The sequence below is a fragment of the Candidatus Tisiphia endosymbiont of Ceraclea dissimilis genome (assembly GCF_964030735.1).
In the GTDB taxonomy this organism is placed as follows: Bacteria; Pseudomonadota; Alphaproteobacteria; order Rickettsiales; family Rickettsiaceae; genus Tisiphia.
In genome coordinates this window covers 576,716-634,386 of record NZ_OZ034917.1, presented here as the reverse complement: position 1 = coordinate 634,386, position 57,671 = coordinate 576,716, and the positions used below count along the sequence as shown (strand labels likewise).

Sequence of the window (57,671 nt, the reverse complement as noted above, 5' to 3'; positions counted from 1 at the left end):
CTCTAAGTATTTTAATATTTCCTCATGTAAGGCAGTCCATTTAACTTGTTTTTTCATAAGAGGTAGGAATTCTTTCTTCCATACTTTTATATATTGTTGAGAATACTCTCTTTCAAGATTTTGAAATTCAGAAGAAATATTTGTTTTGAACATAGCTATTAAATTTGAAACCTCAGTAATTTTATGACTATCTAAAGATTTCAAAGATAAAATATCTTGTTGTAAAACATCTATTTTATTTAATAAATTGTTTTTAAAGGTCTTATATGGCAAGATTATATCATACCTTAAATCAGAATTATAATATATTTCCATTTTATATATTAAGCTATTAAACGTATTACGTGATACTTCTTGTTCATAATTTGTAAGGGAAGTTAATAAATATTTATAGTCTTTTTCATTTAAATCACGTGGTTTAACAAGCATATGAATTTTGGAGTGTAAATTATTGAATTCACTATAAATACTATCTCGATACTTATCTAAAAACTTAGGAAATACATCTTGTTGCTCAAGTTTTAAGGGTAAATCCTTCCTAATTTCTATTGGTAGATTATGTATCGAAAACTGATATACTACCCACATAAAACTCTCATCAAATTCATTTGAATAATTGATACGATCATCAGGCAAAACTACCTTACCTTCTTTATCATTCCAAGGTCGTATCTTATAAAAAAATCTATTCAGTCTTTCTTTTAATTTTAGAATATCTGTGTTTTTATCTCCCATTTTATATAATACTTTATTCATTAAACGTTTAGCCTCGTTGGATTCTATTCTATTATTTATATGAAGACCTATATTATTTCTTTCCAATAACTCCCAATCAAATAATCTATGCGGATCAACTTTACGTAGCACATAACTATCAAATGCTTTACTGTACAATATTGTTCCTATTTCAGAATGACTAAATATCATATCTTTTCTTATTTTAAAACGTTTCATAAGATATAGGAGTAATTCTTTTACAGATTCCATTTGCTGTTGTGAAAACAATTCACGCCCAGTATTCACTATTTCTATGCCGATAGAATAATTATTTAAAGCAGTTAATTCTTCAAATTGCTCACCCATTTTAATTTTAGCATAACTAATACCAGCATGGTATGCTCGCTTTTCTAAAGGAACCGTTAACGTAATACTGCCATCCTTATCTACAATAAAATGAGCAGACAGACCTATTTTGTTTAGCAATTCTTTTGTATCTTTTAATGTTGATATACCAGTATGGTGAACTATAACCATTGATACTTTTTTACCTTCTCTGTCACCATAATTTGCAACTGGCACAGGGGCTAGGAAAAGTAAGTTTTTCTTTTGCAATACAGGAAGTTCTCTTTGTAAATGAGCAAAATCATTTTGAAAGCTTGCAATATCAGGATGCGGCTTAGATAAAGCCTCCACTCTTTTATGAGAACAGCCAGCATTTAATAATGCAACTATTATAAAAAGATAGTATCTTAAAAAGAGATCAAGAGCTTTATTGGTCATACAAATATCCAATCACTATAAATTATGTTAAAAAATTAAGTGTAGCTAACCAGTTCTATAGTCAGTTAACCTGAATTGGTGCCGAATAAGCACCCATCGTGCTGTCTATTAGCGAGGAGGCGTACGCCTCCGAAGCAATCCATAAAAGTAACCAAAGATGGATTGCCACGACCTACTTGCGTGGTCTCGCAATGACAAAAAACCTATCTAAAACCCGCTTTACCTTCTAACTTTCAACAGTTGTGACTAAAGTGGCTTTGAGCTATGACGTTAAGGCTAAATACTAATCAGATTTATAACGTTGCCAATTCAAGTTAATTGACTATATATCTTTTATACTAAATTATTCAATGGTAAATTCAAGAAATTAATCAGGATCAACTCATTCCTTCTTCATTATCTTTTTAATATTATACTGGCTATTTTTTTTGGTAGCATAAGTATATTCGCTAATATTTTTGCATACTTATTAAAATAATAGATATCATAAGTGTTTAGTATTTTATAAGTAAAAAACCCTAGAGTATAAGGTGTTATTAATAAGTTTTTTATAAATAATTTGATATAACTAAAACATTTATCAAATTTAATATCTATTATTGTAACGAGTCTCATTTTTGATAAGTAATTATCTAATTCCCTACTGATATCATGAGAATTAATATCCCAATTAATTATATTATTAATATCTTTAACTTTTTTAAAAAATTCTAAATTAGCCTTGCTAAGAGGACTGACTTGCAAAATACGATCTCTATGACCTTTTAGCATATGAAATAACATTTTATTCATTATTAATCGCTTATTGTATAAGGTGGCATCATTAGTTTGCAAATAATTTAGAATATTGAGAATTATCTTTTCATGATCATGGATTTTAAATCCTGTTGCCGCAATGGATTGGGTAGGTCTGCCTATATAATATTTATAAAGTGGTATATCTAAATACAGAACCTGTTTAACATATTGTATAGCTTTCGCATTATATTCCATATCTACATAAAAACATTTTTCAGTTAGTATAATATTAGATTTCTTAAGAATATCAGTTTTATAAGTTGAAGTTGATAAAATTGGTCCCCAATAATCAAATTTTATTTGGTCAAGAATTAAGATTTGTTTAGACGGAAGATGGGTATAACAATCCTCACTTCTTATAGTACTATTAGCTAACATGTCATACGATAATTCATGTAAGATTAAATCAACATCGAACATATTTAAATATTTTAGGAAATTATCTAGCCCTTGAGTATCTACCCAATCATCTCCATCCACTATTTTAAAATATTTTGACTTAGTATGTTTAATACCAGTATTTACTGCTCCACCATGCCCCTTATTGCTTTGATTTATAAGTGTTACAATAGTTGGGAATTTATTTTGGTACTCTTCAGCAATTGATTGAGTGTTATCAGTTGAGCCATCATTTATGACTAATATTTCTAGTAAATGCTTATTCTCACAAGATAAAATAGAATTTAAGCATCTTGGTAAATAACGCTCAATATTGTAAACAGGAACACATATACATAATAATTTTATTTGCTCATGTTCTATAGGTTTAATATAAAATTCTTGTTCATTTTGAAATAATTGTAATTCTTTTTCCAAAATCATTTTACGTGAAAATTTAGAAGAAACATCATAAGACATTTTCTCGCTTAACTCTAAAAATCTATCTGGATTGTAAAATAAATCCTCAATAATATTGGCATAAGACTGCGGATTTTCTATATCATTACTTAAAGTACCATAAGAAGGATTGATAAATTCTGGAACGCCACAAACATTAGAACTAACTAACGCTAAACCAGAACTTACTCCTTCTAAAGAACTAACCCCCATACTATCAAGTCTTGTTGGATGGAATATTATACCACAATTTTTATGAAGCTCGCTAATTTGAGCATGAGTATGAAATCCTTGAATAAAATGCACATTAGACCATCGTATTTTTTCTGAGAAATCTTTAAATAATAAACCATCTCCATAAATAAAAAAGTTTAGTTGATTAAAAAATTCTTTATTCTGAAGAATATTGATGGTCTCTATTACTAGATCTAAAGCATAGTTATTGTAATTATCGAATTTTCTTAAAGTAAATATGTTTAACCTATCATCTGAAGATTTTTTAACATATTTAAATATATCAGTATCTATACCATTTGGAATTATGGCAAAATTATTGAAATTGGTATTTATATATTTCTCAGATTCTGCCTTTAACCAATTGCTTGCAAATATCCATTTTATATTTTTATTATTTGCATATTTTTTATACATTAAATCTTTTATTCTCATTTGCCAAGTCGTAATATAGGGATTATATGTCCCATCATACGCCACACAAAATGATTCTTGATATCTGTAAAGTGCTTCCGCACCATGAATGTAACAATAAATTTTTATACCATGATAAAAAATTACACTATCAATAATATCTTGTAATTTCTCATTAATAAAATGAATTATAACTCTCTTAAAATTAGAATTAGTTATTATATTTTTTAAAAAACTTAAACTATTATAATAAACTTTTACACCATCAAATTCATTTACAAAACTATTATTATCATCATGACAAAAAACCTCTGGCTTAATATTATGATTGGTAAAAGCTTTAATAGAAGTATGAACAAAACCAAAATTATACAGGTTTGCAGAACTAGGATATCCAGGAGAAATTATCAATGTATCAGCTGTAGAAACAGGATTGTCAAATTTACTTTTTTTAGTTATGTAATAAGTAAATTGTTTTATTTTAACTTCCGTGTTAGCTTTTAAGGTAAGCACAATTTTAAAACATTCTAAATTAGATAAAGGGACTTCTAATTCTGAATTTAAAAACGTCAATTTTCTAGCAACTGTAAAGGATATTTCACCCTTAACCAAAGTTCCTTTATTAAGCAAACTAATAAATTGTTCCCCCTTAAATAGGACAAACTGCCTATCTATAGTTATAGATCTTAGTTCATTTGATGAGTTAATGATTGTGATATTATCATCTTCTTTATTATGTTTTACATATAAACCATTAAGTTTATTAGTTGGTAACGTAATAATTTTTTGTTTTAGGTCTATGGGGAGGGTCATTCTCAAATAATTATAAAGCTGTTATTTTAGTTAATGATTCTATATCTTCAAACTCCTTTAAAGCCCTTAATATTATATCATCCATATCATAATATCGATACTCAGCTAGTCTTCCGATCAGCCTTAGACTAGAAAAATTTTTAGCTATTTCTTTGTATTTATTAAACAATTCACTATTACAATCTTTGGGTATTGGATAATAAGGTATATCCTTCTCAGGGTTAGTTCTATCATATTCTTGTGGGTATTCATACATCAGTACTGTCTTCTTGTTATTAGGTACCCTCATAGTATGATTATACTCAGTAATCCTAGTATATAATTCGGTATTGGGGTAATTTACAGTAGTTACCCGTTGTAATAAAGCTTCATCATGTGTTTCAGTTGTGAATTTTAATGATCTGTACGGCAACTCCCCTAAATGATAATTAAACAATTCATCTATAGGACCAGTATATATTATATTACCTTCATATTTTTGCCCTTTAAAAAGGATGGCTTTATTATTAAGGTCTATTTTCAATAAATCTTTAGAATCGGTATTTAGTAGAATATCAATATTATCATGACTTAACATTTTCTCAAACATTGCCGTATAACCTTCAACTGGTAAAGCTTGAAATTTTTGTTGAAAATACCTATCATCATAGGAAATATGTACAGGAACTCTAGCCGTTATGGTCTCAAAATCCAAATTTTCCGGTTTATCGCCCCATTGTTTTACTGTATAGTTCAAATATAATGTTTTAAATATAAAGTCCCCTAACTCTCTTATATCACCATCATCAAAATTTCTTAGCTTAGAAACGGATACTTTAGTCTCCATACCAAAGTTTACAATTAACTTATCTTTGTATAACAGGGCTTTTTCAACTGGCAATAGAAGTTCTAAAGAGGTTAGATTAAATGGTACTGGCACTAATTGATCGTTTATTTTAGCTAAAACTTTATGTTGGTATGGATACCAATGAGTAAAATTACTTAAATAATTTTTTACTTTATCTTCATTGGTGCGAAATAGATGGGGACCATATTTATGAACCAATATATTATTAACATCTTTATAATCATACATATTACCAGCGATATGGGGTCTTTTCTCTATGACCAACACCCTTTGGTTAAGTTGCGAGGCTATTCTTTCTGCAAGAATAGAGCCAGCAAAACCACTACCAACTATTATATAATCGTATATAATCATAAATTCGGGTTAAATAAATTTTAAAAATTACAACATAATGATTTATTTTGATAATATGTCAAGTGCGAATTGGATACATCTCACAATATTAAAGTATATTATATTTTGTACTGGCAGGTGTGTCAATATTATTGACTGACTATGATAAATACCATAAGGTGCAACTAAGAAATAGAAGAAGTAGAATTATTAATAATCAATTGACTGTAGTCTCCTAGATTAGCGGATGTGGGATAATGACAAAACTAAATGATGCTTTACAGATGGGTAACATTTATTGTATAAGAATATAGGATTAAATTATTTAAAAAATTATCAAAATGAATATTCATGAATACCAAGCAAAGATGATTTTGAGACAATATGGTATACCTACTTCTAAGGGAGTTGTGATATCGCAAAAAGAAGATATCGATAGACTAATTGATGATTTAGAGGCAGAAATATATGTGGTTAAAGCCCAAATTCACGCAGGCGGTAGGGGAAAAGCTGGGGGTGTAAAAGTTGTAAAAAGCAAAGAAGAGGCAAAGAAGGCAGCTCACGCGATGTTTGGAATTGACCTAGTAACTCATCAAACATCATCTGCTGGGCAAAAGGTTCGTCGTTTATATATTGAATCTGGCTGTGATATTCTAAAAGAATATTATTTTAGTGCTGTTTTTGATCGTAGTAATAGTAAAGTAACTTTTATAGCTTCTACTGAAGGTGGTGTAGATATTGAAGAGGTTGCTCATAATACCCCACAGAAAATTATCAAAATATCAGTTGATCCGGCAACGGGTATACAACCATTTCATTGTCGTCAAATAGCATACAAGCTTGGCTTTAAAAATGAACAAGCTAAACAAATGATGAAAATTGTTGAATCAACCTATCAGGCTTTTATAGCAACTGATGCTAACCAAATTGAAATTAATCCATTAATAACCAAACCTGATGGTAGTTTATTGGCACTTGATGCTAAAATTAACTTTGATGATAATGCATTATTTAAACATCCTGATATTTTAAATATGCGAGATAATGATGAAGAAAATGCTCTTGAAATGCAAGCAAATAGCCTTGGTATTAGTTATGTCAAGATGGATGGTACTATTGGTTGTATGGTAAATGGTGCTGGGTTAGCTATGGCAACAATGGATATTATTAAGCTTTATGGGGCTGAACCAGCAAATTTCTTGGATGTTGGCGGTGGAGCTGATCGTGAAAAAGTAACGGAGGCTCTGAAAATAATTTTATCAGACCTGCATGTACAGGGAGTTTTAGTTAATATTTTTGGTGGTATAATGCGTTGCGATATAATTGCTGAAGGGATTATTGCTGCAGTAAAAGAGATTGGTATTAAAGTTCCACTAGTTGTACGTTTAGCCGGCACCAATTTTGAATTAGGTAAAAATATTTTAGCAAATTCTGGTTTAAAAATAATCGCTGCAAATGATTTAGGTGATGCTGCTGTTAAAATTGTCGCTGCGGTAAAGTAATTGTATGAACTTAGGCATTATTACGAAATAATTTTTTAACTTTAGTGCCAAACATCCTGGGAAATTATGACCTCAGACAAGCCAAAACATGACGAAATCTTTCGCAAATCTATGGAAAATCCTATAGTTGCTAAAGAGTTTTTGGCAACTCATTTGCCGAAGGATGTGTTGGCTTTAATCGATAGCACATCTTTAAAATTAGAAAAAGATAGTTTTATTGAGCCAGACCTTTCTGAAACTATTTCTGATGTATTATTTTCTGTTAAGTTTAATGATCAGGATGGCTATATTTTTTTGCTATTGGAACATCAAAGTACTGTTGATAAAATGATGGCGTTTAGGTTATTTAAATATATGATTAACATTTGCGATCGATATTTAACTACTAATCCTAAAGCTATAGTCAATTCAGGAGAATTTGGGGCTAGGAACGATGGAGCGACGCCTATAAGTAATAGGCGAGCGACGAGTGACGACGTCCCCAACTTCTCATCAATTGACTATAAAAGCCTTCCATTAATTTATCCCTTAATACTTTATAATGGCAAGAAGAAATATAACGCACCTCTTAATATATGGAATTTATTTAGCCATCCAGATTTAGCCAGAGGCTTTTGGACGAATGATTGTCAGCTTATTAACGTACATGAAATCCCCGATGAAGAACTCAAGAAAAAAATATGGTCTGGGATTTTGTTATTTTTCCTCAAGCACATCCACGAACGTCAATTACTGAAAAGATGGCAAGAAATCTCTCATCTCTTGCCTAAATTGAGTAAAATAACAATAGGCCATGACCACATAAGAAATCTATTGAGCTATACTTTGACCTTTATTGAGCAAAGTGATAAAATAGAGTTAGAAAAAATATTAAAAAATAGTTTAACTAAAGAAAAAGGAGAAGAACTTATGCCTAGTATAGCTCAAGTATGGAAAGAAGAAGGGATAGAGATAGGGCTACAGGATGGTATTAGAATCGGAATACAGGATGGTATTAAAATCGGAGAAGCTAGGGGAGAAGCTAGAGGTAAAGCTAGAGGTGAAGCTAAATTAATAAAAATGATGATAAACAATGGTAACTCTATTGAAGAAGTAGCGAGAATTACTGGACTATCTATTACTAAAATCAATGAATTACTGAAACTACAGTAAATTATTAAATTAATCATTGTAACAAAATAATTTTTTAATTTCTAGGAACTAATTAAGATTGGGTTCTGTTATAACCCAAGATGTTTTATAAAATTAAAAGGGTACTTTATTACAGCTTTTTAGTCTCAAAAGAGGTCTATTTTAATCATTATCTTAAAAAATACGGAAAAGGTATATATGTCAATATTAGTTGATAAAAACACAAAAGTAATTTGCCAGGGTTTTACTGGTTCCCAAGGGACTTTTCATTCTGAACAAGCCATCAATTATGGCACTAAGATGGTAGGAGGAGTGACACCTGGAAAAGGTGATAATACTCATTTAGATCTACCTGTATATAATACAGTACATGAAGCAGTTGAAAAAACTGAGGCTACTGCCAGCGTTGTTTATGTTCCACCACTATTTGCGGCTGATTCAATTTTGGAAGCTATAGATGCAGGTATTAAATTAGTAGTGTGTATTACAGAGGGTATACCAGTACTTGATATGATAAAGGTCAAAAGGGCATTAGTAGGATCAAAAACTAGATTAATTGGGCCTAATTGTCCAGGTATTATTACTCCTGATGAGTGTAAAATTGGTATAATGCCTGGTTATATTCACAAGAGAGGAAGAGTTGGAATTATATCTCGGTCAGGTACTTTAACTTACGAAGCAGTAGCACAGACTACAGCTATTGGTCTTGGTCAATCCACCTGTATTGGTATTGGTGGGGATCCAGTTAATGGTACTGATTTTGTTGATTGTATTGAAATGTTTTTAAAAGATGATGAAACAGAATCGATTATTATGATTGGTGAAATAGGTGGAGATGCTGAAGAAAAAGCTGCTGAATTAATAAAAAGTTCAAAGATTAAAAAACCAATAGTTAGTTTTATTGCTGGTATTACTGCTCCTGAAGGAAAAAGGATGGGGCATGCTGGTGCGATTATTTCTAATGGACAAGGGTCAGCTGAACATAAATTGGAGGTACTACAGAGTGCAGGGGTCACTATCACTAGATCGCCAGCTGATATCGGTAAAACTATGTTCGAACTATTAGGAAAAATCTAAATTTAAAAAAACACAAAAAGACATGATAGGGAAAGTAATAGTTTTTATGATTCCTTCTTTCGAAACTAATTTGCTGTTGCCTTCCTTATCAAACAGCTAACATTATTATTTTGTTCATCAGAAATTCCTAATGCTGTTCTATAATGATAATCAGTAGCCTTAATGTTTATCCCACGCATAATCAAAAATTTTGCCATATAATAATTGCCAATTTCTGCAGCTTCATGTAAAAGAGTGTAATTATCATTCCCCCTTTTTTGAATGATTGAGTAATTATCCAAAAGAACCCTAAGAGCAAATAAATTATTTTTTCTAACTGCTTCAAAAGCTCTATCTGTTGCATCATTTACTATACTACTAGCAACATGCACATCACTATTATAATTATCAATAAACCTATTTATTATCTTTCTTTGATTCTCTCTATGCTCACTATCATAAATTCTCTTAAACATTTGAATAAATGCATACATCGCCATTTGATTTAATCTTGCCTCTTCTGTAAGTTCTCCCAATACTATATCATCATCTGGCAAAAATAACATTTGTTTTTCATCTTCTATGAACAGAGCCATTTCCGGTGATATTTCTTTAATACTACTAGTTAAACTTTTAGCAATTGGAGTAGATTTATCAGGCTGTTTGTTATTTACTGTTCTCTCTTTAACAACCTTACTAGATTGCTCTGATGGCTTATTATCTTTTACGAATACTGGTACAGGTGTTTGAGCTTGCGGTATTACAGAAACTGGAGAGCCTTTAGGAATAACAGGTACAATGGTAGGTTCAGTCACTTTAGGTTCAGTACTTTCCTTAGGTAATATTGCTGGTATGATATGGGGAGTTGCTTGAGCCTCAGTCGGCTTTTTTTCTTGTGAAGAAGGTAATATATCTAAATTAGGCGTAACCACTTCCTTTTTATCTTCACTACCTACTTGCTGCAACTCTACTGAATTTTTCTCTTTATCAGGCATAGTTATAGGCGGCACAGTATCTTGACTCTCTGTATTATGATTTTCAGCTGGTGGTAGGGTAGAATGGTTATTAATATTATTATTGTTTTTATTGGACTCTTCTGGCTCAATTTTCTGAGATGGAATTTTATCTAATTGTTCTGATTCTTTTAGGTTATTTATTTTTTTATCATCTAGAGTATTTTCTAGAATTGGTAATTTATTATCTCCTAAATCAATGAAAGAATCTGTTTCGCCCTCTTCCTTACTGCTATCTTGTGGTGTGGGTATTGGTTTTACTGATTCTGGTATTTGAGCATCTTTCTCGGAGTGCTTAAACTGCTGTATTTCTTTCAGCAAAGAATCTGTCTCTCCTGAATCTTCTTGATGTTTATTGACTTTATCATTTTCTAATTGTGGTAATGCTGGAGGAAGAGGTGGTGGGGCAGAATAAACCTTATCTGTAAACAAAAAAATAGTTATTAGAAATATTACCAGAAATTTTTTACAACTTAATCTAGCTAATAATTTTAGAATGACAAAACTCCTACTCTCATTTTCAAGAGTTCTATTAAAGTACATTAGAATTCTCACATTATTTTATATTATTAGTATAGCTAACTCAACTAACCTTACGACATCACTGTAATTAGACCTCTTGCATAACCTAAAGATAATTGAGGAATTTTTAGGAAAAACGAAGTCGAGTACCGCAGCGTACTAAGATGTACGTGAGGAACGGAGACGAGTTTTGACAACAAAATTACCAATTAGATTAGGTTATGCAAGAGGTCTATTGTAACATAATTTACTTCCTGCACTAAGTTATTTTTGCTATCTCTCATTTAGCTTGATCATTTGGCAATAACTTTTGAATCTCTTTTTCTACTACCTGCTTTACTAATAAAGGCAAATTTTTATCTAACCATTGTCTCAGTTGCGGTCTTATCATCTCAACAACTAGCTCCTCTAACGTTTTAACCTTAGAGTTTGCATTTGCGTTAATCTCTTGAGCTGCTTTCGAGAAATGTTGAAAAATCTTAGTAGTTTCTGCTGCCGATTTATCGGATATCAACGATTCCTGCAATAATTCTTCTGTTAATTGGCTCTGGGGATTATCCTCTAGTCCGTCTTCCTTAACCCAGATTTTCTCATGCAAGACTTCCCCCTCACCTACTATATTAGTCAATTCTAATATATCGTCATCATTAGATTGGCTGCCACTACGATTATCAATCATCCCTTTAATTGATTTCAATATTTCCTCAATTGACATATCTTGATTTTTCTTATGATCTTTACTCATAATTAAAAACCTATAATAAGCTTTTTCTTAAGTCCCTTAAACTCATCTTCAGGAGTAAAATATTTAACTTTCAAATTCAAGCTTTTTGCCGTCAATTCTCCCAATAAAGATTTAATTTGGTAAGCCGTTAAGATAGAGTCTTTATGTGCATCAACTTTTGCTATCTTAGCATTATATAATTTTTCTTCAGCAGTAAAAACTTCTAAGACTGTTTTAGAGCCAACAACTTCTTCCTGCATTGTCCCATCATAAGCTATTTGGGCAGCTTCTACCCCTTGCGATGCGGCAATAATTCTAGATTTTGCTGCTTCAAATCCTTCCCAACTACCAATAGCACTTGCCCGTATTTGTTTTATTGTATCATCAAGTTGAATAACAGCGCTCCTAGTACTATTTTTAGCTTTCCTAATTTTTGAATATTCAGTACCCTTAGAATAAATAGGTATATTAACTGATAAGGTTGATGTGGTGCTTCTATTATTGAGGCGATCCATTGGCTTTTCTGGAATATAGTAAGTTTTACCAGATTGAACTTTAAAACTTACCTTAGGCAAAAGTTCAGCTTTTGCTGCTATCTCGGCAGCTTTATGACTTCTAACACTATGTCTTGTACTATCTATGCTAGGATTAACATTTACCGCTCTCTGTATTAAATCCTCTAATGAATTAGGCAAATTGTCCGGCATAGAAGGCATAGCAATATCATCAGCTTCTATACCAAACAGACGAATGAAGTTTGCTTTTGTTGCTTGATAATTAGCATATAGGTTTAATCTATTAGTCTCAGATGCTGCAAGAGATGCCTTGGCACTAGCGAAATCTATTGATGTTGCTTCACCTAATTTTAGTTTTTCTTGAATGGTTGCTAATTGATGTTTGTTAGTTTTTACACTAATTTCAGAAATCTCATATTTTTCTTTTGCTTCATAACATTCGAGATAATTTTTTATTAAGCTTAAAAGAACCTTCTGCTCTCCCTCATAATATTTAGCACGCGATGCCCTGAAAGCTGATTGGGCAGATTTCAAAGCTGCAACACTACTACCACCATTAAATATAGGCTGTTCTAAAATAAAAGCTCCTTGTTTTGATCTTACCTCTCTTTTAGAAGAATGAGCATATTGACTATCCGGTTTACTACCACTAACATTATAATCAATATTATAAGATATGCTAGGCATAAAACCTGAGAAAGCTGCAGAAAATTGCTCAACCTCAGCTAAAAAATTCTGTCTAAGGGTATTTAAATCACCATTATTATCATACGCACTAGATAAAGCACTAGGTAAGTCGACAGCCAAAACTGAACAATTGAACAAAATGATAATGGAAAAATGCGTAACAAAACGTGTAAATTTATACATAGTTGATTCTAAATATGTTTATGTTAAAAAATTGGTAGATTCTGCAACAAGTTAAAGCTATCATTGAGCTAAAAATTGACCTATTGCAAAAGCTAACATATTATAGCTAATATGTAACATATCAAAAACTAACCTTAAGAGCAACATAACAGTGTTAAACTATAGTTTTTATTTGTATTATCTTTAAACAAGATGGTAGATTATCAATTAAAAAATTTAAATTAAATTTATTATGCCTAACTTATATTCTTTCCTTGCAAAAAGTGCTTTACCTAGTATCTTATCAAACCCTTCAATTGCTTCTACTGTACAGCAATTAAAGTTTGATTCTACGAATACATTCAAAATGTTTTCTAGTAACTTAAAAAACATAAAGAAAAGAGCTGGTTATATATATGACATATTTGTAGATTCAGATTCGAATGATCAACAACATGCTCAACAACAAACCCGAGAAATAGCTGAAGCTTTTAAAAAAACAGTCGGCAACTCCTTAGATGATTTAGATAAATATCTTGACGAACAAGAACAAACAAAAGAGGAAATGTGGTTTTTTGAAAGTACTTTTATTGAATACATAATAAACATTCTTGAAAGCATTTTACAGTTTCAAAATAAACTAAATGCCTCGTATCCTGGAGCGTCAGAAAAGATTATCGATTTTTGTGGAAATTTATTAATTGCTTTAATATCTATACAAATGCCGATAGTTGGTTTGGTACTCAAAGGAAGTGGCTTGTTAGATTCGGTAAAATCTTTTCTCAGTACGGAAAATCTAACAAAGACAGTAGATAATTGGAAGGCAAAACTAGGAACAGTTGAAGAAAAATTAGTAAAAATAGAACAGCATCCAGATCTTAAAGAAAAATGCTGCAAAGCAAAACAAATTGCTGAAATATCAGAGATAACTGGAGCTTCACCTGTAGCTGTAGCGGCATTAGGGTTGGATAGTGACTCTTTGAACAAAGTTAAAAAATCGGTTGCACAAGATCCAAAAGAAAAAGATTCTTTTAAAAAACTTATTGACTTGTCTGAAGAAATTCCCTATAGTAAAGGTAGTATAATTGGGGTTATTGGTGCCATATCTGACGGCGTGGGTAAAATCCTTGGATATACGCCAAATAAAGAGAAAGCTCTAAAAAATTCAATCGAACCATAATTATCCGCTATAAAAGAAAACCTCCTCGCTACATTAAATCCTAATAAAAGCATCATTGAAAAATTAGATTGTTGTTATAAAGCAACAAAAAATATATTTACTATCACATCTCAAATACAAGAAGCAGTCAAATTAACACCAAACAGAGAAAAAATCGTTTCAACTTTTGTAAATTTAGTTAAAGATAAAACAAAAAATATCCTTCCTGCACATTTTTTACAAGATATGACATCATTAAAAACTACTTTAAAACCGCTATCCACACTAGTGCAAATTGGTAATGCTATGAAAATAGCTCTTGGAAATAGCAATAACAAAGCCCAAAGCACAGGACGGGAAAGGTAATAGGCACAATTGTTAAAATTAGAAGAGGATGCAGGTTTTAGAGGTAATCATGGCAGTTTAAAAGTTGCAAAAAAATAATTGGCGTCATTGCGAGCCACCGTAGGTGGCGTGGCAATCCATAAAAAGAAGACAAATGTCACCCCTGCTTCGGTGCGGGGTCTAGATCACAACTGTTGAAAGTTAGAAGAGGAAGCGGTTTTAGACCGGATAGTTTAAAAGTCGTATGTGGTCAACGTCTATTAGCGAGAAAGACCTTAGGTCGACGAAGCAATCCACAAAAGTAACCAAAGATGGATTGCCACGACCTACTTGCGTGGTCTCGCAATGACAGAAAACCTATCTAAAACCCGCTTTACCTTCTAACTTTCAACAGTTGTGGTTGCCAGACCGACGAAGCAATCCAGGAAAGTGATTAGAAATGGATTGCTTCGTTGACCTTACGGTCTCCTCGCAATGACGCTTGGTGATCAGGTTTTTTTATTCATCACAAAAAAATAGCAAAAAAATCGTGAATGCTCACATTCAATCTACAACTGTAGTACTAGGAGCATTAAATTCTTGTTGTCTTCATCTTATCCTTACCAACATATATGGGATAGTGTTATGAAAAAATTAGCTATAGAATAAGCTAATAGGGTACTGTCCCCGGTACAATAAAAAATGGGGGTAAGGGTGGATTCTATCTTAAATCAGGAAAAATTGCATATCTAGACATAATTTAAGTGAAAATTAACATATCCATGACCACTTATAAGCGATATTGCCATTTTATTTTTATAAATACCTCCTTCATGAAATATCCAGGCTAGAAAACAGAATATCGACCATTCTTCACTTAATTTAGACCGTCCTCCGTTTTGTCCGGTTTACATGATGCGATATATACATTTAAAATTCATTGTCAAGTTAAATTAAAACTATTGTGCTTATTGAATAAATATAGAAATTTGATGACTATTTTGCTGTGTATTTTAGTGCTACAGTTGTAAATTAATTTAATCTGAGTCTATTCAAGGTCTATGGTGCTAATCCCATGCTGAGTTTTATCCCATTTGAAGGGCATAAAAACAATCTGCCAAATAGCCTTGTAACTTGCTATCGTGTGTAGCAAAAAATACAAAGGCCATACTAACAAGGCAGCAACATCTAATACTCGAAAATTAGTTATTTTGCCTTTTTTGCTCAGTAAAATAAAAAAAGCACTACCATAAAGGTACGAAAAAGCAAAAAAACTATTAACTATCCACAAATAATTAACTACAGCCAATTTATTAATTTTAATAGTTATTATTAGAAATGGTACACAACAAAAACCATAAGAAGAAAAACCAATAAAAATGAAAATAGTAATTATTTGATAGAATTTAAACCTTTTATATTTGTCTTTTTGGGCAAGGAATACCAAAAATGTTTGGATAAATCCTTTTATCCAACGAGACCTTTGATTTATCCAATTGATAATATCTATAGGCGATTCCTCTAAAGTATAAGAATCGATCATATGAACTTTATAGCCAAATGAATATAGCCTAATCCCTAAATCAGCATCCTCAGTAACATTATAAGCATCCCAGAAGCCTATTTTTTGTAAAGCATCAACCTTAAAATGATTGCTAGTTCCTCCAAGAGTCACCGGTAAGTTCATTAAACTTAAGCCTTTCAGAAGATATTTAAACCATAAACAATATTCTATACTAAAAAGCTTAGTGAGTAAATTTTCATTCTCGTTATAAAAATTAAGTTTAGCTTGCAAACATACATATTCTTTTGGTAAACTATCAAAGGCTATTACTGCTTTAATACCAAATCACTATCTAATTAACAAGATACTATCCAATTCCAAGCACATATAGATTTGACAATTGCAGGATTATTTTCATAATAATTACATGCTGTGATTAGTTGATTTTCTATAGCATTCATTGAATCAAAAGCTAGGTTATAAAAGAATTTTTCCCTCATATCATCCCATATATTTTCTTGTGGGTTTAATTGTGGGCTATATGGTGGCAAGTAAGCTAGTTTAATATTATTAGGTAATAATTCTTTATCGAGTTTATGTGCAGCAGCTCCATCGCATACTACTAAAAGAAAATTATCCTTATAACGCTTTGCCATTTCTTGTAGCATTAACATCATCCAATCTTGGTTCATTAAAGGCAAAATAAGGAAACAACTAGCACCGTCAAATGGACAAATTGCCCCATAAGTATAAGTATATTCACGAATAATTTGTTTCTTAAGTAAAGGCCTGATTCCAGCCGGAACCCAGCAACGCCTTAATGAATCTATACGACCAAAACGTGCCTCATCTTGGAAGAATATCTTTAATTCCTTGCCTTCAGTTGCTGCTGATACTCTTGCTTCTTTAACCATATCAGGCCACTTTTTTTAAAAGTTTCTACCGCATCCTTCTTTTGTTTAGGATGGTATGGTCTTGGTGCAATTTTACGCCACCCATGCCTATGAAGCAGCCTATAAGCTGTGTAACGTGCTATTTTACTACCAACCGTTTCCTCAAAAATCTTATGCACCTTGCTAATTTCTACTATCCCACCATTAACGGCATTCTGTTCTATCTTTTTAAGCATCTCACGTTCTTGCTCTTGAGTTAGATAACTTCTGTATCTCCCACCTTTCTTCCTGCTACATAGTGCCTTTAAGCCTTTTTTCCGACATTGACTATGGGTTCTGTGAACATGACTTTCTGATAATCCTGTAACTTTAGCAATCAATGATGTCGGCATTTTTTCACTCACTCTTAGATAGATTGATTGATAACGTCTAAATTCTTCTTTAGTCTTTGCTTCATTCATTAATTGTTTCACTTCTTCTACATTAACTTCTAATACCTTATACCCTCTAGACATCTTTAACACTATACTATCTTAAATAACACACTATAGCATCTATATTATTAAATAGATAGTGATTTGGTATAAGGAGTTGATCAGTATCAGGTCTATCTTCCGCATCATATATTACTACATATTTTCCTTTACAATATTGCATGGCATAGTTAAGAGCTTTCGGTTTAGTTCTAGGTAGAGTAAATGGTACTTTAATCAAATGTATATAAGAGGGTAATTCATATAGAATGCTTTCCTTGATCATTAAATAATCATCTGCTTCAACAATGATTTTGACATCTAATTTATGTTTAGGATAATTAATATTAGTGATACAACTAATTATTGACTTTAGTTTGCCTGATTCTTGATATAATGGGAGTAAGATAGTATAAATAGGTAGGGAATCATTGGAATATAGATCACTAATTTTAAATATGGTATCTGGCGTAATTGCTGCTTGGTTAAATAGTATAATTTTTAAAATATTTTGTGAAAAATAGCAGATAATATTAATTATATGAAAAAGATGTTTAAAATTAAGTAATATGGCAAAATATATCAAAAAAAATATGATAATTGACTTAGTGTAATTGATGTTTTTTGCTATCATGTATAATGAGAGAAATTCAAGAAAATATTTGGATTTTATGATATTTAAATGACTGAAATTTCGTTCAAGTAATTGATAAAAATCATTCTTTCTAACCAACTTAATTTGCACGTTATAATGTATGGCTGATAACTTTCCTAAATAGGCTAGGTCATTTATAGCAAGCACCTCATTACTTTCATCATTTTCATAAATGAAATAACCATTTCTGACATATTGATCAATTTTTGAGTAATCATAAATCTTAACCTGAGATTCCTGGACACTTAATAGTGGTAATAGTTTATACTTATATAAAATTTCTATAATCATCTCATTATTAATAATCCCTTCTTCGATTATCGTGTTAAAAAAATCATTCTCAGCTAATTTGAGCTTAATATGAGATATTTGTAAATCAGTAACTAGCTGTTCTTTTGCTAGAATATCTAAAAATTCTATATTCAGGCTCCTTATATATCCATCCATATTGAAAATATTACTCCCGATATTTTATAACGCTGTTTAATAAGGCTTTTATCCGAAAAATACCCTATTTGTGTTGTTATACTATTTTTCTTTAGATTACCAAACTTAATCTTTTTTGCAATTGAAAATTGCTTATATAAAGTTTTATTATAAATATTACCATAATTTCTTCTATTATAATATTTGGTAAAGCTCACTAACATAATGCCATTTTGAAATTCAACTCCCTTAGACATGGAAAAACTATAATGGTTTCTTTTGCCATATGGATTATTTAGGTTCTGCCCAAAACTCAAAATACCTTGAGCAAATACTGAAGTTTCACCTAAAATTGTCCGCATTTTTTTGGATATTGCTGATAACAATAATAATTCATAAGAAAATTGCTGCTCACACCCATCTTGAGTTATGTATATTCTTGGCTGAACTGAGACTACCCGATGAATATTTTGAAAAAGCTTAATTTTATAAAATATACCAATTTCTTTATTATTAGATAGGTAGTTCATATCATTACTTCCCTGAAATTTATTTTCTTTATAAAGCAATTGAATAGCTAAATTTTGGTTATTATTAATGCCATATTCGATAGTAAAAATTCTCATTAATTGATCTTGGTATGAAGATATTTCTCTTGAGCTACGTTCTAAAGATTGAATTTGGCAAAATAACTTATTATACAGAGCTGATGAATTGTTAACCAACTTGATACGTTCTCTTAAATGGGCTAGTTTACGCTGAATTTGTAAAAAGAGATCGGCTCTTATTTGCTTAATATTTTCAGAATTTTTATCGATAGTAGCAGTAGTAGCTAGATATCTATACCTACCTGAGTCGATTAACCAAGCTGATCCATAAACCTTATTTGCTATAGAAATTATAAATAATAATATAAAAATGATTGTTATTTTCACTTAAACAGCAACTAATAGTTTAAATTACTAAAATACAACTTATTATAAATTTAGTAAAATTAAATTTAAGTTAATAAACAGATATATTAGTAGATTTTTAACTAATTAAGTATATATCTAAGAAAAATTAATTTTATAGCATTTTAGTAATATACTTTTTCTACCATTGTGATATGATAAATCAACAAAATTATCGATTTATCAAAATTTTACAACTAATTGGAAATTCAATAATCTTTACAACAGATTTAATTTAAATTAATATAATCAAGGATTTAACGTTAATTTAATTGAAGCTTGTATATAATTTTTTTATAGTTTAATCTCTAAGTTATATAAATAATATTTAATAAAAGGTATAAAATGCTAGAAAACAGTTCAGAACAAGATAATTCAGATCAAGAAGATATATGGCGTAATGAATTAGGGGAAACATATGAGGAGCAAGAGGCTCGTTTAGATCGTGAAGAATCTATTAGAAAACGCAATGCTATTATATTTGTTTTTATTCCGATGTTAATTGGATTCCTAACATTTACTTATTTTTTCCTTAATTCCATAGAAGAAAAGAGCAAGTTGGCGAAACAACAACAATCAACTACCATCGATAGTAGTCAAGATACAAAGAAAGAAAATAATTAAATTATATTTAAAATCGGGAATAGTAATTATATTTAATTACATTCCCCTTTTTTCTTCGATTTATCAATTTATGTGCTATTTATACAACTCTGTGATAAAAATTAGCAATTAAAAATTTTTTATTTTATAGTCAATTCAGGGGAATTGGACACAACTGTTGAAAGTTAGAAGGTAAAGCGGGTTTTAGATAGGTTTTCTGTCATTGTGAGACCACGCAAGTAGGTCGTGGCAATCCATCTTTGGTTACTTTTATGGATTGCTTCGTCGACCTAAGGTCTTTCTCGCTAATAGACGTTGACCACATACGATTTTTAAACTATCCGGTCTAAAACCGCTTCCTCTTCTAACTTTCAACAGTTGTGGGAATTGGGTAGCAGGAGCGATGGAGCGACGCCTATAAGTAATAGGCGAGTAACGATGTCACCAACTTCTCACCAATTGAACTACAGCAATTCTTTGTCTTTTGTCTTTTTCAAATTTTCTTCTTCTTTTTGCTTACCTTTAAATTTTGTTAAGAATTCATCTGTTATGTATATAAGAACCATACTAAAGCTAAGATGAGGAGCCTCTAATATTATAGTACAATCACTATCTGCAAATCTAATTTCTTTATCGCCTAACCTAGGGTTTTGGTTATAGGTAAGTTTGTATTTTTCTGAAAGCAACTGGTAAAACTCTGTGAATTTACTTTTATCTATTGTTAAGATTACTGCTTGAATAATATTATCGTCATTACATATTATTAGTAGCTTAGTAAGTCCCTCTAATTTAACATCTCCAACATTGAGATAATAATTATATCCCTCCCAATGGTTATTTTCTTTTTTGGTGATATGATATAATTTTTCTACGTCTGAGATAGTTGCTTTATTTAATTCAAGACCTAAAGGAGACGGATTAGCATTAACATTTAAGTTGAAAATTAAAATAAATAATATGTATAATATCCTAGTGATCATAAAAGTTACCTTAGTGTCTATTAATTTATAACCATGATAATACAAACCAATTAGATTTTCAACTAATTATTTCATTTAATCAGCATAAAATATGCTAAAAACTAACTTTAAAAGTTGTTTTTTACCAAATTTTGGAGTTTAATTGCCAATAGAGACTTATTAAACTACTTGCTAATTACGGGATAAGAAGCTAATTTGATGTAAAATAGATACAATTTTTTGTAATTAGACTATAAAAATAATTATATTCAAAAATTCTGAATAAGTCTCAGTTGCAGTCAATTTAGTGTTTGATATAATCTATGCAACGAGATTAATAAATCTTGCTGGCATCTGGTATAATAAATACATTAATGTCTGATAATGTTAACAATCTATTTGGAGAGCTGATCATATGAATAAAGGAGAATTAGTAGCATTAATGGCTGAAGCGGGTCATTCAAAAACTGATGCAGAAAAAGCCCTTACTTGGGTTGTAGATAGTGTACTTAAAGCACTTAGTCGTGGTGAGGACGTTAATCTAGTGGGATTTGGTTCTTTTCACATACAAAGTAGAGCCGCACGTGAAGGTCGTAATCCAAAAACTGGCGAAAAAATGCATATTGCTGCTTATAAGCAACCAGTATTTAGAGCTGGTAAGAAAATGAAAGAAGCTTGTAATAATTCTTAAGTTGTTTTTCTTAGAGCTAGTTCGATTATATAGTTCTGTCTATTAGCGAGGAGTACGTAAGCTAACGAAACAATCCTGTTTTGTGCCATCCCTTTAAGGGTTGTCATCCCTGCGAAAGCAGGGATATAGATTCCCGCTTACGCGGGAATGACAATTTACTTTTTATGTCACCCCTGCGTAAGCAGGGGTCTAGATTCCCGCCTACGCGGAAATGACAAATTTTGATTATCGAGTAATAGACAGCTTTTCTACTTTATTTTCTTAAACTGACGCCTATGCACTTACGTGGGAATGACAATTTATGGATGACAACTTACAATTGCCATTAAAGCAATTCCTTGCTAATAGACGTTAATTTACTGTGGTTAAACGATAGGGGTTGCTTGCAATAATTATGATTTTTGCAGGAAATAGTATATCTTATTGCAAAAAAATGATGAGTATAATAAAATGATAGTAAGATATAATTTGTATAGAAGTGTACATAAATTCATTCGTAAGGAGCTATACCAGTTTGGAGGGAAGCTAGGCACAACAGATTTTCGAAAAATATTAGCTATAATTAGTATTAAAGATTCTTTTGATAACATTGTATTTGATCTAAAAATGCATGCACAAAAAGAAGAAAAATATTTTACCCCACTATTTGAAAAAAAACAATCAATCGTGCATAAGCAAGTTGAGCAAGCACATTTCAGCCAACAAAATGAGTTGGTGGTCTTTCAGGGGCTTTTTGAAACTGCGATAAAAACCGTGGATGATGAAGAGCGAGTTGTGCAGGGTCGCCATATCTGCTCCTCATATGATGAGTTTCTGTCTGACAATCTTCTGCATTTTTATCAAGAAGAAAACATATTAATGCCTGAATTATGGAAGCTTTATTCGGATAAAGAGTTGCAGCAGGTTACCATAGATAGTTATAAAGGTCTGCCTGAAGAGGTTTTATTAGATAGCTCGAGCTTCTTCCCGGTTTTAAATTTTTTTGAAAAACGCACTTATTTACAAGATATTAAAGAAGCTTGTTCACCTGAACTGTTTCTTGAAATTTGGAAGCGTTCATTAGTCTCAGAAGGCTGTTTCACTACTGATGAAAAATCTGCTTTTGCCATTGAGTTTGATTTACCCTTAAGTTTATTCGCAGCCCAAAAGAACCAAATATAGAATTACTTTAGTTATTGTCAGCAGTATCCTCTAGGTTCTTATATATTAAAGAAGAATATATGGAAAAATTGTTAGAATGGGAACGCCGAAGTAAGTTTTTCGATCTTGAATTTGAAGAAATTAAAAATTTATGTAAAAAGTTTTTAATTAGGGAAGATAAGTTTATTGTTACTAAAGCAAAACATGGGCTTGCGAATACAAATTATATTATTGAATTCGAGAATGGAGATAAATTTATATTACGCATTAATGTTCGAGATATAGAGTTAGGTAAAAAAGAATTTAAACTTTCACATTTACTCCATAATGAACCTTTAGTTCCAAAATTTCTTAGTTTTAATCCTATAAATGAAACAACAAACTATTTTTGCAGTTTTATAGAATATCGTGAAGGTAATTTATTATCAGATTTTTTAACTGATCCTTCGCTTTTAGACTCAATACTAGTAATATATAGTAAACTTGGTGAATTTTTAGGGAATTTGAACTCCTATAAGTTTCAAGAAAGTGGTTTACTCACTGCAAATTTATCAATCAACAAAATTACTACCAAACATAATGAATATAATGTATTTATAAATTATATTTTAGATAAAATAACTAAGCCCAGAGTGAAAGATAAGTTAGGTAAACAACTTTCTGATAGTTTAAAAAATAAAATTATTTCATATGAGAAATTTTTTCCAAAGGAAGGTAATAATCAATTGGTGCATGGTGATTTTAAACCTTCTAATATTTTAGTTAAGAATGTCGATGGAACATTAATTTTATCAGGGATATTAGATTGGGAATTTGCTTATTCTGGTTCAGTATATGGTGATATTGCAACTTTATTTAGGTTTAAACATTTATTCGATAAACAGCTAAAAGAGAGTTTTGCTTCTGGATACTCAAAAGTATCAAAGTCACTAGATTCAGATTGGGAAAAAAAAGCAAAATTAGTTGATTTAGTAAATTTATGCGATTTGTTAGATTCTGAAGATGAAAGACCTAACATGTATAATAACATAACAGGGTTAATCGCTGATATAGTCAATTGATGAGAAGTTGGGGACGTCGTCGCTCGTCACTCCTAGCCCCAAATTTTCCTGAATTGACTATAGTCAATTTCTCCTGAACTAACTATAATCCCTACTTTGGGTAGCTAAAAGATAAGCAATTGACAAGTGGAATAAATAGAATGATCAAAGAATATCTTGAGGATAGATTTAAACAAGGTCGGCTTTATAATAGTTGGTTGATTGACGTTGATGATACGGCAAAAGCTTTAGAAAATTTACTAATATTTATAGAAAGCAGTTTGTTTGCAGATAAAATTCAATTAAAAAATCATCCAGATTATCGGTTAGTAGCAAGGGATAATTCTGGTTCCGCTAATGTCAAAGACATATCTGTTGACCAAATTAGGGATTTACAGCAATTTTTTTATAAAACATCGTCAATATCTAAATATAGAGTAGCTGTTATCTATCAAGCCGATCTAATGAATCTTAATGCGGCAAATTCCTGCCTTAAACTTTTAGAAGATACCCCAAAGGATAGTTTTATTTTCTTAATTACCTCAAGAGCTGCTGGCATAATAAGCACTATAAGATCTAGATGTGCTAAAATTAATATAAAATCACAAAATCGCTTAGTGGGGAGTGAAATATATGTTAAATTCATTACATATATTGCTAATTGTTCAAACCCTGAAGTGAGGTTAAATATTATCGAAGAATTTACCAGTAAAAACAAAGAATTATGGGGAGATTTTGCTTATAGCATGCTATATCTAGTTAATAGGATTACTAAGAAATCGCTCAATATCAATATTGAATTTAATGAATTAGAGAATAAAATATTTAATCAATTACCTTCCAATTCACCTGATTGGTTGGTAACAAAATTTGCTAATGTTAAGCGAATAATAAATAATACTATAGATTATGACCTAGATTTAAGAGCTAGTACCATAGCATTAATAGAAGAACTAACTTAAATTAAATATATCCTTAGTTATTTTTGTGACAATATTCTTTTTAATACGACATGGTGAAACAGATTGGTCTTTAAATGAAAAACATCAATTAAAAGGTGAATATAGGGACTTGCCATGTTTAACGCCAAATGGGATTAGACAAGCCAATGAGCTATCTAAAAATCTGAGATTAGAACATGCAGAACTAATTCTATCTTCTCCATATACTAGGGCGTTGCAAACCGCAGCAATTCTTTCAAAAAACATTAATTTAAACATCACTGTAGAATTTGACTTAAGAGAATGGCAACCAGACTTAAGGTTAGAAATTAGCAATCAACTACAGCTAAAAAGTGCAATAGATGATTATAAAAGAAATGATGGTATATACCCAGAAGGTATTCTTAAAACGTGGGAATCAAAAAGTTCTATAAAAGATAGAACAGAAGGTGTTTTAACAAAATATCTAAACTATAAGTATGTAATAGTAGTAACTCATGAGCAGGTAATAAAAACATGGGTAGATGCTTGTCAGATACTACATTGTTCTATTAATGAGTTAGAGATAACTTAAAAATATACTTAAATGATTTGCTAAAACGTCATTGCGAGGCTACATACTGGTCGTGGTAATCCTGTTTTGTGTCACCCCTGCGTAAGCAGGGGTCTAGATTCCCGCCTACGCGGGAATGACAATGGGAAGCGGGAAGACAATTTACTTTCAAACCACCCTAAAAACTATAAAAAAAGTAATATAGGCAACTACAAATAAAACTATACACATAGTGTAATTAAATATGTAGCCTGTTTGCGATCTACTTACCAAAATCCCAAAGTAATTTACTGTTTTGGCAAAATTACTTGGACCAAATCTATCAATGACTCTTTGGTCGATCAAATTCAATAGCTTACTTAAGTTGGCAACTAATCTTACTATCAGCAAGTCATACACTTCATCAAAATAATATTTATGTATTAACAATTTCCTCATAAATGTTATTTTCACTTTATCAATAATATTCTTATACAAATAAATACCCAAAACAATACCCATTAATCCCACAACCATTGGCAATAATTTTATATAAATAGGTGGGTGATTTGCTAATCTTTGATAAATATGAATATTGAATATACTATCAAGGAAATAACCATTTGGTTTGTCAAGAGCAAGAATATAATGACCTATCATCCCCGCAACAAAACTACCTACCACTAAAAGATTAAGTGGCAGATTCATAATATTGGGTGATTCATGAGCGTGATTAAATTGCTCTATAGTTAATCTAGTTTTGCCATGAAATACTAATAAGATAATTTTCATAGAATAAATGGCAGTCAAAATTGCCGCCACAATTCCAAGAATAAACACTGTAGTACCTATGACCCCACCGCTACTATATGCTAGCTCTAAAATAGCATCTTTTGAATAAAATCCAGCTAAAGGATAAATACCGATCAGCGCCAGTGAGCCGATTAAGAAATTACAGTAAGTAACTGGCATTTTATCTTTCAAACCACCCATCTTAAAAATATCTTGCTGATGACAAGCGTGAATAACACTACCAGCTGATAAAAATAATAAAGCTTTAAAAAATGCATGAGTAACTAAATGAAAAATACCAGCATTATAAGCTGATACACCGCAAGCAAGAAACATATAGCCAAGCTGGCTACAAGTGGAATAGGCAATAATTTTTTTTATATCATTCTGCACTATGGCAATAGTTGCCGCAAATATACAGGTAATACCGCCAATAATAGCAATAAAGCTCAATACCCCTACACTATATTCAAATAAATAAGAACACCTAGCTACTAAAAATACTCCAGCTGTTACCATAGTTGCAGCATGAATAAGTGCTGAGACTGGCGTTGGACCTTCCATGGCATCTGGTAGCCATATATGCAAGCCAATTTGAGCCGACTTGCCCATACATCCAAGGAATAATAGCAAACAGACTATGTCAATTATCGATACTGTAAAACCCCATATACTCAATTGTATATTAGACAATAATTGGGCTTTATCAAATACACTAGCAAAATCAACTACCCCAAAATAAACAATAATGGTAATAATCCCCACTATAAAGGCAAAATCCCCTATCCTATTGACGATAAAGGCTTTAATTGCTGCTTTATTTGCCGCTTCTTTTTGATACCAAAAACCAATTAATAAGTATGAACATAAACCAACACCTTCCCAACCAAAAAATAATTGGACAAAATTATCGGCTGATACCAAAGCTAGCATAAAGAAGGTAAATAATGATAAAAATGATAGAAATTTAGGTAACCCTTCATCATCTGCCATATAGCCAAGAGAATAAATATGTACCACCGCTGAAATCCAAGTAACCACTATAAACATAATAGCGGTCAGCTGATCGACATAAATTGCCCAATCTATCTTCATCTCACCAATTACTAGCCATTTTGCTAAAATTAGATGAATAATGGCTTTGTTTATTGCCACATTATAAAATATAAAGCTAGCGAATATTGCCGCTAAACTTATTGCAATAGTGGCAATGCAAGCTGCTTGCTTCTTGCTAAAACACTGACAAAACAAACCATTAATCATACCAGATATTAATGGTAACATTACCGTGAATATTGCTAATGCATTTACCATACCAATTCCTAAAATTACCCTTTCATCTGATTCATATCACTCAGCTCTATCGAACCTTTATTTCTAAAATAAACTAATAATATTGCAAGACCTATAGAAGTTTCGGCAGCTGCTATTGTTAAGATTATTATACTAAAAATTTGACCCGATATCTCATGGGCATAAGCAGAGAATGCGACAAAATTGATGTTGACAGCTAGCAGCATCAATTCAATCGACATCAGAATTGTTATGACATTCTTACGATGCATAAACAAACCGACCATTCCTATACTAAAAATCAGTGCCGACAAAATTAAATAATGTTCCAAAGTAATAGTACTAATCATATTGAATTTCTTCCACTCCTTCACTTAAACGCGGTTTAACCATTAATATACAATTATCCTTGTTTTTAGCATGTTGCTTGGCAATATCCTGCCTCCTAACTCCACTACGATGCCTAATAGTTAGAGTAATACAAGATATCATTGCCATAAATAGAATAATACCTGAAATTTGGAAAGGTAACATATATTCAGTATATAGTACCTGCCCAATAGCATGAGTATTAGAGTCAATTGATGAGAAGTTGGAGACGTTGTCGCTCGTCACTCGCCTATTACTTATAGGCGTCGCTCCATCGCTCTTAGCCCCAAATTCTCCTGAATTGACTATAGTATGGTTAGCTATCTCTGAATAGTCCATATTATCTAACACTATACCTTGTACACCTAAGCAAATTATCAAAACAAGATCAGCAAACATAATGAGTGCTACAGTCATACTGATCAATAAGTTTTTTTTGAATTGTACAATAATATCCACAAAACGAATATTCAACATCATTATAACAAACAAAAACAATACTGCTACCGCTCCAACATATATTACAACCAACATCATTGCTAAAAATTCTGCTCCTAATAGAATCATTAGCCCTGAACCGTTACAGAAAGTAAAGATCAGCCATAACACAGAATAAACAGGATTTTTACTCATGACCACCAAAACACTACTTATAACCATTAGTCCGGCAAATAAATAAAAAAACATTTCCATAATTATCTACCCGTAACTATTTATATTTATAATCATTATGTAGCTTAATTGCTAATTCTTGCTCCCACATATCACCATTCTTCAATAATTTTTCTTTATCATAAAGCAATTCTTGATGACTAATAGTAGCAAATTCAAAATTAGGACCTTCCACTATCGCATCAACTGGGCATGCTTCTTGGCATAGACCACAATAAATGCACTTAGTCATATCAATATCATATCTAGTAGTACGCCTACTACCATCTGCTCTTTCTTTTGCCTCAATAATAATAGCCTGAGCTGGACAAATTGCTTCGCAAAGCTTACAGGCAATACAACGCTCTTCACCATTAGCGTAACGCCTTAATGCATGTTCACCCTTAAATCTTGGGCTTATCCGCCCCTTCTCATAGGGATAATTTATCGTTACTTTAGGTTTAAAGAAATACCTCAAAGTTAGACTAAGCCCTGATACTATTTCAAATAACAAAAAAGACTTCAGGTAATTAATTATTTTCATTTCATTATACACCAAAAATTTGTAGCACTAAGTATGTTTTACAATTTATTTTCTTATTAGTTTGATCTATAGCTAAATTTAAAGGATTTATGCCATATACAAACATAGCACATTTGGGGTAATTGTAAAATTATTAGATAGAGAAATAATATCAAACAGTAAAGAACCATCAAAGAAGTATCTAGTTATAGTCAATTGAGGAGAAGTTGGTGACGTCGTCACTCGTCTCTCCTAGCCCCAAATTCTCCTGAATTAAAATTTAATTAGTCCATTAAAATAGAAAGAGTGGGTAATAAGGTCTTTTTTAAAACTATAATCATAACCAGCACCTAGTTTAAATGGTAAGACAGATTGTACGTTTACATAACCTCCTAAAGTATATTTCACATTCTTTGCAGATGATCCTACAGGTTTTATGATGGGAACTACTATTGGGGCTTGATGTGATGTGTTAGTAAAAGTAATTATGCCTGTGGGATTATTTAGTAAAAGAGTATTGTCTAATTTGACGTGAATTTCCGGAATAATTGAAATATTTTCTACCAAAATATTTTTACTTAAACTTATTCCAGTTTCAAGTAATATTCTTTTGCCTTTCTTAGTTGGTACATTAATGTTAAACTCTTTCCTATATTCTGTAAAATTGTTTATTAAAAAATGATCAAATGTTATTCCTACTATTGGTTTGAACAGAAATTTATCTAAATCCATTTTATAGTAAGTTTCAAGTTTTGCACGTGTTACATAACCGTTAGTCTTGCTATTAATTGCAATATTATTCCGTCCCCCTTTGTTTTTAATAAAGGCTTTACCATATTTGAGATAAGAATTCAGATATATATTTGGTGATAATGTATGTTGGGTATAAATTGCCGCTACATGTAAAATAGTATTTTGCTTATCATTAAAGATGGTTTGCAATTTAGTATACGAATTTGCAAGAGCATATGCGATTCCTATAATAAAACTATCCAGGGGTCGTGTATCAAAACCTAAAATAAAACCTTGCTGATTATTTTTAAAGGCTAAAATATTTCCTTGTTGCTGTTGTTTGGTAATAGAGCTGATAAATTGAATCCATCCTCCTTTTTTAATATAATCATTATCTCCTGACGCTACCACATTTACCGTAGAATTATCTGTTAATGTATGGTTAGTTAAAGCATTAGAAATCGTATCCAAATAGTCAAATTCTATATATGTAGTATATTTCGATATATCTTGCTCAACATCAGGGTTAATAGGTGAAATATAACTATTTTCTTCAGCTAATGTTTGAGAAGATGGAATTGCTACTGAATTTGGTTGTTCGGATTCTAAATTGGTTTGCTCAGTGCTTGAATCTGGTTGTTCGGATTCTAAATTGATTTGCTCGGTTTCTGAATTGGCTTGTTTAGCTACTAAAGTTGGTTGTTCGTCTGCTTGGTCTGGTTGTTTAACTACTGAAGACGGAGGGTCATCTACTGGAGCCGTAGGTTCAGCTGCTATTGGCTCCTCTTCTGCAAACAATGTTTCTAACCCTAGGTTGTCTCCAAATATTTCATATGGATCAACATCTGCATTATCGTCTACAGATACTGCAGCTTGTTGAATTACTTCATGCCCAGGTTTCTCAGCTGCTACATCTGTTTGTATAGCTACTGAGGTTTGTTCTTCATCTACTATATCTGTTTGTGTAGCTACTGTTTTTGTATCTGCGGTATTTGTGTATTCAGATACTAGGGTAGGATGGGCATCTACTGTAACCGTCTTTGTTGCTGGAGGCATATCTGTTGTTGTAGCAATTTCCATTACTGAAACTTCCTCGATTATTGGAGCCATATATATTACTGGATCTGCCATTACTGTAGCCTTTTCTGTTACAGGAGAGGTTACTGTTACTGTAGCTGTAGCCGTCTTTGTTGCTGGAGGCATATCTGTTGTTGTAGCAATTTCCATTACTGAAACTTCCTCGGTTATTGGAGCCATATATATTACTGGATCTGCCATTACTGTAGCCTTTTCTGTTACAGGAGAGGTTACTGTTACTGTAGCTGTAGCCGTCTTTGTTGCTGGAGGCATATCTGTTGTTGTAGCAATTTCCATTACTGAAACTTCCTCGATTATTGGAGCCATATATATTACTGGATATGCCATTACTGTAGCCTTTTCTGTTACAGGAGAGGTTACTGTTACTGTAGCTGTAGCCGTCTTTGTTGCTGGAGGCATATCTGTTGTTGTAGCAATTTCCATTACTGAAACTTCCTCGATTATTGGAGCCATATATATTACTGGAGTTGGCATTACTGTAGCCTTTTGTGTTATTGGAGAGGTTACTGTTACTGTAGCTGTAGCCGTCTTTGTTGCTGGAGGCATATCTGTTGTTGTAGCAATTTCCATTACTGAAACTTCCTCGATTATTGGAGCCATATGTATTACTGGAGTTGGCATTACTGTAGCCTTTTGTGTTATTGGAGAGGTTACTGTTACTGTAGCCGTAGCTGTCTTTGTTGCTGGGGGCATATCTGTAGCTCTCTCCATTACTGGAGATGGTTCTGTTATTAGAACAATAGCTGCATGCCCAACAATACCCTTTTTAGCCGCTTCTAACTCATCTCTCAATGATAACGAATTTCTTGTTGTAGGAGGTATATCATCTAATGACTCATCTTCAGAATCTACCCTTTTTCTTTTTCTAGATATTTGTTGTGGAGCAGTTTGATTAGATTCTGTGATTGTAGGTGATGGAGTATCTCTTATTGCTAAATTATCCAAAGAAGCATATCCTTCATCTTTCAACTGTTGCACAGGTTTATTAGGTTTCACCTGTTTATCATTCTCTACCGGTACAAACTCTTCAAATTCATTAGGTATATTTCTCCTTTCTGACTGAGCTAAGAGTAGTGACCTAATATTATCATCTAGAGCATGTAACTTAGATTCAAGGTCATCTCTTGTTTCTTTTAATTCAGTAATTTTATTTGCTTTTTTATCAATAGAAATTAATAGTTGGTTGTGTTCGTCGAGTTTTTGTTCGAGCAATGGCATTTGCTCTTCTATGTCACTTATATTTCCCTGTAAATTTTTCAACTGTTCGTTTGCTACTTTAAGTTTAACAGAAAAAGTTTCTTCTGCTTCTGCAACTCTATCAAAAAACTTCCCTTGTATTTCTTGAAGTTTAACAGAAAATTTTTGTTCTGTTTTTTGACTATTATAGTCTTCTTTAGGATTAAGTAATGCTAGGTAATCTTTTTCTAGTAAATCAAGCATTTCCGTTAATTTATTTCCATCTTCAGATGGTTTTATTATTATGTTTTCTGGGTCTACTTTTTTCAATTTCTCATGAGTGTCATTAACAATAAACCATATTTGTTCCATGTTCTCTTTAAATTCAGCAAAAGAAATTTGTTCTGTTTCTTTACTATATAATGGCAAATTTTTGATCTCTTGTTGCTGTAAAATTGAGAGCATTTCTTCACTCTTTTGTTTTTCTAAATTATATTTGTATTGCCGATCAAGTAATGATGAATACTCTATTTCTAGCGAATTAATTTCTTCTTCCAAATTTTTGCGATCATTCAATAATTTTATTTTTTGGGAATGTTCTTGTTCTAATTCTTTTAATTCATCACTGACTTTATCAATAGTACTCCATGTTGCTTTTCTTTCATTTTTTAGGTGTTGTATATAAGTAATTGGGAGTGGGGGAGAAAATTGTCCTGTTTCTTCATTAAATCCTACTGCCAAGACATCAGATACGTCAAATTTTTGCAATAAGAAAAATAAAAAAATAAAAACTAGATACTTTTTTACTAAATATTTATTAACAAAATAATTTTGTAACATGCTAAATATAACCATTCAATTACCTATCAATTAATTTATTTGTTAAAAATTAATTAATATTAACGTAGTTGTCACAGCAATACAAAGTAAAAAGTGCAATTATAGTTTTATTCTTAGGAAATTAAGTTGTTATATGTTGTAAAAAGTTATAACTATAGATTAAACGTACCTTTAAATAGAAATACGACTAATAAAATTAATAATTACGAGAAACAAGGAAAGTAAAATAAAAATACTATAGCCAATTGATTAGAAGTTGGGATTAGGAGACTGTCGGAAGTTAGAAGAGGGAGAGGGTTTTAGAGACCATCCCTACTTAACTTAGTCATCTCTGCTCGACTCAGTGTCACCCCTGCGTAAGAAGGGGTCTAGATTCCCGCCTACGCGGGAATGACAATAGTAGGCGGGAATGATAAGAGAGCATAGGAGCAAAGCCTGTAATAGACGAAACAAAGTGACGACGTCAATGTCAGCAATCTCTCATCAATTGACTATACAAGCTTTGATTAGCTATACTACCCGATCTTCTTCTTGTGTTAAAAATTCCTCCAGCTTTTCTCTTGTGTAATCTTTTTCTTCTAAGATTACTTCATTGTCAAAAATATGTTGTACTGTTTTTTCTTCTAATAATGGACCTTTTAAGTGCTCAATAGATCGAGGGTTTTCTTGATAGAACTTTAATATTGCTTTTTCTTGACCTGGAAATCTCCTTGCTTGAGCTATAATAGCATTTTTAATATCATCCTGTTCAATACGTAAATTCTTAACTTGCATATATTCTGATAACATCAGACCTACTCTAACACGACGTAAGGCTAGCTTATTATAGTACTCATTAATTTCTGCTTCTGATTTATCTTTAAATATTGAATCTGAGTCGTTACTTTTCTCCGTTTGAGATTTTAAAGTATTTACTTCCTGGGCTATTAAAGATTTGGGAACATTAAACGTTAATATCTCTTCTAATTGATCAAATAATCTCATCTTCATTAAAGTATGTATATTCTCCCTATATTCATCTGCTATACTTTTAGAAATATTAGTACGCAATTCTTCAACTGTCTTACAATTAAATTTCTTAGCAAACTCATCATCAACGACTATTTCATCAGCAGAATGTACCGCCTTTACCTGAACAATAAATTTAGCAGGCTGACCTGCAATTTGTTCCATATGATATTCTTTTGGGAATGTAACATTAACCTCTACCTCATCTCCAGCTTTACTACCAATAAGCTGATCTTCAAACCCATCAATAAAAGTTCCACTACCAATTACTAATTTGTAATCTGTAACTTTACCACCTTCAAAAGGCTCATTATTGACATAACCAATCGCATCAATAGTAACTTCCTGCCATTTTTCTACTTTCCCTTTATTTTCTTTAGTATAATTTTTTGACATAGATGCAAGTTTATCTATTTGCTTATTAATATCCTCTTCCTCAACTACTAATTTTGGATAAATAACTTTAATTTTTTTAAAATCTGGTAATTCAACATCAGGTAGTAGCTCAAATTTTAGAGTAAATTCTAGATCCTCATTATCTTTATCACATAAATCTTCTAATTGAGGATTACCTACTGTTTTTAGTTTATGATCTTTTATAATATGCTGTACTGCGTGATTAATTTCATGGCTTACCACATCAGACCTAACAGACTGCCTATATTTTTGATTAACAATGTTGATCGGCACTTTTCCAGCACGGAATCCATTAAGTTTAACTTTTTTTGATAAACTATCTAATTCTTTTTGCACTTTATTGGCAATTTTAGAAGAAGGAAGGACAACTTTCACTTCAAAATCTAGACCTTCATTTTTAAGTTCTGTGACTTGCATACTAAAAACTCATTAGCAATATTAAAATATCATGCAAAAACTTGAAGAATTGCTAAACCAATCACTGCAATTTTTGCTTATTTATTTGTGGTGCGGATGGAGGGACTTGAACCCCCACGCCTTGCGGCGCTAGAACCTAAATCTAGTACGTCTGCCAATTCCGTCACACCCGCATAGTGTATCTTGACTATTTATCAACTAGTCTTAGCTAGAAATTTTGTCAGAGCATTATAATACACATGATATAAGCTTTGTAAATCTCTAACTTTTGTATATTCATTAATTTTATGTGCTGTATCAGATAATAAACCAAATTCCACAACAGGACAATAATTTTTGATAAACCTCGCATCAGAAGTGCCACCACTAGTAGATAATTTTGTAGATATTTGAGTTGTATTAGATACTACTTGAACAAAATCAGCAATTAACCCTGTTGGTTCTTGAATAAAACAATTAGCTGAAGATACACTACTTAATTCATATTTAAATTGGTATTTAGCACAATATTTGGTAACTATCTGCTCTATCAAATCTGTTATGCTAGATGACGAATGAGCGTCATTAAAACGAATATTAAACTTTGCTGTAACTTTCCCTGCTATTACATTAGTTATATCATTGCCTACATCAATAGAAGTAATTTCTAAATTTGACTGTTGAAAAAATTTACTCCCTTCATCTAATCGATAATTAATCAATTCATTAAGTATTTGAACTAAAGGATGAATCGGATTATTGGCTTGTAATGGATATGCTACATGCCCAGCTGTACCATATAGAGCTAAGTTAAAGTTAATACTTCCACGTCGACCAATTTTTACGGTATCCCCTACTTGCTGTTCATTTGTTGGTTCGCCTACAATAGCAAGATCGATCAAATTATTATCATAGTCAATTGATGAGAAGTTGGGGACGTTATCACTTGTCGCTCGCCTATTACTTATAGGCGTCTCTCCATCGCTCTTAGCCCCAAATTCTCCTAAATTGACTAGATCTCGATGCAAATATTTTAGCATTTCTACAGTGCCATATTTGCCACTTCCTTCCTCATCACTAGTAATTAGAAAACTAATTGAACCATTAGGAACTTTAACACATTCAATGAACTGCAAGCTAGCAGCCAAAAAACATGCTATCGCTCCCTTCATATCGACAGTTCCCCTACCATAAATCTTCTCACCCACTTTACTTGCTATAAAAGGATCATTAAGCCATAATGCTCTATCACCTGCTGGCACAACATCAACATGTCCAGCAAAACAAATATTAGGACGGGCAGTACCATAAACAGCATAAAGGTTGGTTACTTTATAATTATCTTCACCAAATATTTTGGTTTCAGTCTTAAAACCATTTTTTTCTAATAAATTACTAATATATTCAATACAACCGCTACTATTAGGCGTTACTGATTGAAAACTAATCAATTTTTCAAGAAGTTGTATATACATATTCCAACTATTCTCGGACAACTAAAACAGACACCCCAGAATGCCGCACAATTTTCGACGCATTAGGACCTAGCATATAATCTCTAAGCTGTGGTCGTACTGCTGAAATAATAATTAAATCAGCTTTCACTTCATTAGCATATTGTATTATTTCATCATAGACCGCCCCTCGACCAATATGTAATTCAACTTCGATCTCCTCAGGCACATATTGCCTAATTAGCTCTGTTACCTGTACCCGATATTTTTCTTTTTGGTCTTTTGCCCAGTTTTTAGGCAAATAATCCTCGACCATTTTCATACCAAAATCCGAAATGATATAAAGAAAATGTAATTTGGCATTAAAGATAGTAGCAAAACTTAAAGCCTTTGGTAATATTGCCTTAACCGATTGTTTATCCGACAAATCTAATGGTATTATTATATTTTTAAACACAATTAACAACTACTCCGATATTTATCTATTTATTTTACGCTTTTAGATTTACCTACGACGTTATTGCGAGGAAACCGTAAGGTCGACGAAGCAATCCAGAAAGTGACTAAAAATGGATTACTTCGCTCACATACGTTCGTTCGCAATGACGTGTTTTAGATTTATCTATTTCTGACTGCTGAATGTTTTGGCAAAATAAAGTTATTAGTATCAGCAAAATGATTAATATCGATATTATATAACATATAATTAGAATGTTTAAAATGTTTTACATTTTTATGAAACATACCAATAAATTTATCCAATAATTTAGCATCCATACTACTGTTAGTAACTAAAATTGCCGTTACTGCCACTGTATTCAAATCTGCAGTGATTCCAGGATATAATCTTTTATCCAGCAATCCCTTATGAAAAGCTTTATTAGTGGCTAGTAATTGTTCAATTTTATCATTTTCCATAGGTATAAAATCAATCCCACAACTATTAGCCGTAAATCCTACTAAAGCATTAGGATGACCTACCGTCATAATCATCACATCAATTTTACCATTACAAAATTGTTTTATTGACTCTTCGTAACTCATTTCATCGCAATCTATTGGCTCTTTGGTAAAATTATATAACTTCCTGATAGCATCGTAAGTAATGGTATTACTAGACAATGACAAACCATTTGATATTCTCTTCCCTTCAATATCTGAAAAGCCTTTTATTTTATCCTTATCCTGACTTTTTACTAAAACAGTAAAAAGCTCGTCATATAAATTAAGCACCTGACGCATTTCTTGCATTTTCTCTGTATTGGCATAATGCCCAACAGCTTCAAACGCTTCCAATGCTATATTGGATTGCACCAAAGCTAAATCTATCTTACCTTCTCTTAGCAAATTTAAATTTTCAACACCTCCATTGGTAGGTACTACTTCACAATTTACAGTTTTATCAGCTAAAGTCATGGTTCTACACAAATCCAATCCGATAGAGTAATAACCTTTCAAAATCGAACCAGAACCAATTCTTATTGTTTTTTGCGAAGCTAAGACACAATTATTAGTACAAAACAGACAAAAAACTACCAATAAAACTCTAAAATTGTTCATAAATATAATATACACTATAACTAATTGACCACTAATACTTTTTAAGATAAATAATTAAAAAAATTACTCCCCCTATCAATAGAGAGTTATTTCCGACAATATTTTAGGGTACCCTTCCTTCGTCATTGCGAGGAGCTACTTTAGTAGCGACGAAGCAATCCAAAAAAGTAATCAGGAATGGATTGCTTCGTTGACCTACGGTCTTTCTCGCAATGACGTCTGAGGGGCTTTGCTTCGTCGCAGCAAAACTACTTCTCGCTAATAGATAGACTTAGCTATAAACTACCCCTACTACTATCGATAATCAAGATAATTGTTACAGTGCATATATAAAAAACTCCTATTCCTTATAATATTCTTCTCCAATTTCAATTTCAGCCCGGTTATTTGACTTACGCCAATTATTGCTGTCCCTTAGTGAGTAGATACAGCCACAATATTCTTGCTTATAAAAATTCTCACGTTTAGCTATTTCGTACATTCTACTACTCCCGCCTGATTTTCGCCAATTATAAGTCCAGTAAGTTATTCCATCGTAATGAGAGGCAGCTTTAATGCCTGATTCATTAATTTGATTCATGTCTTTCCAGCGGGAAATGCCAAGAGAACTGGTAATAACTTTAAAATCATTCTCATAGGCATAAAGGGCTGTACGTTCAAAACGCATATCAAAGCACATAGAACAACGTTTGCCTCTTTCTGGCTCCCATTCCATACCTTTGCTTCTCGCAAACCAATTTTGTACGTCGTAATCTGCATCAATAAAATTGATACCCATTTTTTCAGCAAAACGAATATTTTCATTCTTACGAATTTCATACTCTTTTTTAGGATGAATATTGGGATTGTAGAAAAAAATAGTTAAGTCAATACCAGACATCAACATTTTCTCCATAAGTTCTCCTGAACATGGAGCACAACAGGAATGTAATAGAACTTTATTTTCACCATTTGGTACTGATAGGATTTCATTCATAATTAGTTACTAATTTTCTTTATAAAATTTTAAAATAACATACAATATTATCGCACAACAATTCAATAATAAGATATTGCATTGTTTGTAGAAAAACGCATAATAAATTATTATTTTTTATTAACAATAATTTTGTTACTAATTATTGAATATAGTGAATTAACTTGAATTGGTAACGTTATAAATCCAATTAGTATTTAGCCTAAGCGTTATGGCTCAGAGCCACTTTAGTGGCATTGAAGCAATCCAAAAAGCGATAAAAATAGATTGCTTCGTAGGCTTACGCCCCACAATTGTTGAAAGTTAGAAGGTAAAGCGGGTTTTAGATAGCTTTTCTGTCATTGCGAGACCACGTAGTGGTCGTGGCAATCCATTTTTGGTTACTTTTATGGATTGCTTCGTCGACCTACGGTCTTTCTCGCAATGACGTTGACCACATACGACTTTTAAATTATCCGGTCTAAAACCGCTTCCTCTTCTAACTTTCAACAGTTGTGGCTTATGCCCCTTCGCAATGACGTTATCTGTCATTGCGAGACCACATAGTGGTCGTGGCAATCCATTTTGGGTCACTGAATTGCTTCGTAGGCTTACGCCCCCTCGCAATGACGTTTTTATAAAAAAGGTAATTGCTATGGACAACGTCACTAACTTCTCATCAATTGACTATAGATCATTCACTTCATTTTTACTTTTAGTAATGAGCTGATTTTTAGTAGCAGAAGGAGGGAGGGGATTGTTGTGATAATAATAAATGTAAAAAAGTTTTGCCATCCGAATTGTACAACAATATATCCTGAAAGAGCTGGAAAAATCGATCGTGAAAATCCCATCATAGAAGTGAAAAACGAATATTGTGTAGCACGAAATTTACCTTGACAAATTGAAGCAATAAAAGCAATGTAGGCTGTCATAGTCATTCCACCAGTTATACTCTCAAAACCTGTCGTAATAAAGAATAAGGGTAGATTTTTACCATAAATCTCTTGCAGAATAAATAAGGTATGTGCTATGGCATGAATTACTCCAAATATCAGCAAGCTATCCAAGATATTCTTTTTTCTCATCACTGAGCTAGCTATTAGCCCACCAATTATTGCAGATATTATGCCGAAAAATTTCCCTGCACTAGCTATTTCAAATTCGTTATAACCAATATGTATCAGAAAAGGATTAATCATCATACAAATAAAATTATCTGGTAATCTATATAAAATAAGGAAGATTATTATTAAAAAGATTAAATAAAAAGATCCTACAGGTCTCAAGATATTTTGTATAAAGTTTGAACTATTTACCTTATAATCCTGATAAGTTTGGGAAATTAAGTCATGCTTTAATCGTAAGATACTCACAACTAAAATAGCAGAGCAAACAAGTACAGAAATGGCAAAGATTTTATATACATTATTCCATCCCAAGTAGCTTGATAGATAAATAGCACCGGAACCTGATATTAGCATACCGATACGATAGCCAAAAATATAAATTCCAGAAGCTACCCCTTGAGATTCTTTGGCAATAATTTCAGTTCTAAATGCTCCTAAGACAGTATCTTTAGCTGAACTTAAAAATGATATTATCAATCCTACCAGTGCAAACAATATTAGACTATGATGAGGATCCATGGTACTTAAAAGAAAAATAGCCAATGCCAACAAAATTTGAATCAGACAAATCCAAGATAATCTATGACCAAGTAGTTTACTTAACCAACCTAACTTTACAGTATCAAAAATAGGAGCCCATAAAAAATTGATAGAATAAGGTATTACGATAACAGCAAACATTCCAATAGATTGTAAATCAATATTTTCTTTAGCAAGCCAATAGTTTAAGGTATTGCCTGTAATCATTAAGGTAAATCCGCTAGTTAAACCAAACAACCAAATAATGAACAATTTTGAAGGAGTTAACATATAAATATCTAATAAGAAAAAACTATAATACAATAATAATTTTCCTATACAAGTTAAGTTAGATTCTATAACTAACCGGAATAGGATTTAGCTGATAAACCTATCCTACCCGTTTATAAGGTAGGACTATCTTATTAGGAGCCTTATTACTATAACTAATTCCATAACCTTTTTGGCACCACTCTTTAACCAGATTAAACTTATGATTAAAAATTTTATCTATCTTTGATAATAGTTGATATTTTCCATCATAATATACTGTAGGGTCTATACCTCTAAATTTTGGTTTAATGTTTATTTGCCCTTTGCCAAATTCCACTATTGAAAATGTTTTAACTTTATGAGAATATTCCTTAAATAATTTTCGTAACTTAACATCTTTACTCATTTGAAGCTTTGTTAAAACTTGCTTATCTATACCAAAATGTAATTCATCTTTAGTAATAAGATTTATATCTACAGCACGTTTTAATATCTTAACGAAGCAGTCATATACTACAGCATTCCATTCGCTACCCCAAAATTCCCAAGTAAAATCTAAAGAAAGCATAGCAAATTGTTTAGCAAGCACAGGATCTGTAAAGAACCATATATTATGTTTAAATTGTAAATTTTCGACCATTTCCTTTGCTTCAATTTCTGAAATTTTGTTAAGAATAACGCCTGTGTGAATATTATATTGTATTCGATCTGCACAAAGTGAAGGCAAGGGGGATTCTAATGCTATGTATTTGGGATTATCAGGGTCTAGTTCACTAATAGAAATGTTATATTTACTGATAATTTTTTCAATATCCATTTTCTTTAGAAACCATAAATGGATAGTATCTTGATAAGAATGTCTGCTATTTGGTTGATAAAATAAATTATCTCCTAAATGAGAAAAAACAGTATGAGAAACATCATGTAACAAGCCGGCTATTTGTTCAATTTTTGACACTCCTGCTTTTTGTAATAAAACAAATACTCCTATACTATGATCATAGCGACTAAAAAATGGCATTAATTCCAAATAAGGGGGTGGGCCAGATTGATCAATTTCTTTTATTCTTTGCATAGCTTTACTTTGTATTAATTCCTCTATTATCGGATCATTAACTATAGAATCACCCCATACTGTATGAAGAACCTGTTCAGCATAGGAAGATAAACAAATAATATAATTTATTATAATAGCAAAAATTATTCTTTTTATCACAATCTACCTTTTATAATTAGAAAAGGAGCCATTATCAAAATAATATCATTACTTGTCAAGATTCTTACCATAAGCATAAACAGCTTCTATGAAAAATTTTGTTGACAAAATTGAGGAAGGTAGTACTATTGCTGTTTTTAATAGAGTTCTTGCATAACCTAATCTAATTGGTAATTTTGTTGTCAAAACTCGTCTCCGTTCCTCACGTACATCTTAGTACGCTGCGGTACTCGACTTCGTTTTTCCTAAAAATTCCTCAATTATCTTTAGGTTATGCAAGAGTTCTAATTTAAGCTAGAAAAATTTTAAAAATTGATTTATCACTTTTAAAGTTTTTGTTAAATAATATCAAAGGATAAATTTTATATGAAAGTTGTAAGTTCGTTAAAATCTCTAAAGAAAAGAGATAAAGATTGCCAGGTTGTAAAAAGAAAAGGTAAAATTCTTGTAATAAACAAGAAAATTAAAAGGTTTAAAGCTAAGCAAGGTTAGATAATTTAGAAATTTCATACGTTGTTGATTAAATTTCTAAGATTTAATTTTAGATGGAGGATCTTATGCAAAATACTAATTTGATAATCATTGCAGTAGGTCTACTTGTAGTATTTATTATATTCTTTGTTTATAAGAAGAGCAAAAATGCGTCTGTTAGTATGCTTATCAAGGATACTAATAATGCACAAGAGCTTAATGCACCATTTAATAAAGCAGATAATATCAAGAAGCTAACTCTAAAAGAAAAGGTTGAGCTATCGTGGAAGTTCTTATATGAAATTACAGAATCAATTGTTAATAAATTTTCTAAAGAGGATGTAGAATTAGTAAATCATCTTGGTCACACATTGTTAAATAACGGTATGAAGTATGAGCATGTAGTAGACCTTGGTATTAAGCAACAAATTACATCAAGAGCTGCAAATATTGAACAACAAGCCCATTCTCAGTCCCAGAAATCTTTGGGTAAATAAGCATCGGTAATTTTGACAGCAAGATTAATTGTGAGCGTTCAGAGAAAAAAGTTAAAGTACAAGATTCCTATTAGTTATCGCAGGCAACCTCCTAGAAGCAATTTAACCTCACAACCGTCATTGCTTCGTCGACCTTACGGTCTCCTCGCAATGACGGTTTCTCAATATATTGTTTTCTTAAACTGATGCTTATGCACAATGACGCTTGGCGATCAGATTTTTTATTCATCATAAGAAAAAAAACCGTAAACACTCACATAGCTAAGTCTAACGAACCTAAGAGCAAAATCAAACCGACATAATTGTTATTTTTAAATCTAGTAAGACAGTTTTGTGGGTCTGAAATTTCTAATGTTATTACCTGCCAAATCAGCATCATATAAGCACAAAGGATAGCTATATAGTTAAGGTGATGAGCTGCTATAATTTTAGCAATTATGAATAATATTATGAAAATGGTATAATAAACATATAGATGCAGTTTATAGTTTTTCTTTTCTAAAAATAATGGCATTGATTTGAGATTAATCTTTTTATCGTACTCTATGTCCATAAAGCCATAAATAATGTCATAACCGATAGTCCAAAAACAGCAGGCAATATACATAATAACAGCTTCTAGTGATATTTTATCGATTACTGCACTATTACCAATCAAGACTCCGTTAAATGTTAGCCCTAGAAATATTTGTGGAAAAAAAGTAATTCTCTTCATTAGTGGATATAAAATGATCATGATGCAGGAGAAAAACCCTAAGTAAATGGCTGTTTTATTTAATGATAATAAAATGGCTAAGGAAATAATTGATAATATAATTAACAAAATCATCGCGTCACTTACTTTCAATGAGCCATTAGCCAAAGGTCTATTTTTTGTTCGTAACACATATTTATCAAAATCTTTGTCAAAAATATCGTTAAGAACGCTACCAGCTCCTCTGGTAACGACACTTCCGATAAAGAATAATAGTAATAATTTTACTAAATTATATATTGTAATATTGGTAAGAAGTACCCCAAAGCATGCTGAGAAGAATACTAACAGATATCCAGTAGGATTTTGCAGCCTCATTAAACTGAGACTTAGGAAAAATTTATTTGGCATTACTATTAATTATGATATATCTTGGTTTAATTTAATTATAATAGTCTTATTATGACGGAATTTCCAAAAGATTATAGCTTTAGTGAAAGCGAAAGAAAATGGCAAAAATTTTGGCAAGAACAAAAAATTTATCTTTGGGATAAAAATGAAACAAGGGAAAATAGTTTTGTAGTAGATACTCCACCACCAACAGTCTCAGGGCAACTGCATATAGGACATGTTTATAGTTATACCCAGGCTGATTTCATGGTTCGTTTCAAACGGATGCTAGGTAAAAATATTTTTTATCCAATCGGTTTTGATGATAATGGTTTACCTACCGAACGTTTAGTTGAAAAGCAAAAGCAGATAAAAGCAACAAATATGGCAAGAGAGCAATTTGTTGAAATATGTAAAGAAGTTGTTATTTCTGAAGAAGAAAAATTTCGTTCATTATTTAATCAAATGGCTTTATCGGTTGATTGGACTTTGGAATATCAGACAATTAATCCATTATCACGAAAAATGTCACAAATGTCATTTTTAGACTTAGTAAATAAAGGAGAAGTTTACCGCAATAATCAACCAATATTGTGGGATCCAGTTGATCAAACGGCTTTAGCACAAGCTGATATCGAAGACCAAGAAAAAACTTCAATGATGAATGATGTAATTTTTCAGACCAGTAAGGGCGAGAGGATTATTATTGCTACTACTAGACCAGAATTGTTACCAGCTTGCGTTGCGGTATTTTATAACCCAAATGATGATAGATACAAACATTTGCAAGGTCAATTTGCCATAACACCGCTATTTGATATTAAAGTACCTATTTTAGCAGATGATTTAGTTCAAATAGATAAAGGAACCGGGCTTGTTATGTGTTGTACTTTTGGTGACGTAACCGACATAACTTGGTGGAGAGTTCATAATTTACCTATAAAAATTATTATAGATAAAAAAGGTATCATAGATTTATCAGACGAATTATCAAATTCATCTTCTTATAATCAGATAAATGGCTTAAAAATAAAAGATGCTAGAAGTAAAATTATAGAAATCTTAAAAGAGAAAAATTTATTAGTTAAACAAGTAGAAATCACTCAAACAGTAAAATGTGCTGAACGTTCAGGAGCTCCACTAGAGATACTTACCATACCGCAATGGTTTGTTCACACGATAAAACATAAAGATGTTTTAATGCAACGAGCGAATGAAATTAATTGGCACCCCAAAAATATGAAAATTAGGCTTGAGAACTGGATAAATGGTTTATCATGGGATTGGTGTATAAGTCGTCAACGCTATTTTGGCGTGCCATTCCCTGTTTGGTATTCTAAACGAGTTGGAGAAGTAGGCAAAGCTATATTTCCAGATATAACACAACTGCCAGTAGACCCAACCAAAGATTTGCCAATTGGCTATTCGCGAGAAGAGGTAGAGCCAGATTATGATGTTATGGATACTTGGGCTACTAGTGCAATCTCACCGCAATTAAGTAGTCACGGTATATCTGAAAAGTTTAACGTAGATGCTGAGCGTCACCACAAATTATTTCCAGCTGATTTGCGTCCACAAGCTCATGAAATTATTAGAACCTGGGCTTTTTACACAGTACTTAAAGCCCAATTGCATGAAAATACCCTACCTTGGAAAAACATTATGATTAGTGGGTGGTGCCTGGCATTCGATCGTAGCAAAATGTCAAAATCTAAAGGGAATATTATTGTACCACAAAAATTACTTGAGCAATATGGGGCTGATGTAATGCGTTATTGGACTTCTAAATCTAGGCTTGGAGCTGATACTGTTTACTCTGAAGAGGTAATGAAAAATGGGAAGAGACTTGTTAATAAATTATGGAATGCTTGCAAATTTGCGGCTATTCATTTTGACAAATTAGATCCATTAGATAAAAATGTCCAGATTCCTGATATAGAAAGCAAAATTTGTCACAAGTTTGACCAATGGTTAATAGTAAAACTAGTTGAGTTAGTAGATAAAGTTGAATCAGATATGCATAATTATGAATATACCGATGCTATGGAGTCAATAGAAAAGTTTTTTTGGTCAGTATTTTGTGATAATTATCTTGAAATCACTAAGACCCGAGCTTATAACATGGATGGCTCAGACAATAGAGGGCAGTATAGTGCTATAATCACTTTATATTATTCGATAAAAATTTTACTCAAATTATTAGCTCCTTTCTTACCGCATATAACAGAAGAAATTTGGCAAATATTATATAGTACAAAATCTATCCATAGTCGAGGTAATTGGTCTCAAATCAAAAAATTCTCTTTCCCGGTAGAGCAAATTCAACCTGATAGGCTTATTAAAATACTAGATTTGGTTAGAAAAGCTAAAGCAGAAAAGAATTTGTCAGTTAAAGCTAATATTAAGGTACTAGAAATTATAGGAGAAAAACTTCCTAATGACTTAACGATAGACCTTAAAAATGTTACATCTTCTCATAAAATAGAATTTGTTGAGGAATTTTCATCAACAAATCAAGTTTTAAAGAATGATGAAGTTGTAGTTAATATAATATACTGACAATAAATCATCGATGAAGAAGGTAATAAAAATAGGTACAAGAAGAAGTACTCTGGCTTTGATTCAGACAGGTTTAGTAATTGACCAAATTAAAATTCATTATCCACAGATAAATTATGAAATAGTCCCAATAGTTACCTCTGGCGATTTGATTAAGGATAAAAATTTGTATGATATAGGTGGGAAGGCTTTATTCTTAAAAGAAATAGAAGCTGCTCTTATAAATGAAGAAATTGATTTAGCTGTACATTCATTTAAAGATGTACCTTGTAAATTACCGTCAGAATTGATGATATGTGCTGTACTTGAGAGAGAAGATGCACGAGACGTATTTGTCTGCTTGAACTATAAATCAATAGAAGAATTGCCTTTTGCCAGTATAGTTGGTACATCCTCAGTACGTAGAAAAATCCTAATACAAAGAAAAAGACCTGATTTACAAATTGTTACTTTTAGAGGAAATGTTGATTCAAGAATAAAAAAATTAATGCAAGGTGATGTTGATGCGACCATTCTCGCTTATAGTGGTTTGAAAAGATTGGGGCTATTTGATGAAAAATATTGCCACTTAATAGATATAAAAGAGATGTTGCCATCTGTAGGGCAGGGAGTTATAGCGGTAGAGATAAGAAAAAATGATAACAAAATGCAGGAGATATGTAATAAAATTAACCATCTTGAAACATGGGAACTAATGAAGGCGGGAAGAGCATTTTTAGAATATCTAGATGCAGATTGTAAAACCCCTATAGCTGCTTATTCAACATACGTATACTCAAATGATTTAAGTATACGTGATAAGGTTATTCATACGGAGTTTATGCTTGCCAATTTTGATGGCAGTAAAATAGTTTTTCATAGCGAAACTTCCGATTCAAAAGATGCTAAAAATTCTGGCATAAAAGCTGCCAAGAATATGATATAGTCAATTAACCTTAATTAGTGCTGAATAAGCACCTATCGTGTTGTTTATTTTTGTTCTATAGTTTTATTAGCTCTGCTTTTTTGGTTAAGGATTCTATGCCATTTAAGTCAGTAGCAGTTACCCATAGTTGTAATCCTAATTCTAGGAAAAGATCAATTAAATATTCTCGCCTTTTCTTGTCAAGATGGACAAAAACCTCATCTAACAGTAAAATAGGCATAGCGATATTTTCTTTAATAGAATAATTAACTTGGGCAAGTATTATTGCAATGAGCATAGCCTTCTGTTCACCGGTAGAGCAGTGTTTAGCTGGGGCATTTTTTTCTTTATGAATAACTATAAAATCACTTTTATGAACTCCAAAATTAGTACGATTAGACATTCTATCACGAATACGACAGCCCACTAATTCATTTTTTATAAAATCTACATCTATATCATAATTTTTTGATATTTTTTCTTCTATAACCCCATTAATTGATAAAATAGCTTTAGGGAAGTCATTATCCAAATCATCAATGGTTTTTTGAATATGTTCTAAAATTTTCAACCTATTAATAGCAATTTGAATTGATAATTCTGCCATTTTCTCTTCAATTACTCCAAGCCAATTTGTATCAACTTGATCTTGTAATAGGATTTTACTGCGTTCATGCATATAATATTCATATTTAGTCACTATCCCTGCATGCGATGGATTAAAATTATAGACAATCCTGTCAAAGAATTTACGTCTATCACTAACACCAGAAGAGAAAATACCATCCATTTGGGGAGTAAGCCAAATCATAGCAGAGAACTTGCTCAATTCATTATTTTGTATTTTAGCACCGTTAAATTCTGTAAGTCGCCTATTAGATTGACGTTTTAAATTTGTTGAAATTTCAACTAGTCCAAGTTTACTGTGTAGTAGCCCATAAGCCGAACAATGCTCTGCCCCTCTTTGACAAACATCATCTAATTTTGCTGATCTCAAACCTTTACCAGGAGAAAATAGTGATATTGATTCTAGGATGTTAGTTTTACCACTACCATTTGCTCCTATTAATATAATAGGGTTATTACCAGTATTAATCTCTAAATCCTGAAAATTACGATAATTTAGTAGTTTTAATTTTTGTAAGTAAATATTATTAATCAATAAATTGTCTTCCCACCACTTTTAAAATTTTGATGAGCCTTGTTTAATTTTTTAAGAAATTCTGGAGAATATGATTTAATATCACTTTTTGCTCCACCTTCATATTTTGTAGCTAAATCCATCCCGCCTTTAATCATATTATAAGCAAAATTTTCTTTTTTTGTTTCTCCAGCTATTCTTTTAGGATTCATAAATTTATAAACTTGGTATAAAGCAAAATTTTTAACTAAACGCCTTGCTTCCAATCTAGATTGACGACTTATACCATGTAGATTGTCTTTTGATTTTATCAAGCCTCGGTTAGCTTCTTTTACCAATTGTGAATGTTGTTGCATCAAGTAACTACTTACTTCCGTAACATTCTTACTGATAAGTTGTTCATCAACTTTAAGATTTAATTTCTTGTTATTGAGTTTACCTAAATATTTTTGTATTAATATGATAATCTGTGTCTGTAATTTGGTTAGATCCATTGTTTGTTCGTTAAGACAAGCTAATATTTGTTCTATCTCTTGCTCAAAAGCGTCGTTTGCACTTAACTCATTGAAAATTTCCATTGCCTCATCGGATCCAAGTTCATCATCATTAGTGATACCTGCCAATGCATCCTTAATTTGGTCTGCTAATTTTCTAGAATCTTGTGGTTTTTTGTTATCTGTTTCCATTTGTTAGCCTCCTATTTACCAATTACTCAAACTAAGCAAATCCAGGGAAAGGATTAGCTAATCATTCTTGAGTAGTAAAGTGCCCTCTATAAGTTCTATATAACATAATTCCTCGACGCTCTTCAATTATAGTTTTGCATAATAAGGCTGAGTCAATAGCTTTTTGTCTTTTAGTAAATTTGTATTCTTTTTCTGAACATAACTCACTTATACTAATATTCTGCCAAACAAGTCCATCAAAAATTTTTGCTTTAATATAACCGCTTGACTTTAAATTCTCATAATCCCCTTTATTAAGGCTTAATGCATCGTCATTTAACAAAAGCTTAACATCCCCAACATATGAATTTACTATATGATCAACATATTTAATATAGACCTTACCGGTTAGTTCTATCGTGCTAGGTATCATAATCTTCTATCTTGGTTTCTAGATGGCTCAATAGACCTCTTGCATAACCCTAAAGATAATTGAGGAATTCTTAGAAAAAACGAAGTCTAGTACCACAGCGTACTAAGATGTACGTGAGGAACGGAGACGAGTTTTGACAACAAAATTACCAATTAGATTAGGTAAGAGGTCTAATAACTTCTCCTTAAAAATGATGTAATATTGGATCTTGTTCATCATATTCTTTTAACATATAACCACGCCCCCATACCGTATCAATGTAGTTTGTACCACCAGCAGCATCAGCTAATTTCTTACGTAATTTGCAAACAAATACATCTATAATCTTAATCTCTGGTTCATCAACACTACTATACAGATGATCTAAGAACATCTCCTTATTCAATACTGTTCCTCTACGTAAAACTAATAATTCTAAAATGGCATATTCCTTATTTGTTAAATGAACCTTTTTTCCATCCACTTCTACAATTCTGGTATCAAGATGAATACTTACCTTGTCAAACCTAACCACTGACTCAGAATGTCCTTTAGAACGACGAACAATTGCATAAATACGAGCAATTAACTCTTCGCGGTTAAATGGTTTTGTGATATAATCATCTGCCCCGCATGTAAGCCCTTTGATTTTCTGATCAACTGTAGTAATACCTGATAAAATCAATATGGGCGTTTTTACTTTAGCAGAACGTAATCTTAGCAATACTTCGAATCCACTAATGTCTGGTAGCATAAGATCTAAGATAATCAAATCATAATTATAAACTCTAGCTATCTCTATTCCTTCTGTACCAAACTCGACCACTTCGCAAATAATTCCCTCTGAAGCTAACGTTAATTCAATAGAACTAGCTATGTCACTATTATCTTCTACTAACAATACCCTCATTACGTCTTTCTCCTTAACAAATTTTTCTTTAGTAATTTATTCTTTTTGTTACACGCTATGTTCTCATTTTATCTCCATAAGAGCAAGTAATTTTATTAAAATAAATTACAAATATATTAAGCTGTTGTGAACATTATTCTTTAAATAAGTAATTTTTGTCCTTTAATCAGCAACAGTCTATTTATTATACCGAAGCCCTGATATAGTCAATTGATGAGAAGTTGGTAACGTTGCCACTCAATGCTCATCTGTTACTTATAGGCGTCCTAAGCCCAAATTCTCCTGAATTGACTATAATCGATAACTCCTGTAAATTTTACATTTTACATAGCTGAATTTGATATAACAAGTTATATTTAAATTTTATTAACATAACCTATAGCTAACCACATTAATATTTAGCCATAGTATAGTCAATTGATGAGAAGTTGGTGACGTCGTCACTCGTCGCTCCTAGTCCCAAATCCTCCTGAATTGACTATAAATTTGCTTTGGGTTAGCTATAGATTAACTTATGCAGAAAGTTTATTGATTCTTATTACGTATATTCATATATTCTATAATAACGCATGTTGCCAATTACTATAAAACTTATCTAAATTAAGCCTTATTCTTTTTACGCGTTCAGCGATGATTATCGAATATATTGTTTTAAGAGTGATCTCAAAATCATCATTAATAACCACGTAATCATAATATTTAGCATATTGTACTTCCTTGGTTGCTAATTTCATACGCAACTCTATCGCTTCTTTACTATCTTGCCCTCTATTTTGAATTCGTTGCTGCAAAACACTAGGAGTTGGTGGCAGAACAAAAATTGTAATCACATTTGATAAGATTTTTTTTATGGATTTTGTACCTTGCCAATCTATATCAAATAAAACATCTAGCCCTTGACTTAGTAGCTCTTCTACAACTTTTTTAGGCGTTCCATAATAATTATTATAAATATTTGCATATTCAAGGAATTCATCTTGTTCAATTAGTTTATTAAATTCCTCTTTGGTCTTGAAATAGTAACTTACTCCATCAATCTCACCTGTCCTAGGTGTTCTGGTGGTTGCAGAGATGGATAATCTAAGATTACTGTCTATTTTTAAAGCTGCTCTTGCTAAGCTGGATTTACCAGCAGCCGAGGGGGAAGATAAAATAACAGTTAATCCTTTACTTTTCAGAGATAGTACCATATTTATTATTCTTTTATAACAGTGACTCTGAATATACTCGAATAATCTTTTGATTGAAACGAAAAAGTAAACAGATTACCCTTACTAAAAAATTGTTTGTACACAAATCTTTTTAATTACAGCCTTCTGCTTTATAAAGAATCAATAAATTTAATTGCTGGTGATGTTCTTATATAACAACAAAATTTTATCTTTTAGCATTAATTTTTGTTTCTTCAACTGTTTGATTTTAGTATCATCCTGCAAATGTAAAAATGCAGCGTTTATTAGTCTTTGTAAATCGTCATGTTTTTTTTGTAAGCTTTGTATATGATTATTGATATTCATTTTTAAACTCCATAATCAGTTAAAAACTAGGATTTCTATAAGGTCAACTTTATAAAACCAAATACTATTTTAATACAATATAATATATTTTAAAAGGAAAAAATATAACTATGACTGCTAATAATAAAAAAAAATTGCTTGTGGCAATCTCTGGAGCTTCTGGAGCCATATATGGTATAAGGTTACTTGAGATTTTACGGCAGTTAAATATTGAAAGTCATTTAATTATCTCAAAATCTGCCCATTTGACTATACTACATGAAACAGATTACTCTATACAACAAGTGCAAGAGCTAGCAGATTATTATTATAATCTTTCTGATATTGGTTGTAGGATTGCTTGTGGTTCTTTTAGGACATTTGGTATGATCATAGCTCCATGTAGCATGAAAACTCTCGCCTCATTTGCTTGCAGCATTGAGGATAATTTAATTAGTAGAGCAGCAGGTGTTATACTGAAAGAACAAAGAAAATTAGTCTTAATGATTAGAGAAACTCCTTTACATAGGGGGCATTTAGAGAATATGTTGAAAGTAACGAGTTATGGCGGGATAATCGCTCCTCCAGTGCCTGCTTTTTATAACTTACCAGAAACCTTGGATGATATAATAAATCACTCAATTACTCGAGTGCTTGATATTTTTGACATTGATGCTGGTTTAATAAAACGTTGGGATGGGTTAAAATAACCTGATTAGTATTTGAAAAATCTGCCCATTCTTGTCATTTCTGCGAACTATTGTCATATATGGACGAGTGAATTTGTCAAGAAAGAAAATAAAAAAATAGAGCCACAAAGGAAGCGGTCATATATTCGGCATCAAGTGCCATAATGGTTTCTGCATTCTTATAAATATCCTTGAGTGACCTCTCATTCCCACGGCTTCTAGAGCCTCGACATAATTACGGATTTTATTCAGAATACTTATTCATTAACTCTTTAACTTTCGTTCTCTTTATTGTTACTATTCTTTACTCACAATATTTATCAATTACCAATTTTTATTTAGTTGACATAGTTTCTTCTTTTTTTCCAACTAAACTAATTTGCAACATATTCGCTACCATTGGTGACTACTGCATAAGCAATCCTTGCTAACTTATTTGCTAAACCAACACATATAATATTATATGATTTATTTTCAGCAAATTTCTTCACTGCCCACTGCACTAGTTTATCTTTTGATTCCTTATCACTTTTTGCTCTTATTGCTATTGTCCTTGCGGCTTGAATCAACATAGTTCTGGCATATCTATCTCCTTGTTTGGTAATCCCTCCTAAAACTATCTTATCTCCTGAGCTATGTTGCTTTGGTACCAAACCAAGCGAAGCAGCAAAATCCCTCGGGGTTGGATAACTTTCCATTGGGGCTACACTCAAACAACTAGCATTGATTGCTCCAATGCCAAAAATTGTCTGCAACCTAGTAGCTTTCTCACTTTGCTTATTATTGCTGATAATCAGCTTTTCTAAAGTTTTTTCTTTGTTACATAAATCCTCAATTTCTTTACATTCTAAAAGTAAAATTGACCTTATCCCAGAATTTATATAACCTTTACTATACGCTAACTCTACCTCCAGCCTACATGATTTGCAAAATTTATTTTTACTTAATTTTGTATTATAGCCATATTCACATAAACTTGATATTGTAGAATTAGTTTTTTGCACACGATCTCTGATCGTATTACTTCTAATTTTATGCAAGAATTTTATATCTTGTTCCTCCTTGCTTTTTAGTAGCACAGTTTTTAATTCTGGATCACGAGCCGCTTTGCATATTGCTAACGCATCGTTATAATCATTTTTCTGTTTCGATGTAGCATAAACTTTTACATCTTTTGTTTTCATTAGTTTGACTTGCAAACCAAGCTTAGCAATTTCCTGTGACCAATAATTAGCTCCTCCACATGCCTCCATAGCTACCAATGAACTTTTATCGAGATTGCTTAAATAGGCTATTAACTCATCTCTTGTAACTTTTTGGTAACCTATTTTTTTGCCATTTTGATCGACTTGCACCAAGTGCATACTATTTTTTGCTAAATCTATTCCTATTATAGTATTTTTTATGCTATTATTTATCATGGTATGGACCTATTAATTGGACCTATTAATTAAATTATTATTTAATTTGGAGCAGCTGAAAACTATTTTTCAGCTGACTCCGTACAAGTAAAGCATATTTCGCTTCACTCGTCCATACCATCATTCCCGCTTCGGTGCGGAATCTGAGACCCCTGCTTCATAGCAATTATCTTTTTTATTTTTTTATGATGAGTAAAAAAGCTGACTGCTAAGAGTCATTGCGAGGAGCCGCTAAAAGCGGTGACGCAGCAATCTATTGTTGTGTAACCCCTGCGTAAGCAGGGGTTTAGATTCCGCACCGAAGCGGGAATGATAGGGTAAAAACGTCATTGCGAGGAGCTACTTTAGTAGCGACGAAGCAATCCATGAGAATTAGTATAGATACATCAAGACTATATGGATTGCTTCGTAGGCTTACGCCTTCTCGCAATGACGTTTTTATGCTGCTTAATACTTATCTATGCCTAGTAGAGCTATACGTAGCAGTTTTTCATCTTAGTTTTAGCGAAGACAAACCAATTAGAGCAAATATTATAGCTATAATCCAGAAACGTATCACAACTTTTGACTCTGACCAGCCATGTTTCTCAAAATGGTGATGCAACGGAGCCATTTTGAAAAGTCTTTTACCACGAGTAGCTTTAAAATAATATACTTGAATAATTACTGATAAAGTTTCAATAACAAATAATCCACCAATAATTGCTAGAACAAATTCGTGTTTGGCAATAACGCTAACAACACCAAGAGCACCACCGAGGCTTAGGCTACCAGTATCTCCCATAAAGATTTCTGCTGGCTGAGCATTAAACCATAAAAATCCTAGGCTAGCACCAACAATTGAAGCACAAAAGATAGTTAATTCAGAAATATTTGCTACATAAATAATTTGCAGATAATTTGCATAGAAACTATTACCCACCAAGTAAATAATTAAGGTAAAAGAACCTGCAGTAATAGCAATCGGCACGATGGCAAGACCATCAAGACCATCAGTTAGATTCACCGCATTTGATGCCCCAACTATAACAAACATACTAAAAGGAATGTAAAATAATCCCAAATCAATCAATAAATTCTTAAAAAATGGAATAGTCAGCAGGTTATTTCCTTGATTATTGGCATCCCTTAACAATAAACAAGCAATTAGACAAATAGTAAACTGAAATAATAATTTCTTCTTACCACTAACTCCTTTATGGTGGTTTTTTGTTACTTTAGCGTAATCATCCATAAAACCAAGTATACCAAAGCTAATAAAGACAAATAACACTATCCATATATATTTATTAGTAAGGTCAGAAAATAAGAGAGTAGAAAGACAAACGGTGAGGATAATCATTATCCCACCCATAGTTGGTGTCCCTACTTTTGCTTTGTGGGTTTCTGGCCCGTCATTACGAATTGGTTGACCATATTTTTGTAAATCTCGTAAAACTCTAATTATCCTAGGTCCTATCAAAAAAGAAATAGTCAAACTAAATAATATGGCAAGTCCGATACGAAAAGTAATATAGTGGAATAAATTTGCGACATGCAACTTATGTATATAGGGGGCAAGGAGGTTGTATATCACTAGTGTAACTCAAAAGATTGGATGATTTTACTAAGTTGGGTACTATTTGACCCTTTTATTAAGATTAATTCATTACCCTTAAGTAATTTACTTAAGTTTTCTATTAACAGATCAACATTATCAAAATGTATTTTTTCTATTTCATCTGGCAAAGATTGATAGATATATTGGGTATTATTGCCTACTAAAAAAACTCTGTTAGCACCAGAATCGAGAATTGCTGGTATTAAATCTTTATGGAATTTTATCGAATTGTCTCCCAATTCTAACATATCACCTATTATAGCAATTTTTTTCTTACCACTAAGCTGTTTTAGATATAATAAAGCAGCTTTTACTGATTCTGGATTAGCATTATAATAATCGCAGATAATTTGGTAGTCCTGACCATGATATTTGGCATTGATTAGCTTACCCCTACCATCCATTAATAATATTTTGTTTAATTGTCTTGCTGCTACATTAATATCTAAGTTCAATATGGCTGACATCTGAAGAGCGATAGTATAATTTCTAGCATAATGTTCTGGTACAAGGGGAATCTCGATATCTATTTTAGTATTATGAATCGAATAACGTAAACGAACTTGTTGGGTAATTTGTTGATATTCATATGATATTAAGCTACAATCTGCATATGGTGATGTGCCAAAACTATATATATTATTAATCGATAATTGCTTAAGATTTTGTAAAACTTGGTTATAATATGGGCTATCTAAATCTATAACAGCTATACCATCTTTTGACATTCCTTCAAAAATTTCACATTTAGCATCAACCAAATGCAGTTGAGACTGAAAAAATTCAAGATGAGCTTCTGATATTGTAGTAATGACTGATATATCAGGTCTAACCATTTTTGTTAGAGCTCTTATTTCTCCTGGATGATTCATACCCATTTCAAAAACAGCATATTCTATATCATCCGGTAGAGAAGCAAGATTTATAGGTACACCAAGATGGTTATTGAAATTTCCTCGACTAGCAAAAGTAGAGCCAAAGTGACTTAGTACAGTTTTGATTGCTTCCTTAGTTCCAGTTTTACCACTACTGCCAGTAACCCCAATAAACTTTGCCTGGGATTTCTGCCGTTTATACTCTGCCATCTGATGCAAAGCAGTTAAGGTATCAGGAACCATAATTACTTTTTCATCAGGCAGCCCTGCTATTTCCTGACTAATAATTACCGCATTTGCCCCACGTTCTAGAGCATGTAACGCATAATTATGTCCATCATTAGCTCCTTTAAGAGCAATGAACAAATCACCATCTGTAACGGAATTAGAATTGAATTGAACTTGTCCACCATGAATATCAGGATGTACCTCTATATTCAATGCATTATTCAAGTCTCTTGCTGACCAAATCATTATATTATATCTTACGTAAAGTTCAAAAGTGAGAGTTTACAGAAAAAAGTTAAAGTACAAGACGTCATGTCATTGCGAGACCATGTAATGTTTGAAGCAATCCATTTTTTGTTACTTTTATGGATTGCTTCGTCGCTAGCCACTCCTCGCAATGACGGTGTGTAGCAAAATACCTCCTCGCAATGACGCTTATACTTTAACTTTTTCCATGAACGCTCACATTCAAGACAATTCTTACCCCAATTTTGCTTTAATTGTCAATAAGTTTATTTTCTAGGAGGCTGCCTACAATAACTAATTAATTATATTTTGAGCTATTTTTCGGCGAGAATATATATGATTTTTGTAGGAATAGTGTACCTATTTCAAAAAAATCATGTTTATTCGCAGTCAAAAAGAGCCAAATATAGAATTACTTTCGTTATTGTATGCAGCCTCCTAGAGCTTTATTGGCTATATCGAAGTCGTTAAAGGGTAGTTTTTTATTACCGATTATCTGATAATTTTCGTGACCTTTGCCGGCAATTAGCAAAATATCATCTTTTTGTAAATTATGTATCGTCTCAGTAATTGCTATTTTTCTATTTTTTATTTCTATAAAACTATTAGTGATCGCTATAATAGCTGGTATAATTTGCTGCCGTATTAATTTTGGATCTTCATTTCTTGGATTGTCATCAGTAATAATAA

General features: G+C 31.8%; 50 protein-coding genes, 1 tRNA gene and 1 pseudogene (2 of these 52 running past the window's edge). 15 read left to right on the top strand and 37 right to left on the bottom strand.

Annotated elements, in window-relative coordinates; genetic code table 11:
• From ACQH1V_RS03065 to glf, 3 genes are all read right to left on the bottom strand, one after another.
• Positions 1–1,500, bottom strand: the 5' portion of a protein-coding gene (locus tag ACQH1V_RS03065; RefSeq protein ID WP_425360744.1) for an N-acetylmuramoyl-L-alanine amidase. The gene continues 33 nt to the left of window position 1, outside the view; only the first 1,500 of its 1,533 coding nucleotides appear in the window; it begins with the start codon at positions 1,498–1,500; its stop codon lies off the left edge, out of view.
• Positions 1,501–1,896: 396 nt separating this feature from the next.
• Positions 1,897–4,596 carry a glycosyltransferase gene (locus ACQH1V_RS03060; protein WP_425360743.1) on the bottom strand — a complete coding sequence of 900 codons (2,700 nt, stop codon included), beginning with the start codon at positions 4,594–4,596 and terminating at the stop codon, positions 1,897–1,899.
• 10 nt (positions 4,597–4,606) lie between these two features.
• A complete protein-coding gene (glf, locus tag ACQH1V_RS03055; protein WP_425360742.1) occupies positions 4,607–5,797 on the bottom strand; it encodes a UDP-galactopyranose mutase in 1,191 nt (396 codons plus the stop codon).
• A 320-nt stretch (positions 5,798–6,117) separates the two neighbouring features.
• On the opposite strand from glf, the gene sucC reads away from it, so the two are divergent.
• The 3 genes from sucC to sucD all read left to right on the top strand — a co-directional run bounded on the left by sucC (position 6,118) and on the right by sucD (position 9,486).
• Positions 6,118–7,278 (top strand): ADP-forming succinate--CoA ligase subunit beta, encoded by a 1,161-nt coding sequence (gene sucC / locus ACQH1V_RS03050; protein ID WP_425360741.1) that lies wholly within the window; start codon positions 6,118–6,120, stop codon positions 7,276–7,278.
• 66 nt (positions 7,279–7,344) lie between these two features.
• Complete coding sequence (locus ACQH1V_RS03045; RefSeq protein ID WP_425360740.1) at positions 7,345–8,430, top strand: Rpn family recombination-promoting nuclease/putative transposase; 1,086 nt, start codon at positions 7,345–7,347, stop codon at positions 8,428–8,430.
• Between the two features lie 177 nt (positions 8,431–8,607).
• Entirely contained in the window at positions 8,608–9,486 is an 879-nt protein-coding gene (gene sucD, locus ACQH1V_RS03040) for a succinate--CoA ligase subunit alpha (RefSeq protein WP_425360739.1), read from the top strand.
• Between the two features lie 65 nt (positions 9,487–9,551).
• Here sucD and ACQH1V_RS03035 read toward each other — a convergent pair whose 3' ends face one another.
• The 3 genes from ACQH1V_RS03035 to ACQH1V_RS03025 form a co-directional block, all read right to left on the bottom strand.
• Positions 9,552–11,021 (bottom strand): ankyrin repeat domain-containing protein, encoded by a 1,470-nt coding sequence (locus ACQH1V_RS03035; RefSeq protein ID WP_425360738.1) that lies wholly within the window; start codon positions 11,019–11,021, stop codon positions 9,552–9,554.
• Positions 11,022–11,280: 259 nt separating this feature from the next.
• A complete protein-coding gene (locus ACQH1V_RS03030) occupies positions 11,281–11,745 on the bottom strand; it encodes a DUF2497 domain-containing protein (RefSeq protein WP_425360737.1) in 465 nt (154 codons plus the stop codon).
• 2 nt (positions 11,746–11,747) lie between these two features.
• The gene (locus tag ACQH1V_RS03025) at positions 11,748–13,109 is read right to left on the bottom strand and encodes a TolC family protein (RefSeq protein WP_425360736.1); all 1,362 of its coding nucleotides are present in this window, start codon (positions 13,107–13,109) and stop codon (positions 11,748–11,750) included.
• Positions 13,110–13,341: 232 nt separating this feature from the next.
• Between ACQH1V_RS03025 and ACQH1V_RS03020 the strand changes: the two genes are divergently transcribed.
• Positions 13,342–14,268: a hypothetical protein gene (locus ACQH1V_RS03020; protein WP_425360735.1), complete on the top strand. Its 927-nt coding sequence runs from the start codon at positions 13,342–13,344 to the stop codon at positions 14,266–14,268.
• 1,351 nt (positions 14,269–15,619) lie between these two features.
• On the opposite strand, the gene ACQH1V_RS03015 is transcribed toward ACQH1V_RS03020, so the two are convergent.
• The 5 genes from ACQH1V_RS03015 to ACQH1V_RS02995 form a co-directional block, all read right to left on the bottom strand.
• A complete protein-coding gene (locus tag ACQH1V_RS03015) occupies positions 15,620–16,366 on the bottom strand; it encodes a glycosyltransferase family 2 protein (protein WP_425360734.1) in 747 nt (248 codons plus the stop codon).
• 65 nt (positions 16,367–16,431) lie between these two features.
• Positions 16,432–16,989 carry an IS630 family transposase gene (locus ACQH1V_RS03010; protein WP_425360101.1) on the bottom strand — a complete coding sequence of 186 codons (558 nt, stop codon included), beginning with the start codon at positions 16,987–16,989 and terminating at the stop codon, positions 16,432–16,434.
• On the bottom strand, positions 16,941–17,483 hold the full coding sequence (locus tag ACQH1V_RS03005) for a helix-turn-helix domain-containing protein (protein ID WP_425360100.1): 543 nt from the start codon (positions 17,481–17,483) through the stop codon (positions 16,941–16,943). The genes ACQH1V_RS03010 and ACQH1V_RS03005 overlap by 49 nt, the downstream gene beginning before the upstream one ends.
• Before the next feature lie 13 nt (positions 17,484–17,496).
• Positions 17,497–18,543 (bottom strand): hypothetical protein, encoded by a 1,047-nt coding sequence (locus tag ACQH1V_RS03000; RefSeq protein WP_425360733.1) that lies wholly within the window; start codon positions 18,541–18,543, stop codon positions 17,497–17,499.
• Complete coding sequence (locus tag ACQH1V_RS02995) at positions 18,528–19,457, bottom strand: hypothetical protein (RefSeq protein WP_425360732.1); 930 nt, start codon at positions 19,455–19,457, stop codon at positions 18,528–18,530. Before ACQH1V_RS02995 ends, ACQH1V_RS03000 begins: the two co-directional genes overlap by 16 nt.
• A gap of 363 nt (positions 19,458–19,820) precedes the next feature.
• Between ACQH1V_RS02995 and ACQH1V_RS02990 the strand changes: the two genes are divergently transcribed.
• On the top strand, positions 19,821–20,099 hold the full coding sequence (locus tag ACQH1V_RS02990; RefSeq protein WP_239832694.1) for an RC1041 family protein: 279 nt from the start codon (positions 19,821–19,823) through the stop codon (positions 20,097–20,099).
• Positions 20,100–20,542: 443 nt separating this feature from the next.
• Here the strand turns inward: ACQH1V_RS02990 and ACQH1V_RS02985 are convergent, their stop codons facing one another.
• A complete protein-coding gene (locus ACQH1V_RS02985) occupies positions 20,543–21,058 on the bottom strand; it encodes a hypothetical protein (RefSeq protein ID WP_341748603.1) in 516 nt (171 codons plus the stop codon).
• A gap of 394 nt (positions 21,059–21,452) precedes the next feature.
• On the opposite strand from ACQH1V_RS02985, the gene ACQH1V_RS02980 reads away from it, so the two are divergent.
• The 5 genes from ACQH1V_RS02980 to ACQH1V_RS02960 all read left to right on the top strand — a co-directional run bounded on the left by ACQH1V_RS02980 (position 21,453) and on the right by ACQH1V_RS02960 (position 25,423).
• Positions 21,453–21,728 carry an HU family DNA-binding protein gene (locus ACQH1V_RS02980; RefSeq protein WP_341748604.1) on the top strand — a complete coding sequence of 92 codons (276 nt, stop codon included), beginning with the start codon at positions 21,453–21,455 and terminating at the stop codon, positions 21,726–21,728.
• A 423-nt stretch (positions 21,729–22,151) separates the two neighbouring features.
• Positions 22,152–22,889 carry a hemerythrin domain-containing protein gene (locus tag ACQH1V_RS02975; RefSeq protein ID WP_425360731.1) on the top strand — a complete coding sequence of 246 codons (738 nt, stop codon included), beginning with the start codon at positions 22,152–22,154 and terminating at the stop codon, positions 22,887–22,889.
• Between the two features lie 59 nt (positions 22,890–22,948).
• Positions 22,949–23,929, top strand: coding sequence for an aminoglycoside phosphotransferase family protein (locus ACQH1V_RS02970; protein ID WP_425360730.1), 981 nt, complete (start codon positions 22,949–22,951; stop codon positions 23,927–23,929).
• A 140-nt stretch (positions 23,930–24,069) separates the two neighbouring features.
• Complete coding sequence (locus tag ACQH1V_RS02965) at positions 24,070–24,870, top strand: DNA polymerase III subunit delta' (RefSeq protein WP_341748606.1); 801 nt, start codon at positions 24,070–24,072, stop codon at positions 24,868–24,870.
• A 25-nt stretch (positions 24,871–24,895) separates the two neighbouring features.
• Complete coding sequence (locus tag ACQH1V_RS02960; protein ID WP_425360729.1) at positions 24,896–25,423, top strand: histidine phosphatase family protein; 528 nt, start codon at positions 24,896–24,898, stop codon at positions 25,421–25,423.
• A 147-nt stretch (positions 25,424–25,570) separates the two neighbouring features.
• On the opposite strand, the gene nuoL is transcribed toward ACQH1V_RS02960, so the two are convergent.
• From nuoL to ACQH1V_RS02890, 14 genes and pseudogenes are all read right to left on the bottom strand, one after another.
• Positions 25,571–27,487: an NADH-quinone oxidoreductase subunit L gene (gene nuoL, locus ACQH1V_RS02955; protein WP_425360728.1), complete on the bottom strand. Its 1,917-nt coding sequence runs from the start codon at positions 27,485–27,487 to the stop codon at positions 25,571–25,573.
• 14 nt (positions 27,488–27,501) lie between these two features.
• Positions 27,502–27,816 carry an NADH-quinone oxidoreductase subunit NuoK gene (gene nuoK, locus ACQH1V_RS02950; protein ID WP_250310654.1) on the bottom strand — a complete coding sequence of 105 codons (315 nt, stop codon included), beginning with the start codon at positions 27,814–27,816 and terminating at the stop codon, positions 27,502–27,504.
• 78 nt (positions 27,817–27,894) lie between these two features.
• A pseudogene (locus ACQH1V_RS02945) lies at positions 27,895–28,528 on the bottom strand (NADH-quinone oxidoreductase subunit J); the annotation flags it as partial.
• Between the two features lie 16 nt (positions 28,529–28,544).
• A complete protein-coding gene (gene nuoI, locus ACQH1V_RS02940) occupies positions 28,545–29,024 on the bottom strand; it encodes an NADH-quinone oxidoreductase subunit NuoI (protein WP_341759858.1) in 480 nt (159 codons plus the stop codon).
• Positions 29,025–29,282: 258 nt separating this feature from the next.
• The gene (locus ACQH1V_RS02935; protein ID WP_425360727.1) at positions 29,283–32,870 is read right to left on the bottom strand and encodes an autotransporter domain-containing protein; all 3,588 of its coding nucleotides are present in this window, start codon (positions 32,868–32,870) and stop codon (positions 29,283–29,285) included.
• A gap of 495 nt (positions 32,871–33,365) precedes the next feature.
• Complete coding sequence (gene tig / locus ACQH1V_RS02930) at positions 33,366–34,697, bottom strand: trigger factor (RefSeq protein WP_425360726.1); 1,332 nt, start codon at positions 34,695–34,697, stop codon at positions 33,366–33,368.
• Between the two features lie 88 nt (positions 34,698–34,785).
• Positions 34,786–34,870, bottom strand: a tRNA-Leu gene (locus ACQH1V_RS02925).
• Between the two features lie 21 nt (positions 34,871–34,891).
• Positions 34,892–36,151 (bottom strand): succinyl-diaminopimelate desuccinylase, encoded by a 1,260-nt coding sequence (gene dapE / locus ACQH1V_RS02920; RefSeq protein ID WP_425360725.1) that lies wholly within the window; start codon positions 36,149–36,151, stop codon positions 34,892–34,894.
• 7 nt (positions 36,152–36,158) lie between these two features.
• On the bottom strand, positions 36,159–36,587 hold the full coding sequence (locus ACQH1V_RS02915; RefSeq protein ID WP_341748613.1) for a universal stress protein: 429 nt from the start codon (positions 36,585–36,587) through the stop codon (positions 36,159–36,161).
• A 161-nt stretch (positions 36,588–36,748) separates the two neighbouring features.
• Positions 36,749–37,690, bottom strand: a complete 942-nt coding sequence (locus ACQH1V_RS02910; RefSeq protein ID WP_341748614.1) for a TAXI family TRAP transporter solute-binding subunit — start codon at positions 37,688–37,690, stop codon at positions 36,749–36,751.
• 340 nt (positions 37,691–38,030) lie between these two features.
• Positions 38,031–38,666 (bottom strand): epoxyqueuosine reductase QueH, encoded by a 636-nt coding sequence (locus tag ACQH1V_RS02905; protein WP_341748615.1) that lies wholly within the window; start codon positions 38,664–38,666, stop codon positions 38,031–38,033.
• Positions 38,667–39,343: 677 nt separating this feature from the next.
• Positions 39,344–40,585, bottom strand: a complete 1,242-nt coding sequence (locus tag ACQH1V_RS02900) for an AmpG family muropeptide MFS transporter (protein WP_425360724.1) — start codon at positions 40,583–40,585, stop codon at positions 39,344–39,346.
• 100 nt (positions 40,586–40,685) lie between these two features.
• Positions 40,686–41,783 (bottom strand): hypothetical protein, encoded by a 1,098-nt coding sequence (locus ACQH1V_RS02895; RefSeq protein WP_341748617.1) that lies wholly within the window; start codon positions 41,781–41,783, stop codon positions 40,686–40,688.
• A 48-nt stretch (positions 41,784–41,831) separates the two neighbouring features.
• Positions 41,832–41,969 (bottom strand): hypothetical protein, encoded by a 138-nt coding sequence (locus ACQH1V_RS02890; protein WP_425360723.1) that lies wholly within the window; start codon positions 41,967–41,969, stop codon positions 41,832–41,834.
• 180 nt (positions 41,970–42,149) lie between these two features.
• Between ACQH1V_RS02890 and ykgO the strand changes: the two genes are divergently transcribed.
• Together ykgO and ACQH1V_RS02880 are read left to right on the top strand one after the other, a co-directional pair.
• A complete protein-coding gene (gene ykgO, locus ACQH1V_RS02885; protein ID WP_094648811.1) occupies positions 42,150–42,275 on the top strand; it encodes a type B 50S ribosomal protein L36 in 126 nt (41 codons plus the stop codon).
• Positions 42,276–42,340: 65 nt separating this feature from the next.
• Positions 42,341–42,751, top strand: a complete 411-nt coding sequence (locus ACQH1V_RS02880) for a DUF2660 domain-containing protein (protein ID WP_425360722.1) — start codon at positions 42,341–42,343, stop codon at positions 42,749–42,751.
• 253 nt (positions 42,752–43,004) lie between these two features.
• Here ACQH1V_RS02880 and ubiA read toward each other — a convergent pair whose 3' ends face one another.
• The gene (ubiA, locus tag ACQH1V_RS02875; RefSeq protein ID WP_192866912.1) at positions 43,005–43,862 is read right to left on the bottom strand and encodes a 4-hydroxybenzoate octaprenyltransferase; all 858 of its coding nucleotides are present in this window, start codon (positions 43,860–43,862) and stop codon (positions 43,005–43,007) included.
• Positions 43,863–43,907: 45 nt separating this feature from the next.
• Between ubiA and ACQH1V_RS02870 the strand changes: the two genes are divergently transcribed.
• Positions 43,908–46,394 (top strand): valine--tRNA ligase, encoded by a 2,487-nt coding sequence (locus ACQH1V_RS02870; RefSeq protein WP_425360721.1) that lies wholly within the window; start codon positions 43,908–43,910, stop codon positions 46,392–46,394.
• A 13-nt stretch (positions 46,395–46,407) separates the two neighbouring features.
• A complete protein-coding gene (gene hemC / locus ACQH1V_RS02865) occupies positions 46,408–47,319 on the top strand; it encodes a hydroxymethylbilane synthase (protein WP_341748619.1) in 912 nt (303 codons plus the stop codon).
• 55 nt (positions 47,320–47,374) lie between these two features.
• Here hemC and recF read toward each other — a convergent pair whose 3' ends face one another.
• From recF to ACQH1V_RS02835, 6 genes are all read right to left on the bottom strand, one after another.
• Entirely contained in the window at positions 47,375–48,457 is a 1,083-nt protein-coding gene (recF, locus tag ACQH1V_RS02860) for a DNA replication/repair protein RecF (protein WP_094648821.1), read from the bottom strand.
• Positions 48,457–49,125, bottom strand: a complete 669-nt coding sequence (locus ACQH1V_RS02855; protein WP_341748620.1) for a DUF5394 family protein — start codon at positions 49,123–49,125, stop codon at positions 48,457–48,459. Before ACQH1V_RS02855 ends, recF begins: the two co-directional genes overlap by 1 nt.
• A gap of 61 nt (positions 49,126–49,186) precedes the next feature.
• Positions 49,187–49,537, bottom strand: coding sequence for a hypothetical protein (locus tag ACQH1V_RS02850; RefSeq protein ID WP_094648805.1), 351 nt, complete (start codon positions 49,535–49,537; stop codon positions 49,187–49,189).
• 184 nt (positions 49,538–49,721) lie between these two features.
• Positions 49,722–50,426, bottom strand: a complete 705-nt coding sequence (ctrA, locus tag ACQH1V_RS02845) for a response regulator transcription factor CtrA (RefSeq protein WP_425360720.1) — start codon at positions 50,424–50,426, stop codon at positions 49,722–49,724.
• 557 nt (positions 50,427–50,983) lie between these two features.
• Positions 50,984–51,616: a guanylate kinase gene (gmk, locus tag ACQH1V_RS02840; protein ID WP_094648803.1), complete on the bottom strand. Its 633-nt coding sequence runs from the start codon at positions 51,614–51,616 to the stop codon at positions 50,984–50,986.
• Between the two features lie 150 nt (positions 51,617–51,766).
• Complete coding sequence (locus ACQH1V_RS02835) at positions 51,767–51,943, bottom strand: DUF465 domain-containing protein (RefSeq protein WP_094648802.1); 177 nt, start codon at positions 51,941–51,943, stop codon at positions 51,767–51,769.
• A 110-nt stretch (positions 51,944–52,053) separates the two neighbouring features.
• On the opposite strand from ACQH1V_RS02835, the gene ACQH1V_RS02830 reads away from it, so the two are divergent.
• Positions 52,054–52,632 carry a UbiX family flavin prenyltransferase gene (locus tag ACQH1V_RS02830; RefSeq protein ID WP_425360719.1) on the top strand — a complete coding sequence of 193 codons (579 nt, stop codon included), beginning with the start codon at positions 52,054–52,056 and terminating at the stop codon, positions 52,630–52,632.
• A 353-nt stretch (positions 52,633–52,985) separates the two neighbouring features.
• Here ACQH1V_RS02830 and ACQH1V_RS02825 read toward each other — a convergent pair whose 3' ends face one another.
• From ACQH1V_RS02825 to ACQH1V_RS02810, 4 genes are all read right to left on the bottom strand, one after another.
• Positions 52,986–54,032: an IS110 family transposase gene (locus tag ACQH1V_RS02825; RefSeq protein WP_425360718.1), complete on the bottom strand. Its 1,047-nt coding sequence runs from the start codon at positions 54,030–54,032 to the stop codon at positions 52,986–52,988.
• Between the two features lie 490 nt (positions 54,033–54,522).
• Positions 54,523–55,608: a phospho-N-acetylmuramoyl-pentapeptide-transferase gene (gene mraY, locus ACQH1V_RS02820; protein ID WP_094649654.1), complete on the bottom strand. Its 1,086-nt coding sequence runs from the start codon at positions 55,606–55,608 to the stop codon at positions 54,523–54,525.
• On the bottom strand, positions 55,608–56,981 hold the full coding sequence (locus ACQH1V_RS02815; RefSeq protein ID WP_425360717.1) for a UDP-N-acetylmuramoyl-tripeptide--D-alanyl-D-alanine ligase: 1,374 nt from the start codon (positions 56,979–56,981) through the stop codon (positions 55,608–55,610). The genes mraY and ACQH1V_RS02815 overlap by 1 nt, the downstream gene beginning before the upstream one ends.
• A gap of 421 nt (positions 56,982–57,402) precedes the next feature.
• A protein-coding gene (locus tag ACQH1V_RS02810; RefSeq protein ID WP_425360716.1) for a UDP-N-acetylmuramoyl-L-alanyl-D-glutamate--2,6-diaminopimelate ligase crosses the window boundary here: on the bottom strand, positions 57,403–57,671 show its 3' end. Its footprint extends 1,216 nt past the window's final position; 269 of the gene's 1,485 nt are visible here — the last part of the coding sequence; its start codon lies beyond the right edge, outside the window — the gene reads right to left on this strand; its stop codon occupies positions 57,403–57,405.

Excerpts from the sequence above, each read along its gene's own strand:
- ACQH1V_RS03060 (WP_425360743.1), bottom strand. The coding sequence starts at position 4,596 with ATGACCCTCCCCATAGACCTAAAACAAAAAATTATTACGTTACCAACT.
- glf (WP_425360742.1), bottom strand. The coding sequence starts at position 5,797 with ATGATTATATACGATTATATAATAGTTGGTAGTGGTTTTGCTGGCTCT.
- sucC (WP_425360741.1), top strand. The coding sequence starts at position 6,118 with ATGAATATTCATGAATACCAAGCAAAGATGATTTTGAGACAATATGGT.
- ACQH1V_RS03045 (WP_425360740.1), top strand. The coding sequence starts at position 7,345 with ATGACCTCAGACAAGCCAAAACATGACGAAATCTTTCGCAAATCTATG.
- sucD (WP_425360739.1), top strand. The coding sequence starts at position 8,608 with ATGTCAATATTAGTTGATAAAAACACAAAAGTAATTTGCCAGGGTTTT.
- ACQH1V_RS03035 (WP_425360738.1), bottom strand. The coding sequence starts at position 11,021 with ATGTACTTTAATAGAACTCTTGAAAATGAGAGTAGGAGTTTTGTCATT.
- ACQH1V_RS03030 (WP_425360737.1), bottom strand. The coding sequence starts at position 11,745 with ATGAGTAAAGATCATAAGAAAAATCAAGATATGTCAATTGAGGAAATA.
- ACQH1V_RS03025 (WP_425360736.1), bottom strand. The coding sequence starts at position 13,109 with ATGTATAAATTTACACGTTTTGTTACGCATTTTTCCATTATCATTTTG.
- ACQH1V_RS03020 (WP_425360735.1), top strand. The coding sequence starts at position 13,342 with ATGCCTAACTTATATTCTTTCCTTGCAAAAAGTGCTTTACCTAGTATC.
- ACQH1V_RS03010 (WP_425360101.1), bottom strand. The coding sequence starts at position 16,989 with ATGGTTAAAGAAGCAAGAGTATCAGCAGCAACTGAAGGCAAGGAATTA.
- ACQH1V_RS03005 (WP_425360100.1), bottom strand. The coding sequence starts at position 17,483 with ATGTCTAGAGGGTATAAGGTATTAGAAGTTAATGTAGAAGAAGTGAAA.
- ACQH1V_RS03000 (WP_425360733.1), bottom strand. The coding sequence starts at position 18,543 with ATGGATGGATATATAAGGAGCCTGAATATAGAATTTTTAGATATTCTA.
- ACQH1V_RS02990 (WP_239832694.1), top strand. The coding sequence starts at position 19,821 with ATGCTAGAAAACAGTTCAGAACAAGATAATTCAGATCAAGAAGATATA.
- ACQH1V_RS02985 (WP_341748603.1), bottom strand. The coding sequence starts at position 21,058 with ATGATCACTAGGATATTATACATATTATTTATTTTAATTTTCAACTTA.
- ACQH1V_RS02980 (WP_341748604.1), top strand. The coding sequence starts at position 21,453 with ATGAATAAAGGAGAATTAGTAGCATTAATGGCTGAAGCGGGTCATTCA.
- ACQH1V_RS02970 (WP_425360730.1), top strand. The coding sequence starts at position 22,949 with ATGGAAAAATTGTTAGAATGGGAACGCCGAAGTAAGTTTTTCGATCTT.
- ACQH1V_RS02965 (WP_341748606.1), top strand. The coding sequence starts at position 24,070 with ATGATCAAAGAATATCTTGAGGATAGATTTAAACAAGGTCGGCTTTAT.
- nuoL (WP_425360728.1), bottom strand. The coding sequence starts at position 27,487 with ATGGTAAATGCATTAGCAATATTCACGGTAATGTTACCATTAATATCT.
- nuoK (WP_250310654.1), bottom strand. The coding sequence starts at position 27,816 with ATGATTAGTACTATTACTTTGGAACATTATTTAATTTTGTCGGCACTG.
- ACQH1V_RS02935 (WP_425360727.1), bottom strand. The coding sequence starts at position 32,870 with ATGGTTATATTTAGCATGTTACAAAATTATTTTGTTAATAAATATTTA.
- tig (WP_425360726.1), bottom strand. The coding sequence starts at position 34,697 with ATGCAAGTCACAGAACTTAAAAATGAAGGTCTAGATTTTGAAGTGAAA.
- dapE (WP_425360725.1), bottom strand. The coding sequence starts at position 36,151 with ATGTATATACAACTTCTTGAAAAATTGATTAGTTTTCAATCAGTAACG.
- ACQH1V_RS02910 (WP_341748614.1), bottom strand. The coding sequence starts at position 37,690 with ATGAACAATTTTAGAGTTTTATTGGTAGTTTTTTGTCTGTTTTGTACT.
- ACQH1V_RS02905 (WP_341748615.1), bottom strand. The coding sequence starts at position 38,666 with ATGAATGAAATCCTATCAGTACCAAATGGTGAAAATAAAGTTCTATTA.
- ACQH1V_RS02900 (WP_425360724.1), bottom strand. The coding sequence starts at position 40,585 with ATGTTAACTCCTTCAAAATTGTTCATTATTTGGTTGTTTGGTTTAACT.
- ykgO (WP_094648811.1), top strand. The coding sequence starts at position 42,150 with ATGAAAGTTGTAAGTTCGTTAAAATCTCTAAAGAAAAGAGATAAAGAT.
- ACQH1V_RS02880 (WP_425360722.1), top strand. The coding sequence starts at position 42,341 with ATGCAAAATACTAATTTGATAATCATTGCAGTAGGTCTACTTGTAGTA.
- ACQH1V_RS02870 (WP_425360721.1), top strand. The coding sequence starts at position 43,908 with ATGACGGAATTTCCAAAAGATTATAGCTTTAGTGAAAGCGAAAGAAAA.
- hemC (WP_341748619.1), top strand. The coding sequence starts at position 46,408 with ATGAAGAAGGTAATAAAAATAGGTACAAGAAGAAGTACTCTGGCTTTG.
- ACQH1V_RS02855 (WP_341748620.1), bottom strand. The coding sequence starts at position 49,125 with ATGGAAACAGATAACAAAAAACCACAAGATTCTAGAAAATTAGCAGAC.
- ACQH1V_RS02850 (WP_094648805.1), bottom strand. The coding sequence starts at position 49,537 with ATGATACCTAGCACGATAGAACTAACCGGTAAGGTCTATATTAAATAT.
- ctrA (WP_425360720.1), bottom strand. The coding sequence starts at position 50,426 with ATGAGGGTATTGTTAGTAGAAGATAATAGTGACATAGCTAGTTCTATT.
- gmk (WP_094648803.1), bottom strand. The coding sequence starts at position 51,616 with ATGGTACTATCTCTGAAAAGTAAAGGATTAACTGTTATTTTATCTTCC.
- ACQH1V_RS02835 (WP_094648802.1), bottom strand. The coding sequence starts at position 51,943 with ATGAATATCAATAATCATATACAAAGCTTACAAAAAAAACATGACGAT.
- ACQH1V_RS02830 (WP_425360719.1), top strand. The coding sequence starts at position 52,054 with ATGACTGCTAATAATAAAAAAAAATTGCTTGTGGCAATCTCTGGAGCT.
- ACQH1V_RS02825 (WP_425360718.1), bottom strand. The coding sequence starts at position 54,032 with ATGATAAATAATAGCATAAAAAATACTATAATAGGAATAGATTTAGCA.
- ACQH1V_RS02815 (WP_425360717.1), bottom strand. The coding sequence starts at position 56,981 with ATGATTTGGTCAGCAAGAGACTTGAATAATGCATTGAATATAGAGGTA.